The organism is Brevundimonas sp. Root1423 (assembly GCF_001426805.1).
Map to the genome: position 1 here is coordinate 172,873 of NZ_LMFL01000012.1, position 56,011 is coordinate 228,883.

Annotated in this window: 50 protein-coding genes and 6 pseudogenes (1 of these 56 cut by a window edge); 27 read left to right on the top strand and 29 right to left on the bottom strand. The window is 68.5% G+C overall.

Annotated elements, in window-relative coordinates; translation table 11 throughout:
- The 3 genes and pseudogenes from ASD25_RS31805 to ASD25_RS30280 form a co-directional block, all read right to left on the bottom strand.
- Positions 1–800: pseudogene (locus tag ASD25_RS31805) on the bottom strand (aconitase family protein); the annotation flags it as partial.
- A 1-nt stretch (position 801) separates the two neighbouring features.
- A pseudogene (locus tag ASD25_RS31810) lies at positions 802–1,206 on the bottom strand (aconitase family protein); the annotation flags it as partial.
- A 425-nt stretch (positions 1,207–1,631) separates the two neighbouring features.
- Entirely contained in the window at positions 1,632–1,769 is a 138-nt protein-coding gene (locus ASD25_RS30280; RefSeq protein WP_156389224.1) for a hypothetical protein, read from the bottom strand.
- A gap of 312 nt (positions 1,770–2,081) precedes the next feature.
- On the opposite strand from ASD25_RS30280, the gene ccmA reads away from it, so the two are divergent.
- A complete protein-coding gene (gene ccmA, locus ASD25_RS08145) occupies positions 2,082–2,681 on the top strand; it encodes a heme ABC exporter ATP-binding protein CcmA (protein WP_056616075.1) in 600 nt (199 codons plus the stop codon).
- Positions 2,678–3,343 (top strand): heme exporter protein CcmB, encoded by a 666-nt coding sequence (ccmB, locus tag ASD25_RS08150; protein WP_056616078.1) that lies wholly within the window; start codon positions 2,678–2,680, stop codon positions 3,341–3,343. Before ccmA ends, ccmB begins: the two co-directional genes overlap by 4 nt.
- A 152-nt stretch (positions 3,344–3,495) precedes the next feature.
- Here the strand turns inward: ccmB and ASD25_RS08155 are convergent, their stop codons facing one another.
- Positions 3,496–3,720, bottom strand: coding sequence for an alkylphosphonate utilization protein (locus ASD25_RS08155; RefSeq protein WP_056616083.1), 225 nt, complete (start codon positions 3,718–3,720; stop codon positions 3,496–3,498).
- Between the two features lie 92 nt (positions 3,721–3,812).
- Between ASD25_RS08155 and ccmC the strand changes: the two genes are divergently transcribed.
- From ccmC to ASD25_RS08180, 5 genes are read left to right on the top strand one after another with little or no spacing between them, the layout of a single operon-like run.
- Positions 3,813–4,532 carry a heme ABC transporter permease CcmC gene (ccmC, locus tag ASD25_RS08160; protein WP_056616084.1) on the top strand — a complete coding sequence of 240 codons (720 nt, stop codon included), beginning with the start codon at positions 3,813–3,815 and terminating at the stop codon, positions 4,530–4,532.
- Between the two features lies 1 nt (position 4,533).
- Positions 4,534–4,731, top strand: a complete 198-nt coding sequence (ccmD, locus tag ASD25_RS08165; RefSeq protein WP_056616089.1) for a heme exporter protein CcmD — start codon at positions 4,534–4,536, stop codon at positions 4,729–4,731.
- Positions 4,728–5,297, top strand: coding sequence for a DsbE family thiol:disulfide interchange protein (locus ASD25_RS08170; RefSeq protein WP_056616092.1), 570 nt, complete (start codon positions 4,728–4,730; stop codon positions 5,295–5,297). The genes ccmD and ASD25_RS08170 overlap by 4 nt, the downstream gene beginning before the upstream one ends.
- A gap of 45 nt (positions 5,298–5,342) precedes the next feature.
- Positions 5,343–5,567, top strand: a complete 225-nt coding sequence (locus ASD25_RS08175; protein ID WP_056616094.1) for a hypothetical protein — start codon at positions 5,343–5,345, stop codon at positions 5,565–5,567.
- 54 nt (positions 5,568–5,621) lie between these two features.
- The gene (locus ASD25_RS08180) at positions 5,622–6,392 is read left to right on the top strand and encodes a thioredoxin family protein (protein WP_235562665.1); all 771 of its coding nucleotides are present in this window, start codon (positions 5,622–5,624) and stop codon (positions 6,390–6,392) included.
- Here the strand turns inward: ASD25_RS08180 and ASD25_RS08185 are convergent.
- The gene (locus ASD25_RS08185; protein WP_056616097.1) at positions 6,389–7,465 is read right to left on the bottom strand and encodes a phosphotransferase family protein; all 1,077 of its coding nucleotides are present in this window, start codon (positions 7,463–7,465) and stop codon (positions 6,389–6,391) included. The genes ASD25_RS08180 and ASD25_RS08185 overlap by 4 nt on opposite strands.
- On the bottom strand, positions 7,462–8,967 hold the full coding sequence (glpK, locus tag ASD25_RS08190) for a glycerol kinase GlpK (protein WP_056616100.1): 1,506 nt from the start codon (positions 8,965–8,967) through the stop codon (positions 7,462–7,464). Before glpK ends, ASD25_RS08185 begins: the two co-directional genes overlap by 4 nt.
- A gap of 44 nt (positions 8,968–9,011) precedes the next feature.
- Between glpK and ASD25_RS08195 the strand changes: the two genes are divergently transcribed.
- The gene (locus ASD25_RS08195) at positions 9,012–10,004 is read left to right on the top strand and encodes a threonine/serine dehydratase (RefSeq protein WP_056616103.1); all 993 of its coding nucleotides are present in this window, start codon (positions 9,012–9,014) and stop codon (positions 10,002–10,004) included.
- A 10-nt stretch (positions 10,005–10,014) separates the two neighbouring features.
- A complete protein-coding gene (locus tag ASD25_RS08200; protein WP_056616105.1) occupies positions 10,015–10,500 on the top strand; it encodes a MaoC family dehydratase in 486 nt (161 codons plus the stop codon).
- Positions 10,501–10,574: 74 nt separating this feature from the next.
- Here the strand turns inward: ASD25_RS08200 and ASD25_RS08205 are convergent, their stop codons facing one another.
- Both ASD25_RS08205 and ASD25_RS08210 read right to left on the bottom strand, forming a co-directional pair.
- On the bottom strand, positions 10,575–11,510 hold the full coding sequence (locus ASD25_RS08205) for a Gfo/Idh/MocA family protein (protein ID WP_056616108.1): 936 nt from the start codon (positions 11,508–11,510) through the stop codon (positions 10,575–10,577).
- 9 nt (positions 11,511–11,519) lie between these two features.
- Positions 11,520–12,677 carry a DegT/DnrJ/EryC1/StrS aminotransferase family protein gene (locus tag ASD25_RS08210; protein WP_056616111.1) on the bottom strand — a complete coding sequence of 386 codons (1,158 nt, stop codon included), beginning with the start codon at positions 12,675–12,677 and terminating at the stop codon, positions 11,520–11,522.
- Between the two features lie 163 nt (positions 12,678–12,840).
- On the opposite strand from ASD25_RS08210, the gene ASD25_RS08215 reads away from it, so the two are divergent.
- Together ASD25_RS08215 and ASD25_RS08220 are read left to right on the top strand one after the other, a co-directional pair.
- Positions 12,841–13,353 (top strand): HAD-IIIA family hydrolase, encoded by a 513-nt coding sequence (locus tag ASD25_RS08215; RefSeq protein ID WP_056616114.1) that lies wholly within the window; start codon positions 12,841–12,843, stop codon positions 13,351–13,353.
- 69 nt (positions 13,354–13,422) lie between these two features.
- Positions 13,423–14,298, top strand: coding sequence for an alpha/beta fold hydrolase (locus ASD25_RS08220; RefSeq protein ID WP_056616117.1), 876 nt, complete (start codon positions 13,423–13,425; stop codon positions 14,296–14,298).
- An 81-nt stretch (positions 14,299–14,379) separates the two neighbouring features.
- Here ASD25_RS08220 and ASD25_RS08225 read toward each other — a convergent pair whose 3' ends face one another.
- Positions 14,380–16,422: an NAD(+) synthase gene (locus tag ASD25_RS08225; RefSeq protein WP_056616120.1), complete on the bottom strand. Its 2,043-nt coding sequence runs from the start codon at positions 16,420–16,422 to the stop codon at positions 14,380–14,382.
- Positions 16,423–16,632: 210 nt separating this feature from the next.
- Between ASD25_RS08225 and ftsY the strand changes: the two genes are divergently transcribed.
- From ftsY to ASD25_RS08240, 3 genes are all read left to right on the top strand, one after another.
- Entirely contained in the window at positions 16,633–17,568 is a 936-nt protein-coding gene (gene ftsY, locus ASD25_RS08230; protein ID WP_056616121.1) for a signal recognition particle-docking protein FtsY, read from the top strand.
- Between the two features lies 1 nt (position 17,569).
- Entirely contained in the window at positions 17,570–18,214 is a 645-nt protein-coding gene (locus ASD25_RS08235) for an inner membrane-spanning protein YciB (RefSeq protein ID WP_056616124.1), read from the top strand.
- An 87-nt stretch (positions 18,215–18,301) separates the two neighbouring features.
- A complete protein-coding gene (locus ASD25_RS08240) occupies positions 18,302–18,925 on the top strand; it encodes a MarR family winged helix-turn-helix transcriptional regulator (protein WP_056616127.1) in 624 nt (207 codons plus the stop codon).
- Positions 18,926–19,097: 172 nt separating this feature from the next.
- Here ASD25_RS08240 and ASD25_RS08245 read toward each other — a convergent pair whose 3' ends face one another.
- The 3 genes from ASD25_RS08245 to ASD25_RS08255 all read right to left on the bottom strand — a co-directional run bounded on the left by ASD25_RS08245 (position 19,098) and on the right by ASD25_RS08255 (position 24,421).
- Complete coding sequence (locus ASD25_RS08245; protein WP_056616130.1) at positions 19,098–21,305, bottom strand: prolyl oligopeptidase family protein; 2,208 nt, start codon at positions 21,303–21,305, stop codon at positions 19,098–19,100.
- Positions 21,306–21,350: 45 nt separating this feature from the next.
- Positions 21,351–23,453, bottom strand: coding sequence for a prolyl oligopeptidase family protein (locus ASD25_RS08250; protein WP_056616133.1), 2,103 nt, complete (start codon positions 23,451–23,453; stop codon positions 21,351–21,353).
- Positions 23,454–23,605: 152 nt separating this feature from the next.
- Positions 23,606–24,421, bottom strand: coding sequence for a potassium channel family protein (locus ASD25_RS08255; RefSeq protein ID WP_056616136.1), 816 nt, complete (start codon positions 24,419–24,421; stop codon positions 23,606–23,608).
- Positions 24,422–24,481: 60 nt separating this feature from the next.
- Here ASD25_RS08255 and dapF point away from each other — a divergent pair, with 60 nt between their 5' ends.
- Complete coding sequence (gene dapF / locus ASD25_RS08260; RefSeq protein WP_056616139.1) at positions 24,482–25,315, top strand: diaminopimelate epimerase; 834 nt, start codon at positions 24,482–24,484, stop codon at positions 25,313–25,315.
- Positions 25,316–26,277: 962 nt separating this feature from the next.
- Positions 26,278–28,499, top strand: a pseudogene (locus tag ASD25_RS08265) (NADP-dependent malic enzyme).
- A 4-nt stretch (positions 28,500–28,503) separates the two neighbouring features.
- Here the strand turns inward: ASD25_RS08265 and ASD25_RS08270 are convergent.
- The 9 genes from ASD25_RS08270 to rdgB form a co-directional block, all read right to left on the bottom strand.
- Positions 28,504–29,859 (bottom strand): MFS transporter, encoded by a 1,356-nt coding sequence (locus tag ASD25_RS08270; protein ID WP_056616141.1) that lies wholly within the window; start codon positions 29,857–29,859, stop codon positions 28,504–28,506.
- A 37-nt stretch (positions 29,860–29,896) separates the two neighbouring features.
- Positions 29,897–31,435, bottom strand: coding sequence for a response regulator (locus ASD25_RS08275; RefSeq protein WP_056616143.1), 1,539 nt, complete (start codon positions 31,433–31,435; stop codon positions 29,897–29,899).
- Positions 31,436–31,493: 58 nt separating this feature from the next.
- Positions 31,494–33,092 (bottom strand): YifB family Mg chelatase-like AAA ATPase, encoded by a 1,599-nt coding sequence (locus ASD25_RS08280; protein ID WP_056616145.1) that lies wholly within the window; start codon positions 33,090–33,092, stop codon positions 31,494–31,496.
- An 81-nt stretch (positions 33,093–33,173) separates the two neighbouring features.
- Positions 33,174–34,118: a glutathione synthase gene (gshB, locus tag ASD25_RS08285; protein WP_056616150.1), complete on the bottom strand. Its 945-nt coding sequence runs from the start codon at positions 34,116–34,118 to the stop codon at positions 33,174–33,176.
- Positions 34,119–34,178: 60 nt separating this feature from the next.
- Positions 34,179–34,994 (bottom strand): SirB1 family protein, encoded by an 816-nt coding sequence (locus ASD25_RS08290; RefSeq protein ID WP_056616153.1) that lies wholly within the window; start codon positions 34,992–34,994, stop codon positions 34,179–34,181.
- A complete protein-coding gene (locus ASD25_RS08295) occupies positions 34,991–35,425 on the bottom strand; it encodes a YraN family protein (RefSeq protein WP_082572282.1) in 435 nt (144 codons plus the stop codon). Before ASD25_RS08295 ends, ASD25_RS08290 begins: the two co-directional genes overlap by 4 nt.
- Positions 35,422–36,294, bottom strand: coding sequence for a 16S rRNA (cytidine(1402)-2'-O)-methyltransferase (rsmI, locus tag ASD25_RS08300; protein ID WP_056616156.1), 873 nt, complete (start codon positions 36,292–36,294; stop codon positions 35,422–35,424). The genes ASD25_RS08295 and rsmI overlap by 4 nt, the downstream gene beginning before the upstream one ends.
- 42 nt (positions 36,295–36,336) lie before the next feature.
- Positions 36,337–37,500, bottom strand: a complete 1,164-nt coding sequence (gene hemW / locus ASD25_RS08305; protein ID WP_056616159.1) for a radical SAM family heme chaperone HemW — start codon at positions 37,498–37,500, stop codon at positions 36,337–36,339.
- Positions 37,493–38,095, bottom strand: a complete 603-nt coding sequence (gene rdgB, locus ASD25_RS08310; protein WP_056616161.1) for an RdgB/HAM1 family non-canonical purine NTP pyrophosphatase — start codon at positions 38,093–38,095, stop codon at positions 37,493–37,495. The genes hemW and rdgB overlap by 8 nt, the downstream gene beginning before the upstream one ends.
- A gap of 724 nt (positions 38,096–38,819) precedes the next feature.
- On the opposite strand from rdgB, the gene ASD25_RS08315 reads away from it, so the two are divergent.
- The 3 genes from ASD25_RS08315 to ASD25_RS08325 are packed head-to-tail and all read left to right on the top strand — an operon-like array spanning position 38,820 to position 40,149.
- A complete protein-coding gene (locus ASD25_RS08315; RefSeq protein WP_056616165.1) occupies positions 38,820–39,326 on the top strand; it encodes a DUF2975 domain-containing protein in 507 nt (168 codons plus the stop codon).
- Between the two features lie 23 nt (positions 39,327–39,349).
- Complete coding sequence (locus tag ASD25_RS08320) at positions 39,350–39,610, top strand: helix-turn-helix transcriptional regulator (protein ID WP_056616167.1); 261 nt, start codon at positions 39,350–39,352, stop codon at positions 39,608–39,610.
- A complete protein-coding gene (locus tag ASD25_RS08325; RefSeq protein WP_056616170.1) occupies positions 39,607–40,149 on the top strand; it encodes a Smr/MutS family protein in 543 nt (180 codons plus the stop codon). Before ASD25_RS08320 ends, ASD25_RS08325 begins: the two co-directional genes overlap by 4 nt.
- On the opposite strand, the gene ASD25_RS08330 is transcribed toward ASD25_RS08325, so the two are convergent.
- Positions 40,136–41,158: an adenosine kinase gene (locus tag ASD25_RS08330; protein WP_056616173.1), complete on the bottom strand. Its 1,023-nt coding sequence runs from the start codon at positions 41,156–41,158 to the stop codon at positions 40,136–40,138. The two genes, ASD25_RS08325 and ASD25_RS08330, sit on opposite strands and share 14 nt — an antisense overlap.
- A 91-nt stretch (positions 41,159–41,249) precedes the next feature.
- Between ASD25_RS08330 and ASD25_RS08335 the strand changes: the two genes are divergently transcribed.
- Complete coding sequence (locus ASD25_RS08335; protein ID WP_056616176.1) at positions 41,250–42,122, top strand: RimK family alpha-L-glutamate ligase; 873 nt, start codon at positions 41,250–41,252, stop codon at positions 42,120–42,122.
- 3 nt (positions 42,123–42,125) lie between these two features.
- Here the strand turns inward: ASD25_RS08335 and nth are convergent, their stop codons facing one another.
- Together nth and ASD25_RS08345 are read right to left on the bottom strand one after the other, a co-directional pair.
- Positions 42,126–42,863: an endonuclease III gene (gene nth / locus ASD25_RS08340; protein ID WP_056616178.1), complete on the bottom strand. Its 738-nt coding sequence runs from the start codon at positions 42,861–42,863 to the stop codon at positions 42,126–42,128.
- Complete coding sequence (locus ASD25_RS08345; protein WP_056617096.1) at positions 42,860–44,140, bottom strand: NAD(P)/FAD-dependent oxidoreductase; 1,281 nt, start codon at positions 44,138–44,140, stop codon at positions 42,860–42,862. The genes nth and ASD25_RS08345 overlap by 4 nt, the downstream gene beginning before the upstream one ends.
- Positions 44,141–44,263: 123 nt before the next feature.
- Here ASD25_RS08345 and ASD25_RS08350 point away from each other — a divergent pair, with 123 nt between their 5' ends.
- The 7 genes and pseudogenes from ASD25_RS08350 to ASD25_RS31825 all read left to right on the top strand — a co-directional run bounded on the left by ASD25_RS08350 (position 44,264) and on the right by ASD25_RS31825 (position 49,068).
- Complete coding sequence (locus tag ASD25_RS08350) at positions 44,264–45,376, top strand: HlyD family secretion protein (RefSeq protein ID WP_056616181.1); 1,113 nt, start codon at positions 44,264–44,266, stop codon at positions 45,374–45,376.
- Positions 45,377–45,546: 170 nt separating this feature from the next.
- Positions 45,547–45,840, top strand: a pseudogene (locus ASD25_RS31815) (MFS transporter); the annotation flags it as partial.
- Between the two features lies 1 nt (position 45,841).
- Positions 45,842–47,169: pseudogene (locus ASD25_RS08355) on the top strand (DHA2 family efflux MFS transporter permease subunit); the annotation flags it as partial.
- Entirely contained in the window at positions 47,169–47,762 is a 594-nt protein-coding gene (locus ASD25_RS08360) for a TetR/AcrR family transcriptional regulator (protein WP_056616184.1), read from the top strand. The pseudogene ASD25_RS08355 and the gene ASD25_RS08360, both read left to right, overlap by 1 nt.
- Before the next feature lie 60 nt (positions 47,763–47,822).
- Complete coding sequence (locus ASD25_RS08365; RefSeq protein ID WP_056616189.1) at positions 47,823–48,578, top strand: creatininase family protein; 756 nt, start codon at positions 47,823–47,825, stop codon at positions 48,576–48,578.
- Positions 48,579–48,598: 20 nt separating this feature from the next.
- Positions 48,599–48,844 (top strand): hypothetical protein, encoded by a 246-nt coding sequence (locus ASD25_RS31820; protein WP_056616192.1) that lies wholly within the window; start codon positions 48,599–48,601, stop codon positions 48,842–48,844.
- Entirely contained in the window at positions 48,841–49,068 is a 228-nt protein-coding gene (locus ASD25_RS31825; RefSeq protein ID WP_056616195.1) for a hypothetical protein, read from the top strand. Before ASD25_RS31820 ends, ASD25_RS31825 begins: the two co-directional genes overlap by 4 nt.
- On the opposite strand, the gene ASD25_RS08380 is transcribed toward ASD25_RS31825, so the two are convergent.
- From ASD25_RS08380 to ASD25_RS08400, 5 genes and pseudogenes are all read right to left on the bottom strand, one after another.
- Complete coding sequence (locus ASD25_RS08380) at positions 49,061–50,506, bottom strand: AMP nucleosidase (RefSeq protein ID WP_056616198.1); 1,446 nt, start codon at positions 50,504–50,506, stop codon at positions 49,061–49,063. The genes ASD25_RS31825 and ASD25_RS08380 overlap by 8 nt on opposite strands.
- A 106-nt stretch (positions 50,507–50,612) precedes the next feature.
- The gene (locus ASD25_RS08385; protein WP_056616200.1) at positions 50,613–51,470 is read right to left on the bottom strand and encodes an alpha/beta hydrolase; all 858 of its coding nucleotides are present in this window, start codon (positions 51,468–51,470) and stop codon (positions 50,613–50,615) included.
- Positions 51,471–51,543: 73 nt separating this feature from the next.
- Positions 51,544–53,586 carry an AsmA family protein gene (locus ASD25_RS08390; protein ID WP_082572286.1) on the bottom strand — a complete coding sequence of 681 codons (2,043 nt, stop codon included), beginning with the start codon at positions 53,584–53,586 and terminating at the stop codon, positions 51,544–51,546.
- Positions 53,587–53,661: 75 nt separating this feature from the next.
- Positions 53,662–55,720 (bottom strand): annotated as a pseudogene (locus tag ASD25_RS08395) (prolyl oligopeptidase family serine peptidase).
- A gap of 76 nt (positions 55,721–55,796) precedes the next feature.
- Positions 55,797–56,011, bottom strand: partial view of a S9 family peptidase gene (locus ASD25_RS08400; RefSeq protein ID WP_056616203.1) — the 3' end only. 1,897 nt of this gene lie beyond the right edge of the window; 215 of the gene's 2,112 nt are visible here — the last part of the coding sequence; the start codon falls outside the window, past its right edge; its stop codon occupies positions 55,797–55,799.

A 56,011-nucleotide genomic window follows, 5' to 3' on the forward strand; every position in this document is an offset into this window, starting at 1 on the left:
TCGACCTTGTCCTGCGGACGCTTGGGACCGGCCAGCGACGGCACGACCGTGCCCATGTCCAGTTCCAGCACGTCCGTGAAGATCGGGTCTTCCGAGGTCTCGTCGATCCACAGGCCCTGGGCCTTGGCGTAGGCTTCCACGAGCGCGACGCGCGCCTTGTCGCGGCCCGTGGCGGTCAGATAGTCGATGGTCGCGCGCGACACCGGGAAGAAGCCGCAGGTGGCGCCGTATTCCGGGGCCATGTTGGCGATGGTGGCCTGATCCTCGATGGTCAGGCTGGTCACGCCGGGGCCGAAGAATTCGACGAACTTTCCGACCACGCCCTTCTTGCGCAGCATCTGGGTGACGGTCAGCACCAGATCGGTCGCCGTCGTGCCTTCCGACATGGCGCCGGTCAGTTTGAAGCCGATGACTTCCGGGATCAGCATCGGGATCGGCTGGCCCAGCATGGCCGCCTCGGCCTCGATGCCGCCCACGCCCCAGCCCAGAACGGCCAGACCGTTGATCATGGTGGTGTGGCTGTCGGTGCCCACGACGGTGTCGGGATAGGCGACGGTCTTCTTGCCCTCTTCCAGCGTCCAGACGGTCTGGGCGAGGTTCTCGAGGTTCACCTGGTGGCAGATGCCGGTGCCGGGAGGCACGACGCGGAAATTGTTGAACGCCGACGAACCCCAGCGCAGGAATTTGTAGCGCTCGATGTTGCGCTCATATTCGCGCTCGACGTTCTGGTTGAAGGCGCCGGGCGTGCCGAAATGGTCGACCATGACCGAGTGGTCGATGACCAGATCGACCGGGTTCAGNCGCTCATATTCGCGCTCGACGTTCTGGTTGAAGGCGCCGGGCGTGCCGAAATGGTCGACCATGACCGAGTGGTCGATGACCAGATCGACCGGGTTCAGCGGATTGATCTTCGTCGCGTCGGCGCCGAGCGCCGACATCGCATCGCGCATGGCGGCCAGATCGACCACGGCGGGCACGCCGGTGAAGTCCTGCATCAGCACGCGGGCCGGCCGGAAGGCGATCTCGTGCTCGACCGAGCCCTTGTTCTCGGTCCAGGCGGCGACGGCTTTCAGGTCGGCTTCGGTGACGGAAACCCCGTCCTCGTTGCGCAGCAGGTTCTCCAGCAGCACCTTCATCGAGCGCGGCAGACGGGAAATCCCGGCCAGACCGGCTTCCTCGGCGGCGGGAAGGCTGTAATAGGCGTACNGCCGCCTTCGAAGCCGCCGATGGCGACGCCCGAACGGGACTTCTGGCCCTTGACCGCCATCCATCAGGTCTTTCCGCACGACGCGCCCGAACGGGTAGCGAAACTGGTGCTCGGCTTTCAGGTCGGCTTCGGTGACGGAAACCCCGTCCTCGTTGCGCAGCAGGTTCTCCAGCAGCACCTTCATCGAGCGCGGCAGACGGGAAATCCCGGCCAGACCGGCTTCCTCGGCGGCGGGAAGGCTGTAATAGGCGTATTTCTTGCGCCCGACGGAAAGGTCCTGACGGGTCTTGAGGCTGTCGTTCGACGGCATGGAGAGGCTTCCTCTGGTCAACGCCGCCCGACAATCCGGTTGCACGAACGCGCGGCTTGCGGCGGGGCGCACAGGTCCCCGACGCGCGCGNGCTTCGTAATCAGAAAGATCTGATCATACCTTCATCGAGCGCGGCAGACGGGAAATCCCGGCCAGACCGGCTTCCTCGGCGGCGGGAAGGCTGTAATAGGCGTACTTCTTGCGCCCGACGGAAAGGTCCTGACGGGTCTTGAGGCTGTCGTTCGACGGCATGGAGAGGCTTCCTCTGGTCAACGCCGCCCGACAATCCGGTTGCACGAACGCGCGGCTTGCGGCGGGGCGCACAGGTCCCCGACGCGCGCGACGATCGCCTGCTGCGGCGAGGCCGGATATAGCGAGGGTTCCACCCGCCGTCCATGTACCCGCGTCGAGCGTAGGGGCATTGAGAAACGTTCGCAGAAACGGCTCTCCCTCCCCTTCATGGGGAGGGTGGTCGCGCAGCGACCGGGTGGGGGACTTCAGCTGCACCCCACCCTGTCGCCGCTACGCGCCGACATCCCTCCCCACAAGGGGGAGGGAGACGCCATGATTTCCGCCGCCTCCCTCACCGTCTCCCGCGGCGACCGCATCCTGTTCAGCGACCTGTCGCTGTCGCTGGCCTCCGGCGAGGCCCTGGCCCTGACCGGCGCCAATGGCGCGGGCAAGACCAGCCTGCTCCGGACGCTCGCCGGTTTCATCCGCCCCGACGCCGGGACGATCGCCTTCGCCGACCTCGACCTCGCCGAGGCGCGAGCGAACCACATCCACTGGCTCGGCCATCTCGACGGCCTCAAGACCGGCCGCCGCGCCCGCGAGGAACTGGCCTTTCAGGCGCATTGGTCGGGCGCGACCGCCGACGGGATCGCCGCCGCCGTCGACGTGCTGGCGCTCGAGCCCCTGCTGGATCTCGAGGTGCGCAAGCTGTCGGCGGGCCAGCGCCGCCGCCTCGCCTTCGCCCGGCTGATCGCCTCGCCCCGCCCGATCTGGTTGCTGGACGAACCCTTCGCCCCGCTGGACGCCCGCTGGCGCGCCGCCCTCGGCCTGTTGATGCAGGCCCATCTGGACAAGGGCGGCGGCCTGATCGCCGCCGTCCACGACCCCCTGCCACTGCCCGCCCGCTCGCTCGACATCGGAGCCGGGCGATGAGGGCGCTGATGATCCTGTGGCGGCGCGAGGTCGCCCTCGCATGGGCCGGCGGCGGCGGCCCCCTGCTGGCCTGCGGCTTCTTCCTGTGCCTGACCGTGCTGGTCCCTCTGGCCGCCGGCGGCGATCCGGCGGGGCTGAAGCCCGTCGCGGGCGGCATCGCCTGGCTGGCGCTCGCCCTGTCGTCGATCCTGTCCCTCGAACGCCTGTTCGAACGCGACCTCGAGGACGGCGCCCTCGATCTCATCACCCTCGGCCCCGTCCCGCTGGAGCTCGTCGTCCTGACCAAGGCCAAGGCCCAGTGGCTGGCCGTCGGCGCGCCTCTGGCCCTCACCGCGCCCGTCGCCGCCATCACCCTCGGCCTGCCCCCGGCGCTGGTCCCGCTGGTCGCCCTCTCGGCCCTGGTCGGCGCCCTCGGCTTCGCCCTGACCGGCGCCCTGGGCGCGGCCCTCGCCCTCGGCGCGAGACGCGGCGGACTGCTGATCGCGGTCGTGGTCCTGCCGTTGTTCATCCCGCCTGTGGTCTTCGGCGCGGGCGCGCTGGAGCGGGCCGCGAACGGCCTGACCCCCCTGCCGGCCCTCGCCTTCCTCACGGCCTATGTCCTGTTCGCCGCCGTGGTCACGCCCTTCGCGGGCGCAGCGGCGATCCGGAATGCGCAGGGCTAGACCCACACTCCGCTCATCCCGGCGAAAGCCGGGACCCAGTTCTTTGGGTGATGCAGCCGTTCCAGTGACCCGCCGCACTCAATCCTGAAACGCCGGCGTCACGCTGGACAGGACTGGGTCCCGGCTTCCGCCGGGATGCACGGGAGAGACCCTCAGGCCTTCTTCACAAACTCGGTCCGCAGCACGAGCCCGCGCACCTTCTCGACATTGGCCTCGATCTCATCGGTGTCGCCGGTCAGCCGGATGTTCTTCACCATCGTGCCGCGCTTCAGCGTCACCCCGCCCGAGCCCTTGACCTTCAGGTCCTTGATCAGGGTCACGCTGTCGCCGTCGGCCAGGACGTTGCCGTTGGAATCCTTGGTCACATCGTCGGTCATGGCGGGCCTCTTTCCAGACGCGACGCTCTAGCACACGACAAGACGACGGGCTCAAGTAGCGCGAAGCGCGATAGCCCACTAAGAAGCCCGCGATGTTCCTCGCCAACCCTGACCGTTTCCTGCGCTTCACCCGGCCGCTGACGCCCGCGCTGTGGGCGTTGGCCGGCTTGCTGCTGATCGTCGGAACCTGGCTCTCCTTCACCGCGCCGGAAGACTACCAGCAGGGCGACACCGCGCGGATCATGTTCGTCCATGTGCCCGCCGCCTCTGTCGGGCTGATGATCTATGCGGCGCTGGGCGTCTCCAGCTTCTTCGCCCTGGTGTTCCGCCATCCGCTGGCCGACGCCGCCGCCCGCGCCGCTGCCCTGCCCGGCGCGGCCTACACCCTTCTGGCCCTGGTCACCGGCAGCCTGTGGGGCAAGCCGATGTGGGGCGCTTGGTGGGCGTGGGGCGATGCACGGCTGATGTCGGTGCTTGTCCTGTTCCTCTTCTACCTCGGCTACATGGCCCTGCGCGCCTCGATCGACGATGAGGCGAAGTCCGCCCGCGCCGCGGCCGTGCTGGGGCTGGTCGGTCTGGTCAATCTGCCGATCGTCAAATTTTCGGTCGACTGGTGGAACACCCTGCACCAGCCCGCCTCCCTGATCCGCGCCGACGGACCCTCCATGCCCGCCGTCTTCCTCGCCCCCCTGCTGACCATGATGGCGGCCTATGGCGTCTTCTTCCTCGCCGTCTGGATCACCTCGATCCGCACCGAGATCGTCCGCCGCAGGGTCATGACCCTTCGCGCCCGCCGCGCACAGGAGGCCTGAGATGATCGACCTCGACATGGGCGCCTACGCCGCCTTCGTCTGGCCCGCCTGGGGAATCAGCGCCGTGGTCCTGACCGCCCTGGCCGTCCGCGCCGTGGTCGCTGCGCGGCGCTGGCACTCGGAACTCAAACAGCTCGACAAGGACGCGGCGAACAGCCGCGCTCGAGTAGGGCAAAGTCCGATAGCGCAACCAAAATGAGCCGTTGGTTCTCGGTCATCCCTCTGGTGATCCTCGCCGCCCTCGCCGCCCTGTTCATCGGCTGGTCGCTGAAGCGCGATCCGGCGGTCAAGCCCGACGCCCTCGTCGGCCAGTCGGTCCCCGAGACCGTCCTGCCGATCCTGAACGGCGTCATCCCCGGTCCCGGCCACGTCGACCTCAAGACCGCCGGCGTCGGCAAGCCGATGCTTGTCAATGTCTTCGCCAGCTGGTGCCTGCCCTGCCGCGTCGAACATCCGAAGCTGATGGCGCTCAAGGCCCGCGGCGTCGCCGTCGTCGGCGTCGCCTGGAAGGACGACCCGGCCGACACCCGCGCCTTCCTCGACGAGCTGGGCGATCCCTATTCCATGGTGCTGGTGGACCGCGAGGGCCGGGCCGGGCTGGATCTGGGCATCACCGGCGCGCCCGAGACCTTCGCCGTCAACGCCATGGGCCAGGTCGTGGCCAAGTCCTCCGGCCCGCTGGTCGACGACGCCGAGATCGAGCGGATGGTCACCGCCATCCAGGCCCCGCCTCGCCCCCTGCCGACGGCGACATCCCGCGAGTAGGGCCGCGTTAACCCATTTCCGACGGTTTTGATTAACCCTGTCGGCATGAGCGCGATTCGACCCGACCTGCCCTCCGCCCTGTTCCCGGCCCACCCCGCCGGCGCCTCGCCCGTCCGCGCCTCGCGCTCGGACTTCTTCAAGGCCGCGCTGGAGAAGGCTGCGGGTCCCGCCGCCGAGCCGAGCATGCGCACAGCGGCGCCGCAACCGACCGCCGCCGCCTTCGAGGAGCGACCGACCCGTCCGGGCGCCCTGCTCGATATCCGCGTCTGACGCCCCGAACCGTTCGGCCTTCACGCGAAAATGAGCGGCGCGTTTTCGCCCGCCGTGATTAACCTCCCCGCCATGGTGAGGGGTTGGATCATTCCTGCGGCGGCCTGCGCGGCCGCGTTGCTGGCGGCGGGGGCCGGAGCCCAGCCGGCGGCCCGACGCGTCGCCCACCGCGACGCCCCGCCGCCCGAGCCCGTCGTCGTCGAACTGTTTACCGCCCAGGGCTGCGCCGGCTGCCCCGAGGCCAACGCCCGCGTCGAGGCTGTGGCCGACGAGCCCGGTGTGATCGCCCTGACCTACGCCGTCGACTACTGGGACTATCTGGGCTGGCAGGACACCTTCGCCCGCCCCGAGTTCGCCCAGCGCCAGCGCGCCTATCGCCGCTCCCTGCGCCTGCGCGACGTCTCGACGCCCCAGGTCGTGATCGACGGCCGCCGTCAGGTCGTCGGCGCCGGCGGCGCGGCCCTGCAATCCGCCATCGACGAAGAGGCGGCCCGCCGCATCTTCCCCCCCGAGATCGAGTTCCGCGAAAGCGGCGACCGCGTCGGCGTCGGCTCGGGCCCTGCCCCTGCGGGCGGCGCCGAGGTGGTGGCGGTCACCTATACGCCCGGACCGCAGACGGTCGAGATCGAACGCGGCGACAACCGCGGCCGCAGCGTGCGCCACACCAATGTCGTGCGTTCGGTGCGGACCCTCGGCGACTGGACCGGCCAGCCGCGGCTCTACGCCCTGCCCGCGACCCGGGACCCGGATCTGGCCGTCGCCATCCTGATCCAGAGCAAGGCCGACCGCCGCATCCTCAACGGCGCCGTCCTGCCGCCCCGCTAGGCGCCCGCCTTCTTCGCGAAGCCCATCGCTCCCGCGGCCAGCATCGGCACCTGCGCCGCCATCGTCCGCGCGTGCTCGCTGGCGGCGGTGCCGTCGCGCACTCGCCCGGCGATGCCCTGACAGATGGCCGCCAGCCGGAACAGATTATAGGCGAACAGCCAGTCCAGGTTCTGCGGCGCCGCGCCCGTCAGCCGCGCATACCGCTCGACCGTCTGCTCGACCGACGGAATGCCCAGCGCCTCGATATCCGCGCCCGCCAGACCATTCCGCGCCGTCGCCGGAATCACCCAGGCGATCAGCAGATAGGAAAAGTCCGCCATCGGATCGCCCAGCGTCGACAGCTCCCAGTCCAGCACCGCCCGCACCTGCGGCGCGTCCGGCGCCAGGATCAGATTGTCGAGCCGGAAGTCGCCATGCACGATCCGCGTCGGCCCTTCCGGCGGCAGGGTGGCCGGCAGGAATTCGATCAGCCGGTCCATGGCCGGGATCGGATCGATCTCGGACGCCCGGTACTGTTTCGTCCACCGCCCGACCTGCCGCTCGAAATAGTTGCCCGGCCGGCCATAGTCCCCCAGCCCGATGGCCGCGGGATCGAAGGCGTGCAGCGCCGCCAGCGTATCGACCTGCGCATCATAGATGGCGCGCCTCTGCCCCGGCTCCATTCCGGGCAGCTTCAGGTCCCACAGCACCCGACCCTCGACCTTGTCCATGACGTAGAACATCGAGCCGATGACGGCATCGTCCGTACACAGAGCATACGGCCGCGCGACCGGATATCCCTGCGCGTGCAGGGCCGAGATCACCGTGAACTCCCGGTCCACCGCGTGAGCGCTGGCCAGCAGCGTCCCCGGCGGCTTGCGGCGCAGCACATAGGTCCGCCCCGGCGTCGCCAGCTCATAGGTCGGGTTCGACTGCCCGCCCTTGAACTGCCGCACGGTCAGCGGCCCCGCAAAGCCCTCGACGTTGGCTGTCAGCCAGCGGTCCAGCGCCGCCTCGTCCAGCGCATAGCGGGGATCGACCTCGCGCGTGCCCGCGAAGGCCGCCTGTGCATCGGAAAGGTCTGTCTGGGTCATGCTTCGTCCGGGTTCGCGGCGATGATGGCCGCCCGCACGGCGCCGCGCCAGCCCTTCAGCAGTCGCTCGCGCTCGCCCGCCTCCATGCGCGGCTCCCAGCGCACCGGCGCCTCGACCGGATGGTCCTCCAGATCGCCGATCAGGCCGACCCCCAGCGCCGCCAGCTTGGCCGCCCCCAGCGCCGTCATTTCCTGAAACGCCGGCCGCTCGACCACCACCTCGCAGATATCGGCCACGAACTGCATGGCGAAGGCGTTGGCCGTCACCCCGCCGTCGACCTTCAGCACCTTCAGCGTCGGCGCCCCGTCCTTCGCCAGTGCGTCCAGCAGGTCGCGCGTCTGGTAGGCCAGGCTCTCCAGCCCCGCCCGCACCACATGCGCCGGCCCGCTGTCGCGCGTCAGGCCGGTGATCGTCCCCCGCGCCTCCGGCTCCCACCAGGGCGCGCCCAGTCCGGTGAAGCCGGGCACCAGATAGACCCCGCCGTTGTCCTTCAGCCCCTGCGCCATCGCCTCCGACTGGCGCGACTCGCTGATCACCTTCAAGCCGTCGCGCAGCCACTGGATCGCCGACCCGGCCGAGAAGATGGACCCCTCCAGCGCATAGGCGACCTGCCCGTTGGCGGCATAGCCCAGCGTCCCCAGCAGCCGGCTGGTCGAACCGACCGGCGCAGCCCCGACGTTGGCGACCAGAAACGCGCCTGTGCCATAGGTGATCTTGGCGTCTCCCGCCTTCAGCGCCCCGTGTCCGACCAGCGCCGCCTGCTGGTCGCCCGCCGCGCCGTGGATCGGCAGGGCCGCGCCCAGCAGCGACGGCTCGCAGTCGCCCAGATGGTCGGCGCACCCCCGGATGTCGGGCAGCACCGCCATCGGCACATTGAACAGCGCCGCCAGATCGCTGCGCCACGCCCGCGTCTCAAGATCCATCAGCGAGGTGCGGCTGGCGTTGGTGGCGTCGGTGACGTGGCTGGCTCCGCCGGTCAGCTTCCAGATCAGCCAGGTCTCGATCGTCCCGACCTTGACCTCTCCCGCTTCCGCCCGGTCCCGCGCCCCCGGAACCGCATCCAGCAACCACGCGAATTTCGAGGCCGAAAAATAGGGATCGAGGATCAGCCCCGTCGCCGCCTGCAGCATCGGCTCATGTCCGGCGGCGGCCAGTTTCCCCGTCGCGGCGGCCGTGCGCCGGTCCTGCCAGACGATGGCGCGGTGCAGCGGCTCGCCCGTCGCCGCATCCCACAGCACCGAAGTCTCGCGCTGGTTGGTGATGCCGATGGCCGCGAACCGCCAGACGCCGCCCGCCTTGCGGATGACCTCGCGGCAGGTCTGCAGCGTCGCGCTCCAGATTTCGGCCGCATCGTGCTCGACCCAGCCAGACTGCGGGAAATGCTGCTGGAGCTCGATCTGGCTGACGGCGACCGGGCGCAGGCCGCCCTCGGGCGCGGTCTCGAAAGCGATGGCGCGGGTCGAGGTCGTGCCCTGGTCGATGGCGAGGATGAGAGACTTCATGCCCGCACCTTACGCAGCAACCGGTGATGCGGTTAAGTGCCCGCATGCACACCGCCTCCTTCTCCGGCGTTCAGGACGCCGCCCGCCAGATCGCCGGCCACGCCGTACGCACCCCCCTGATCGAGAGCCCGGCGCTGAACGAGCGCGTCGGCGGCCGCGTGCTGATGAAGGCCGAGACCCTGCAGGTCGCCGGCGCCTTCAAATTCCGCGGCGCCTACAACCGCATCAGCCGCCTGACCGAGGCGGAAAAATCGCGCGGCGTCGTGGCCTATTCCTCCGGCAACCACGCCCAGGCCGTGGCCGCGGCGGCGCGGATGGTCGGAACGACCGCCATCATCGTCATGCCGGCCGACAGCCCCCGGGTGAAGGTCGACGGCGTCATCGCCTTCGGCGGCGAGGTGCGGATGTACGACCGCTACACCGAAAGCCGCGAGGCCATCGGCGAGGAGATCGCCGAATCCCGCGGCTCGGTCCTGGTCCGCCCGTTCGACGACCCCTTCGTCATCGAGGGTCAGGGCACTGTCGGGCTGGAGATCATCGACCAGGCCAAGGCGCTCGGCGTCGCCCCGCTGGACCAGTTGGTCTGCGGCGCGTCTGGCGGCGGGCTGATCGCCGGCATCAATCTGGCCATGGCGGCCCAGGCCCCGCACGCGCCGGTGATCGCCGTCGAGCCGCGGCACTACAACGACATGCAGCTGTCGATCGCCTCGGGCCAGCGGCAGACCCACGCTCCGGCCCCTGGCACCATCTGCGACGCCCTGATGACCGACCGGCCGGGCGAGCTCACCTTCCCGATCAACCGCCGCGTCGACCGCGTCGAGACCGTCTCGGACGCCGAGGTGGCCGAGGCCGTCCGCTACGCCTTCCGCGTGCTGAAGCTGGTCGTCGAACCGGGCGGCGCGGTTTCGCTGGCCGCCGTTCTGGCCGGCAAGATCGAGACCCAGGGCCGCGCCACCGCCCTGATCCTGTCGGGCGGCAATGTCGACCCGGCCCTGTTCGCCGCCATCATCGAAGACCGGTTCACCCCGATCGCCTGAGGAGACCCCCATGAGCCGCATCGAACGCAAAGGTACGCCCACGCCTGTCGCCGACCTGCCCGGCCTGATCGGACAGGAGATCGGCGTCAGCCGCTGGATCACCGTCGATCAGGCCCGAATCGACGCCTTCGCCGACATCACCGAAGACCGCCAGTTCATCCACATCGACCCGGTCGCGGCGGCGCAGACGCCCTTCGGCGGAACCATCGCCCACGGCTTCCTGACCCTCAGCCTGCTGTCAGCCATGACCTATGACGCCGTGCCGCCGCTGGAAGGCGTGGTGATGGGCGTCAACTATGGCTTCGACAAACTGCGCTTCCTCGCCCCGGTGCCGGCTGGCTCGAACGTCCGTGGACGGTTCAAGCTGCTCTCGGCCGAAGACAAGGGCGGCGGCCGCTGGCTGCTGAAACACGAGGTCACGGTCGAGATCGAGGGCGCGGACAAACCGGCCCTGATCGCGGAATGGCTGGGCATGCAGGTGGTGGGTCAGGGTTGAATACAACCGAGGTGTAAGCAAAATAATCCGCTCATCCCGGCGAAAGCCGGGATGAGCGGATCGAAGAGAATTCCCTACCCCTCGCCCAGACACCTCAGCGCCACTTCCAGATTCCGCAGCCCGTCCTCGCCCGTGACCGCCGGTCGCTCACCGGTGCGGATCGCGTGGGCGAAGGCTTCCAGCTCCTTCTTCAGCGGCTCGGCGGGCCAGCTGTTCACGGCCCGGGTCTGGTACGACCCGTCCGGCTGCTGGCCGAAATACTCCGTGACCTGACGGGTGATCAGGTCGGCGACCACGAACTTGCCCATGGTGGCGACCTGCAGCGTCCGCACCTTGTACGGCGTGACCCAGTTGGTGGTGATGTGGGCGATGGTCCCGTTGGCCAGCCGGAACTGCAGCAGGGCCGTATCCTCGCGCTCGGCCTTGGTGCGGGCCAGCTGCGGCTGCACCTCGACGATCTCGGAATCCGTCAGATGGCGGATGATGTCGATGTCGTGCACCGCCAGATCGATGACCACGCCCACCTCGCCCATGCGCGGCGGGAAGGGGCCGACCCGCGTGATCTGGATCGAGATGACGTCCTCGCCGTCGATGGCGCGCTTGACCGCATCCACCGCCGGATTGAACCGCTCGACCTGGCCGACCATCAGCACCCGGCCATTGGCCTTCGCCGCATCGATCATCCGCTGGGCGTCGGCGACGGTGGCCGCGATCGGCTTCTCCACCAGCACGTGGACGCCCTTCTCCAGCAGAGCGACGCCCAGTTCGGCGTGGTGCCGGTTAGGGGTGGCGACCACGGCGGCGTCCAGACCGGCGGCGACGAAGTCCGCAGCGCTGGTGAAGGCCGTCGCATCGTACAGGCCGGCAACGCCGTCGGCCGTCGCCGCGTCCGGATCGAAGACGGCCGTCAGGTCGAAGTCGCGAATGTCTGACAGCACGCGGGCGTGGTTGCGCCCCATAACGCCGACGCCGGCGACGCCGACCTTGAGAGGGGGAAGGTGCTGGGTCATGAGGAAACCTTAGCGGAAGCTGGCGACCGCCGCGATGATCCTGTCCTGCGTCGCCTCGTCGAGGTCCGCATGCATCGGCAGGCTGATCACCCGCTGCATCAGCCGCTCGGTGACCGGCAGGCCCTGCGGCCCGCGCGGGTACATGTCGTAGGCCGGCTGCAGGTGCAGCGGGATCGGATAGTAGACAGCCGTCGGCACCCCCTGTTCCTTCAGATGCGCCGCCAGACCGTCCCGGTCGCCGTGCTCGATGGTGTACTGGGCCCAGTTGGAGACATTGCCCGCAGGCACGTCCGGCACGGCGGCGACGTGGGCGCGCAGGCCCTCGTTGTAGCGGGCCGCGATCCGGTTGCGCCATTCGATCTCCTCGCCGAAGACCTTCAGCTTCTCGATCAGGACAGCGGCCTGGATGGTGTCCAGACGGCTGTTCAGGCCGATGCGCATGTTCAGATATTTGGGATCGTGATCGAAGGTCTTGCCCTCCAGATCCCGCGCCACCGCCTTGCCGTGCACGCGGATGGAGTCGATCAGCTGGGCCAGATCGTCGTCATTGGTCAGCACCGCCCCGCCGTCGCCGTAGCAGCCCAGCGGCTTGGCCGGGAAGAAGCTGGTGGTGGTGATGTCCGCCCATTTCAGCGGGTGATCACCGTCGATGGTGCAGCCGAAGCCCTGGGCCGAGTCGCAGATCAGCTTGAGACCGAATTTGTCGCAGACGGCCTTGATCGCCGGATAGTCGGCGGGCTGGCCGAACAGGTCGACGGCGATGACCACGCGCGGCTTCAGCCGGCCTTCCTTGAGCGTCGCCTCGATGGCCGCCTCGAGGTGGCCGGGATCCATATTGTAGGTCCTCGCATCCACATCGATGAAGACCGGCTCGGCGTCGAACCAGGGCACGATCTCGGCCGTGGCCGCGAAGGTGAAGCTGGGCACGAAGACCGCGTCGCCGCTGCCGACGTCCCACGCCATCAGCGGCAGGGCCAGGGCGTCGGTGCCATTGGCGCAGCCCAGCGCATGCTTCGCCTTGCCGAAGGCTGCCAGATCGGCCTCGAACTGCCGCACCTGCGGACCCATGACCCAGGCGCCGCCGACCACGGCCTCCTGCACGGCGGCTTCGATCCTGCCGTTCAGACGAAGGCGCTGCGCCTGAAGATCGATGAAGGGAATGGTCATGGCGGACGGTTCTCCGGTCGCGCGAACGCTGGCGCGTCGGCCCGCGAGGGCGACGCCTTGGTCGCGCCTCCTACCAAATCCGTCGCGGCCACGCCAAATCGCGCGCTGTCACTTCGCGTGACGGGTTGCAACGAGGGCGTAGGGCGGCGTATGCGACCGGACCATGAGCACCGGCGTCCCCGCCGTGTTTCTCGATCGCGACGGCGTCCTGATCGAGGACACCGGCTACCCCCATCTGGAAGAGCATCTCCGCCTCGTTCCCGGCGCGCCCGAAGCCGTGCGTCGGCTGAACCAGCTCGGCTATTTGTGCGTCATCGTCACCAACCAGTCCGGTGTCGCGCGCGGCCTGTTCACCGAAGAGCAGATGAAGGCCTTCAACGTCCTGATCGTGCGGCGGCTGGCCGGCAAGGGCGCGATCATCGGCGCCGTCTATGCCTGCCCCTTCCATTCGGAGGGCCGGGTCGAGGCGTACATCCATCCCGACCACCCGGACCGGAAACCCAACCCCGGCATGATCCTCCGCGCCATCGCCGACCATCATATCGACCCGGCGAAGAGCTTCATGATCGGCGACCAGCCCTCCGACATGGAAGCCGCCCGCCGCGCCGGCGTGCCGGGCTTCAGGTTTGAGGGCGGAAACCTCGACGCCTTCGTGCGGGACCTGCTCGGTCACTAGGGCGACGACCCGATGTGGGATTTCCCGCTCCGATGAAATAGGCTGCGCTTCGACGTCCCGGAGCCTTGCATGACCCAGACCTTCGCCGACCGCCGCTGGACCAGCGCCGACGGCCTCACCCTCTACGCCCGCGACTATGCGGCGGGACCTGGCCCGGCGAAGCTGCCGGTGATCGCCATCCACGGCCTGACGCGCAATTCCGCCGATTTCGAAGCCATCGCCCCCCTGATCGCCCAGAGCGGCCGCCGGGTCCTGGCCGTCGACATCCGCGGCCGCGGCCGCTCGGACCGCGCCCCTGACCCCATGACCTACCAGCCCGCGACCTACGCTCAGGATGTGTTGGCCCTGCTGAACCAGAGCGGCATCGAGCGCGCCGTCTTCCTCGGCACCTCCATGGGCGGGCTCATCACCATGGCCCTGGCCGCCATCCGCTCGAAGGTCATCGCCGGCGCCATCCTCAACGACATCGGTCCCGAGGTGGCGAAGGAGGGGCTGATGCGCATCGCCGCCTATTCCGGCCAGCCCGTCGACACGCCCGGCTGGCCGGAGGCCACCGCCTATGTGAAGCAGCACAACGCCATCGCCTTCCCCCACTATACGGACGCCGACTGGGACGCCTTCGCCCGCCGCGTCTTCCGCATCGGCACCGAAGGCGCGCCCGTGCTGGACTACGACCCGGACATCGCCGTGCCGATCCGCGCTGCGGGCGCCAAGGCCCTCGTCCCCAATCTCTGGCCCATGTTCACCCGCCTGACCAAGGGCCGGCCCGTCCTGCTGGTGCGCGGCGAAACCTCGGACCTGCTCAGCGCCGACATCGCCGCGAAGATGCGCAAGCGCGCCCCGAAGATGGACTATGTCGAAGCCCCCGGCGTCGGCCACGCCCCCATGCTCGACGAGCCCGAGATCAAGGCGGCGATCTTCCCGTTCCTGAACGAGTTGCCGTGAATACGAGGCAGCAGGCAACGGGCAGCAGGCAACAGGAGACTGCGCCGATTTCCCTGCTGCCTGCTGCCTGTTGCCTGATCCCTAGTCCGGAACGTTCGCGTCCAGCTCGTCCAGCCAGACCCGCGCCGTGCCGTCCGAAGGCGCGCGCCAGTCACCCCGCGGCGACAGCGACCCGCCAGTGACCACCTTCGGTCCGTTCGGCAGGGCCGAGCGCTTGAACTGGCTGGTCTGGAAGAAGCGGACCAGGAATTTCCGCAGCCACGCCTTGATGACCGGCAGGTCGTAGGCGACCCGTTCAGCCTCCGGCATGGCGGTCGGCCATTCGCCCGTCGCCGCATCCTTCCACGCCTGATGCGCAAGGTACGCCACCTTTGACGGCTTCAGGCCGAAGCGGGTCACGTAAAACAGGAAGAAGTCGTTCAGCGCATAGGGCCCCACAGTCCCCTCGGTCGACTGCAGCTTCCCGTCCAGCGCCGGCACCAGCTCCGGCGAAATCTCTGTCCCCAGAATACCGCGCAGCACCGGCACGACGTCGGCCCCGACCACCTCGCGGTCGGCGACCCAGCGGATCAGGTGCCGCATCAGCGTCTTCGCCACTCCGCTGTTGACGTTGTAGTGGCTCATATGGTCGCCGACGCCATAGGTGGCCCAGCCCAGCGCCAGTTCCGACAGATCGCCCGTGCCCAGCACGAAGGCGTCATGCTGATTGGCCAGGCGGAACAGATAGTCCGTCCTCAGACCGGCCTGCACATTCTCGAAGGTGATGTCGTGCACCGGCTGTCCCATCGAGAACGGATGGCCGATATCGGCCAACATCTTCTCGGCCGTGCGGCGAATGTCGATCTCGTGCGCGCTGACCCCCAACGCCTTCATCAGGGCGTGGGCGTTCGACTTCGTCCCCTCCGAGGTCGCGAACCCCGGCAGGGTGAAACCGAGAATGTTCGAGCGCGGCAGCTTGAGCCGGTCGAACGCTCGGCACGCCACCAGCAGCGCCTGCGTCGAGTCCAGCCCGCCCGAGACGCCGATGACGATCCGCTCGCCATTGGTCGCCTTCATCCGGCGCATCAGCCCCTGCACCTGGATGTTGAAGGCCTCGTAGCAGTCCTGATCCAGCCGCGCCGGATCGTCCGGCACGAAGGGGAAGCGGTCCAGCGGGCGGATCAGATCGCCCGGCGCCTCGCCCTCATACGCCTCGAACGGAACCACCGTCGCCGGCTCGCCCTCGATCCGCGCGCAGTCCGAGAAGGTGCCGTTGCGCAGCCGGTCCAGACCGATCCGCTCCACATCGATGTCGGCGACGGTCAGATGGCTTTCCAGCGAGAACCGCTCGCCCTCCGCCAGCCGCGCGCCCAGCTCATGGATGGTCGCCTGCCCGTCCCACGCCAGATCGGTGGTGCTTTCGCCCCAGCCCGAGGCGGCGAACACATAGGCCGACTGGGTCCGCATCGACTGGCTGGCGCACAGGATCGCCCGCTCGTCGGCCTTGCCGATGAGGATGTTGGACGCCGACAGGTTCAGCAGGATGCGCGCGCCCGCCAGCGCCGCGCGCGTCGAGGGCGGCAGCGGCGCCCAGTAGTCCTCGCAGATCTCGGCGGCGAAGACGAAGCCCGGCCGGTTGGCCGCCTCGAAGATCAGGCCCGGCGCGAAATCGACCGTCTCGCCGTTCAATTCCATCGTGTCCTCGGACCGGCTCGGGGCCGAGGCGAACCAGCGTTTCTCGTAATATTCCCGATAGTTGGGCAAATAGGTCTTGGGCACGACGCCCAGCACCGCCCCCGACCCCAGCACCACGGCGCAGTTGTACAGGGCGTCGCCGCTGCGCAGGGGCGCGCCGATCACCACGATCACCCCGGCCTCGTCCGCCACTTCGGCCAGGTCCGCGATTCGCCGCTCGACCTCATCCAGAAGCGCGCCCTGCATGACCAGATCGTCGATGGCGTAGCCGCTCAGCGACAGCTCGGGGAAAACCATCAGGTCCACGCCCTGCTGACCCGCCTGACGGATCAGGGCGGCGTGCTCCTCCGCATTGGCGGCCGGGTCGGCGATATGCACCACCGGCGTCGCGGCGGCGACACGGACGAAGCCGTGGGTGCGGGACGAATGGAACGGGTGGGGTTCAGGCATCTATGTTTCCGCTCATCCCGGCGAACGCCGGGACCCAGTGCTGTCCAGCATGACGCCGGCGGTTTGGACCGCCAGTTATGCTCATATAAGCCAAAACGTCTCACCCAAAGAACTGGGTCCCGGCTTTCGCCGGGATGAGCGGTTTTTCCATCAATGCGAGACTTTCACGCTTTTGGTGATTTTGCCGAACGAACCAGCTAAGCCCGGTCCATGAACGATACGCCGAAAAAGGGTTGGCTCTCGCGGCTGAGCGAGGGCCTCTCCCGTTCCTCGAAACAGATGACCGAGCAGGTCGTCTCCGCCTTCGTCAAGGAACCGCTCAGCGAAGCCGCCCTCGACGGGCTGGAAGAGCATCTGCTGGAAAGCGATCTGGGCCCGGCCGCCACCGACCGCATCGTCGCCCGCTTCCGCGAACTGCGCTTCGGCGCGGGCGCAAACGAGCGCGAGGTCAAGGAGGCCCTCGCCGAGGCCGTGGCCTCCGAACTGGTCAACCACGAGGCTCGCTACGAGCCGCTGGGCGGCCCCCGCCCCTTCGTCACCCTGTTCGTCGGCGTCAACGGCTCCGGCAAGACCACGACGCTCGGCAAGATCGCCGCCGACCTGACCGGACAGGGCGCCAAGGTCATGATCGTCGCCTGCGACACCTTCCGCGCCGCTGCTCGCGAACAGCTGAAGGTCTGGTCCGAACGCGCCGGCGCCACCTTTGAAAGCCGCCGCGACGGCGCCGATCCCGCCGGCCTCGCCTTCGACGCCTACACCCGGGCGAAGGCCGAAGGCTTCGACGTCGTGCTGATCGACACGGCGGGACGCCTGCAGAACAAGTCCGCCCTGATGGACGAACTGCTCAAGATCGTGCGCGTCCTGAAGAAGATCGATCCCGAGGCGCCGCACGAAACGCTTCTGGTGCTCGACGCAACCGTCGGCCGCAACGCCCTGGCCCAGGAACAGATCTTCGGCCGGACCGCCTATGTCTCCGGCCTTGTGATGACCAAGCTGGACGGCACGGCCCGCGGCGGCGTTCTGGTCCCCGTGGCCCAGGCCTCCGACGCCCCGATCAAGCTGATCGGCGTCGGCGAGGGCATCGACGACCTGCAACCCTTCGACGCGCGAGCCTTTTCACGATCTCTGGTGGGGCTCGAGGACTGACATGACCGACACGCCCCCAGAACAGCCCCGGACCGCACCCGCGAACAACCGCGCATGGATCCGTCAGGCCGTCGACTTCGGCGCCCTGGTCGCCTTCGCCGGCGCCTATGTCTTCCTGCGCGCCCGCGGCCTCGACGGCCGCGAGGCCATGGTTCAGGCGACATGGGTGCTGGTGGGCGCCTCGGCCATCGCCCTGATCGTCGGCTATGCGGTGGAGCGGCGTCTGGCCCCCCTGCCCCTGCTGGCCGGCGGTTTCGCCCTGATCTTCGGCGGCCTGACCCTGTTCTTCCACGATCCGTCGCTGCTGAAGATCAAGCTCAGCATACAGAACGGCCTGCTGGCCGCCGTCCTGCTGGGCTCCCTGCCGCTGGGCAAATACCCGTTCAAATATCTGCTGGGCGACTCCATCAAGGTCACCGATCAGGCGTGGCGCGGACTGACGCTGCGCTACGGCCTGTATTTCGCGACCATCGCCGTCGCCAACGAGATCGTCTGGCGGACCCAGAGCGATGACACCTGGGTCGCCTTCCGCGGCATCATCTGGGTCGCCGCCTGCGTCTTCGGCCTGCTGCAGATCCCCTACATCCTCAAGCACATGATCAAGGACGAGGAACCCGGGCCCGTCTCTCCGGACCCCGGTCTGTAGGCAGGGTTTCCCCGCGGGCGTATCGTCCGTCGTCAAACCGTAAAACGCGGCTGCTAGCTATAGCTTCACACCGAGGGGATACGGTCGATGGTCAAGTCCGGAAACAAGGCGAAACGCAGCGCAGGACTGGGCGGATCGCCCAGCCATCTGATGCACCGCGTGCTTCAGCTGGCGCTCGATATCTATTCGGAAGAGGCGGGCGCCGACGGCCTGACCCAGCGTCAGTTCGCCGTGCTCGAGGCCGTCAGCCACAAGGCCGGCCTGACCCAGACCGATCTGGTCCGCGCCACCGGCATCGACCGCTCCACCCTCGCCGACCTCGTCTCCCGCATGACGACCAAGGGTCTGCTGGACCGCGAAAAATCCATCATCGACGCCCGCGCCAAGGCCGTACGCCTGTCGGCCGCCGGTCAGGCCGCCCTCGATGCCGCCCGCCCTCGCGTCGAGGCCGCCGACAAACGGATCATGGCCCTGCTGCCCAAGGGCAAGCGCGACGGCTTCCTCGACCTTCTGGCCGAACTGGCCGGAGAGGCCGACGCCGCCCCCGCCAAGGCCAAGGCCGAGGCCCGCGCCGCCAAGAAGGCCGCCCGCGAGGCGAAGAAGCTCGAGAAGCTGGCGAAGAAGGCGGACAAGCCCGTGAAGGCGCCGAAGGCCGAAAAGCCGGCGAAGGCGAAGAAGCCCGCAAAGCTCAAGCTCGTCGAACCGGCCTGAGAATACAGTCTCTCTCTATCCGCTCATCCCGGCGAAAGCCGGGACCCGGTTCTGTCCAGCTTGACGCTGATGTTTCAGGACGAGGATTCGTGATCGGTCAGGCTCGACCCATCACCCAAAGCACCATGTCCCGGCTTTCGCCGGGATGAGCGGGATGTTGGGTCGCAGCCCCTCAATCCATCAACTGCTGCGCCAGATACACATAGTGCCGGGCCCACCGCCTCGCGTTCGCCACCGGATCGGCGTCGTTCGAATGCCCGCCCGAGGTCTCTTCGTAATACAGGTGCTCATGCCCCTGCTCCGCCAGCCGCGCGGCGAATTTCCGCGCATGGCCCGGATGCACGCGGTCGTCCCGGGTATTGGTCGTGATATAGACCCGCGGATACTCCGCGTCCGGACGAAGCTGCTGATAGGCCGAATACCGCGCGATGTACGCCGCCTCTTCCGGGATGCGCGGATCGCCGTATTCGCCGATCCACGACGCCCCCGCCGGCAGTTCGTGATAGCGCAGCATGTCGATCAGCGGGCTCTCGATCACCGCCGCATTGATCAGCTCCGGATGCTGGGTCATGGCGACCGAGGTCAGCACCCCGCCGTTCGACCGGCCGTAGATGCCGGTCCGGCGCGGCGAGGTGATCCCCCGAGTCTGCAGGTCGCGCGCGACGGCCGCATAGTCGTCGAAGGCCAGTTGCCGGTGTTCCTTCAGCACGCTCTGGTGCCAGGCCGGTCCGAACTCGCCGCCGCCGCGGATGTTGGCGTTGACGTAGACGCCGCCGTTCTCGAGCCACAGCTTGCCCATCTCGGGGATGTAGATCGGCGGCTTGGACACCTGGAACCCGCCGTAGCCGTAGATGATCGTCGGCGCGTGGCCGTCCATCACCAGATCCTTCGGCCGGGTGACGAAATAGGGAATCTTCGTCCCGTCCGACGACGTCGCCTCGAACTGCTCGACCACATGGGTCGAGGCGTCGAAGCGGGCGGGCGCCTGGCGCACCGTCTCGGCCGTTCCCGCCCGCGCATCCGCCAGCGCCAGGGTCGAAGGCGTCAGGAAGCCTTCGTAGGAATAGAAGATGCGGCCCGACTCCCGGCTGGACGATCCCAGATGGACCGCGACATTCTCGGGCGCCGGCAGGGCGGTTTCGGGCCAGCCGAATTCGCCGCGGTTCTGGAAGACGGCGGTCCGCCCACGGACGTTGTCATAGATGCTGGCCACGATCCGGTCGTCCATGACGGCCACATCCTCGACCGACTGCCGCGCCGTCGGGGTAAAGACGGTGTCGTCCGCGTTGGAGATGGCCTGACTGCCGGGCCGGATCGTCGCCATGACGACCGCCATCAGGGTCCCCGCCGGTATCTCGCGCCCGTAACGACTCCACGCCTCGTCGAGGGTCAGCACCAGCTGTCCACCCATCATGCCGCGAATGCTGACCCGCTCGGGCAGGTTCAGCTTCACGGGCCGTCCATCCACCTCCCACGTCTCGCTGCGGAAGGTGTCGAGCGGCCTGTTGATCAGCACGCCCAGCACCTGACCGGCGCCATTGCGGTAGACGCTCGGGCTGACCCCGTACCCTCCGTCGCTGATGTCGCCGCGATAGACCTCGGTCGCCTGCGCCAGCGTCTGGCCGCGCTTCAGCGACTTCACGATGTAAGGATAACCTGACTCCGTCAGCGTGTCCGGCCCGAAGTCCGTGGCCACCAGAAGCGTGTCGCGGTCCAGCCATTCCAGCCGGTGCTTGCCCTCCGGCAGGATGAAGCCGTCCTCGACCCACAGGCCGGTGGCGGTGTCGAACTCGCGCACCACCACCGCATCCTTGCCGCCGTCTGACAGCGAGACGAGGCAGCGCGTCTCGTCCGGGGCCAGACAGTCCGCGCCCTTCCAGACCCAGTCCTTGCCCTCGGCCCGCGACAGGGCGTCGATGTCCAGCATCGTCTCCCACCGCGTATTGGCCGAGCGATAGCTCTCCAGCGTCGTGCGCCGCCACACCCCCTTCGGATTGGCCGCGTCCTGCCAGAAGTTTCCGATCCCCTCGCCGAGGAAGCTCGGCCCCGGGATCCGGTCCGTCGCCGTCAGGATCGCCTCGGCCTGCCGGCGGAACGGCTCATAGCGCCGGTCGCCCTCCAGCGACGCCAGCGCCTTGCGGTTGGACTCCGCCACAAAGGCCATGGCCTCGGTCCCGTTGACCTCTTCCAGCGCCAGATGATCATCGGCCGCCCTCACCCCCGCGGGCGTCAGGTCGGCCGGCATGTGCGGCGGCGGCAGGAGCAGCGGCCGCGCAACGTCCGCGGCGTTCAGGGGCGTGATCGTCATCGGCGCCGGGTCCGAGGCGCAGGCCGCGAGCAACAGCGCCGGGATCGCGGCGGACAGGATCAGTCGGTTCATCTCAAACTCCGAAATACGAGCATCTTCGTCCGCCGCGGGCGGCGCCTATTCCGGCGCCGGGACCTGCGTGTCCATCAGCCGCCGCGTCAGATAGGTGTATTCCAGCGCCAGACGCCGGGCGGTCTCGCGCAGGTTCGCCCCCGCCGCATGGCCGCCGTCGGTGTTCTCGTAGAACAGCACCGGATAGCCCAGCTCCTCCAGCCGCGCCGCCGCCAGACGCTGGTACGGCGAATACTGCTCGATCCACGCTCGCTCTTCCGGGATATCCGGATTGCCGTATTCCGCGATCCAGCTGGCGCCCGCCAGCAGCTTGTGGAAGCGCAGCATGTCGAACAGCGGCACCTGGATCACGGCCGCATTGATCAGGTCCGGCCGCTGGGTCAGCATCGCCCCCATGAACAGCCCGCCCTGCGAGCCGCCCATGATCCCCAGACGCGGCTGGCTGGTGATGTTGCGCGCGATCAGGTCGAGCGCCACCGCCTGATAGTCCTCGTGCGACCGCTGCCGGTTCTCCTGCAGCGCCGCCTGGTGCCAGCGCGGCCCGAACTCGCCGCCGCCGCGCGTGTTGGCGATGACATAGACCCCGCCCCGCTCCAGCCACAGCTTGCCGACCGTGGCTGAATAGCCGGGCAGCAGCGACGACTGGAAGCCGCCATAGCCGTACAGCAGCGTGGGATTGGCCCCGTCCATGGCCATGTCGCCCTTGTGGACGACGAAATACGGAATCATCGTCCCGTCGGCCGAGCGGGCCTCGAACTGATCGACCGTCATCCCCGTGGCGTCGAACTTGGCCGGCAGCGACTTGGCCAGATCCGTCGCGCCGCTGGCGGCGTCGGCCAGATACAGGCTCGACGGATTCAGATAGCCCGTCACGCTGACGAACACCTGATCGTCCCGCTCCGAGGCCGAGCCCACATTGACCGAGACGTTCTGCGGCAGGTCCAGCCGCGTCCGCGCCCATTCCCCCGAGGCGTTGGGCTCATAGACATAGACCCCGCCGCGCACGTTCTCGTACAGGGCCACGACCAGCTTGTTGCGGGTCGCAGTGATGCCCTCGATGGCCTCGCGCTCGGTCGGGCGGATCACCAGCTGCGCCGGCGTCGCCGGATCGGCCAGCCAGCGGTTCAGGTCCCAGGCGATCACGTCGCCCGTTTTGAACGCCTGCCCCGACGGCGCGGTCCAGTCCTGATCCGTCGTCACGACCAGCTGTCCGCGCACCAGCGCATTGATGTTCGACTTGGCCGGCAGATCCAGCTTCGTCGTCGTGCCGTCCGCGTTCAGCCGGTGCGTCTCGCCCTCATAGAAGTTGACGCCGCGATTGATCAGCGTCGCCTGCACCACGCCGTCGGCGTCGCGCAGCGTATAGCCCGACACCGATACATCGGTCGGCTGGCCCGTGAACACCGTCTGCGCCTGATCGATCGTCTGGCCGCGCTTCAGCACCTTCAGCACCATCGGATACCCCGAGGTCGTCAGCGTGCCCGGCCCGAAGTCGCGCGCGATCAGCAGGGTGTTCTCGTCCAGCCACGACACCCCGCCCTTGGACTCGGGCAGGACAAAGCCGTCCGCCACGAAGGTCCGCGTCGCCCGGTCGAACTCGCGCACCGTCACCGCATCCTTGCCGCCGTCCGACAGCGAGACCAGGCAGCGGGTCTCTTGCGGCGGCAGGCAGGTCGCGCCCTTGTAGACCCAGTTCTTGCCCTCGGCCGCGGACAGGGCGTCGAAGTCGAGGATCGTCTCCCACTGCGGCGCCTCGGTGCGATAGCTGTCCAGCGTCGTCGTCCGCCAGATGCCGCGCACATGGGTCGCGTCCTGCCAGAAATTGTCGATCGTGCCGTCGTGGTTGAAGCCCGGCGACGGGATGCGGTCGCGCGACTGGACAATCTCCAGCGCCTGCTGGTGCAGGGTCTCGAAGCGCGGGTCGCCGCGCAGCACGCCCAGCGACCGCTCATTGTGTTCATTGACCCAGGCCATGGCCCGTTCGCCGTCGACCTCTTCCAGCCACAGATACGGATCGGTCGCGTCCGAGGTGGCGAAGCCTCCCGAGCTCGCGGCGGCGGCCGGGGCGGGAACGGAGGTCTGGGCCATGGCGGCGCTCGATAGGGCGGTTGAAGCGAGAAGCGCGGCGAGCGCGGCGGTGCGGATCATGTGGAGAGGCCCCCTCAAGTAGCGTGAAGCGATAGGGGCCCCAGGAAAGCCCCCCGACTGAAGTCGGGCGGCACCTTACCGGTGACCGGGTCCGCGACAAGCTGGAGTGGACCGAGGTTACGGCTTTGTCATCTTGGCGGAGCGGGCCTTCCTCACGCCCCCTCATCCGGAATGCACAGCACCTCCCCGCACGCCTTGCAGTGCACCGCGTCCGGATCGTGTTTGTGCAGGCCGCAGGTCGGGCAGGGATGGCTGATCTTGTGCGGCTTGAAGATCGTCTGGGCCAGCCGCAGGAACAAGGTGATCCCGGTCAGCATGACCACGATCGACAGCACCCGTCCCCAGTTGCCCGGCAGGGTGATGTCGCCGAACCCGGTCGTCGTCAGGGTCGCCACGGTGAAATACAGGGCGTCCAGATAGCCGCTGATCCCCGGATGGCTGTCGCGGAAGGTGGCGTAGACGAAGCCGGTCACCACGAAGATGAAGGTCACCAGCGAGGCCAGCGCCTTGGTGATCTCCTCCACCCGGGTGTCGTCGTATTTGTGCCCGACCGTCCGCCAGAAGAATTCGGAATGCAGCAGCGTCCACAGCCGCACCAGCCGCAGGAAGCCGAAATTGAACAGCCAGGCCGGGAACAGCAGGGTGGCCAGAACGAACAGGTCGACCCAGGTCGCCGGCTTCTTCAGCCAGTCCTTCAGATCTGTGTGGGCATAGGCTCTGGCCGCCAGATCGGCCGCCAGGATCGTGGCGATGACATAGTCCACGACATAGAAGACCAGCCCCGCCTCATGAAGGATCGGCGCGGCCAGGAAGAAGCCGATGATGGCGAAGTCGATGACGATGACCGCCAGCCGGAACCGCACCGCCAGCGGCGACGAGCCGTGATAGAGGTAGCGCAGCCGGGCCCGCAGACGCAGGCCTTCAGCCTTGGGCGGTTCGGACTGGCTGACGGGCTTTGCGCGACTCATGGCCCAGCTTAACGCCCTTCTCTCGCGTCAGGTCCAGTCTCCCCCTATATCGGAGCGAAGATGACCCGCCCCTTCGTCAAGATGAACGGCGCCGGCAACGATTTCGTCGTCGTCAATGCGCTCGAAACGCCGTTCGCCCCGACGGCCGATCAGGCGCGCGCCATCGCCGACCGCCAGACCGGCGAGGGCTGCGACCAGCTGATCGCCATCGAGCCCTCCGAAACCGGCGACGCCTTCATGCGGGTCTGGAACGCCGACGGCGGACAGGTCGAGACCTGCGGCAACGCCCTGCGCTGCGTCGGCTGGATGCTGCTGCAGTCGACCAGCAAGGATCAGGTCGTCATCGACACCCTCGCCGGCCCGACGACGGCGCGACGCGAGGCCGACGGCCGCATCACCGTCGACATGGGCGCGCCGCGTCTGGACTGGAAACAGATCCCGCTCGACGAGGCCATGGACACCCGCGGTATCGAGCTTCAGGTCGGCCCGATCGACGACCCCGTCCTGCACACGCCGGGTGCCGTCTCCATGGGCAATCCCCACGTCGTCTTCTTCATGGACCATGCGCCCAACGACGGCTTCGTGCGCGGCGCCGGCTCGCTGGTCGAACACCACCCGCGCTTCCCCGAGGGCGTCAACGTCGGCTTCGCCCACGTCACCGCGCCCGACCACATCCGCCTGCGCGTCTGGGAGCGCGGCGCTGGCCTGACCAAGGCCTGCGGCACCGGCGCCTGCGCGGCGCTGGTCGCCTCCGCCCGCCGCGGCCTGACCGGCCGCGCGGCGACGGTTGAAGTCGATGGCGGTGAACTGTTCGTCTCATGGGACGAAGAGACGGACCATGTGCTCATGACCGGACCGGTCGTGGTCGAGCGCACGGGAACGCTGGGGATCTGATGCCCCACCGCCGTCATCCCGGCGAAGGCCGGGACCCAGCGGCGCCGAAGGCGATCTGTTCACGCACGATGGGTCAGGCAGATGTGTCCGCGACAGGTTCGCGCTCTCGCGCGCCGCTGGGTCCCGGCCTTCGCCGGGATGACGGCAGGTGAAAGTGCGAATCTATAGTCGGGTTCAGAAGAAAACATCCGGCCCCTTCAACGCCTTCCCCTTTTCCCAAACTGAATCACCAGCACCCCTCCCGGGCGCCCTTATCCTTCTCCCCATCCCGTCGCGGGGGAGGGCGTCTGGCGCCAGGGCCAATCACGTGCGGCGGGGTGCGATCGAGCGGGAAACGTCGTCCTGTAATCGTCGCCCGGACCCTTGTGCGGTGNGGGGGAGGGCGTCTGGCGCCAGGGCCAATCACGTGCGGCGGGGTGCGATCGAGCGGGAAACGTCGTCCTGTAATCGTCGCCCGGACCCTTGTGCGGTGAGGAACTGTGCTTGTGGAACATCGGGGGCGTGGGGACGGTGGACTGCCCGGGGGCGTGAAACCCCGGGGCCCGGGAGGCCTGGAAGCCTTCCGCCCGTCGCGGGCGTACGATGGAAAGGGNCTCGTGTGAACCGGTCGCGCGGAGCGCAGGCGGCGACGCCGAAAACTCTTCACGGTCCCCGTAACGCGAAAGCAGGGGGCCATTTCACGGTTCCGGGCCAACCGCCCGCGCTCCGCCACCTCCCCGCACTTTCCGGCCCACGGGCCGGAGAGCGATGATGCACGCCCTGTTGTCGTCATCCCGGCGAAGGCCGGGACCCGGCGGCGCCGAAGCGCAGCGGAGGCGATGACACAGCCGCGCTCCCGGCAGGTTGGCGCTCTCGCGCGCCGCTGGGTCCCGGGGTCGCTGCGCACCCCGGGATGACGACAGGAGAGCGCATGCCTCCCCACAACGGTTGTCCCGGCCCGCCCCCGGCTTTAGGAACACTCCATGGCCGACATGAACGACAAACAGACCTTCTCCGACGAAGACGCGCTGCATTTCCACCGCAGCCCCACGCCGGGCAAGATTTCCATGGCGCCGACCAAGCCCATGGCCACCCAGCTCGATCTGTCGCTGGCCTATTCGCCGGGCGTCGCCATTCCGGTGCTGGCCATCGCCGCCGATGTGGACAAGGCCTACGACTATACGTCCAAGGGCAATCTGGTCGCCGTCATCTCGAACGGCACGGCCATCCTCGGCCTCGGCAACCTCGGCCACATGGCGTCCAAGCCGGTGATGGAGGGCAAGGCCGTCCTGTTCAAACGCTTCGCCGACGTCGACAGCTTCGACGTCGAGGTGAAAACCACCGACTCCGACGAGTTCATCACCGTCGTCAAGAACATCGGCGACACCTGGGGCGGCATCAATCTGGAGGATATCAAGTCCCCGGAATGTTTCGAGATCGAGGCCCAGCTCCAGGACCTGCTCGACATCCCGGTCTTCCACGACGACCAGCACGGCACCGCCATCATCTCGACCGCCGGCCTGATCAACGCCTGCCACATCTCCGGCAAGAGGCTGGAGGACATCAAGGTCGTCCTGACCGGCGCCGGCGCCGCGGGCCTGTCCTCGATCGGCCTGATGAAGGCCGCCGGCGTCCGCGCCGAGAACACCGTCATCGTCGACCGCGACGGCGTCGTCTACAAGGGCCGCGCCAACGTCGACCAGTGGAAGGCGGCCCACGCCACCGACACCCACCTGCGCACACTCGAGGAGGCCATGGTCGGGGCCGATGTCGTCATCGGCCTGTCCGCCAAGGGCGCAATCACCAAGGAGATGGTCGCCTCCATGGCGCCCAATCCGATCATCTTCGCCATGGCCAATCCGGATCCGGAGATCACGCCGGAAGACGTGCTGTCGGTCCGCTCCGACGCCATCATCGCCACCGGCCGCTCGGACTACGCCAACCAGGTCAACAACGTCCTCGGCTTCCCCTACATCTTCCGCGGGGCGCTGGACGTCCGCGCCCGCCGGGTGAACCACGAGATGAAGGTGGCCTGCGCCCAGGCCCTCGCCGCCCTCGCCCGCGAGGACGTGCCGGACGAGGTCGCCGCCGCCTATCGCGGGCGCAAGCTGAAATTCGGCCCCGACTACATCATCCCGACCCCCTTCGACCCGCGCCTGATCTGGTACATCCCGCCCTTCGTCGCCCAGGCGGCGATGGACACCGGCGTGGCCCGCAAGCCGATCGAGGACATGGACGCCTAGGCGCCGTGCGCGCCGCCCCCAACAAGCGGGTGGTGTTCGCCGAGGGCGAGGAGACCGCCGTCATCCGCGCCGCCTGGGGCTTCAAACAGGCCGAACTGGGCACGCCGATCCTGATCGGCCGCGAGGAGCTGATCCGCAAGAACGCCGCCGAGGCCGGTCTGAACTTCGACGACATGGGCATCCAGATCGTCAACGCCCGGGTCAGCGAGCACAACGCCGACTACACCGACTGGCTCTATGAACGTCTGCAGCGCCGCGGCTATCTGAAGCGCGACGTCCAGCGGATGATCAATCAGGACCGCAACTATTTCGCCGCCGCCATGTGCGCCCGCGGCCAGGCCGACTGCATGGTCACCGGCGTGACCCGCAATTTCAACATGGTGCTCAAGGAGGTCCGCCGCGTCCTCGACGTCAAGGAGCGGATGATCGGCCTGTCGATCCTGCTGGCCAAGGGCCGGACGCTGTTCGTCGCCGACACCTCGATCCATGAACTGCCCAGCGCCGAGGAGCTGGCCGAGATCGCCATCCAGGCCGCCGCGACGGTGCGCAAGCTGGGCAAGACGCCGCGCGTCGCCTTCATGTCCTACTCGACCTTCGGCAACCCTCCCGGCGAGCGCGCCGAGAAGGTGCGCGAGGCCATCCGCATCCTCGATTCCAAGGGCGTCGATTTCGAATACGAGGGCGAGATGCCGCCCGAGCTGGCGCTCGATCCCGAGCAGCGGTCGGCCTATCCGTTCATGCGCCTGACCGGCCACGCCAACGTCCTGGTCATGCCGGCGATTCATTCAGCCGCCATCTCGACCAAACTGGTCCAGCAGCTGGGCGGCGCGACCGTCATCGGCCCCCTGCTGGTCGGGCTCGAGAAGTCGGTCCAGATCGTCTCGCTGGGCGCCTCGGTGTCCGAGATCATCACCGCCGCCACCTTCGCCGCCTATGACGAAGGGGCCGCGGTGGAGGGGTGACCTTCTAGGCCAGCCCCGCCTCGGCCTTCAGCCGGCGGTTCCGCCTGTCCAGCAGCCAGCACAGGATGACGGCGGGGATGCCGACCGCCGCCGTCCCGGCGAAGAACAGGGCGTAGGCGACCATCAGCTCATGCCCCTGCTGCAGGCTCTCGACCACCACGCCCGAGAAGCCCTTCAGGAACTTGCCGAGCAGGGCGTAGAACGAGCTCAGCAGGGCGTACTGGGTGGCCGTATAGCCGATGCCGGTCAGGCTCGACATGTAGGCGACCAGCGCCGCCCCGGCCAAACCTTCGCTGAAATTCTCGACGAACAGGACGCCGGCGAACATCGGCGTCGACAGACCCGCGATGGCCATCAACGTATAGCCGAGGTTGGACATCGGCCCGATCAGGGCGCCCAGCAGCAAGGTCCGCCCGAAGCCGAAACGCAGTGCGCACAGACCGCCCGCCGCGATGCCGGCGATGGACCCCGCCAGACCGAAGCTCAGACGCATCGCCCCGATGGCCTCCTTGGTCAGACCCAGCTCCAGATAGAACGGTCCGACCATCGGCCCCATGACGAAGTCCGGCAGCCGGTACAGGCTGATCGCCGCCAGCATCAGCAGGGCGGCGGTCTTGTGCGTGACCAGAAAATTTATGAACGGGCCCACGACGGCGTCATAGATGCCCCGCGGCGTCCATGGCGCAGCGCCGCCCGTGGCCTTGGCGATATCCGAACGGTCCAGCGGCTCCTTCGCGAACAACGTTGCAACGATGGCGATCGACATGGCCGCGCCCCAGATGCCGTAGGCGCCGTTCCACCCGAACCATGTCGCGAAGAACAGGATCAAGGCGTTGCCGGCCAGGATCGCGAACCGGTAGCCCAGCTGATAGGCCGAGGTCAGCAGGCCCAGATCCTCGTCGTTCTCGGCGGTCTCGATCCGCCAGGCGTCGACGACGATGTCCTGGGTCGCCGATGCGAACGCCGTCACAAGGGCGGCCGTTCCGAGGGCGGTCAGTCCACCCTCCGGACCGATGATCGCCATGGCGATCAGCGCGGCTCCGACCAGTATCTGCGACAGCAGCATCCAGCCGCGCCGCCGTCCCAGCATGCCGAGGATCGGAACGTCGAACCGGTCGACGACCGGCGCCCAGAGAAACTTGAACGAATAGGCGAGGCCGACCCACGAGATGAAGCCGATGGCCGACAGGGCGACATCGCCTTCCGCCAGCCACAGGCTGAGGGTCGCCCCTGTCAGCAGGAACGGCAGGCCAGACCCGAAGCCGAGCAGCAGGGTGATCAGCACCCGGCCGCGACCCAGGGCCTTGAAGACGTCCTTCGCGCCAGCCTTGGGCGGCGCGGCCTTCGTGGTGTCGGTCATCGGTGCGTCCCCTCGGAGAGTGACGCCCCCGCGTCCCCTATGCGACGGCGACCTTGGCGCGCTCCGCCCGGTTCGTCCAGCGGGCGAGTGAGCTGCGCAGGCTTTCCAGCTCCAGCGGCTTGACCAGATGATCGTCCATCCCCGCCTCGAGGCAGGTCCGGCGGTCCTCGGCGAAGGCGTGGGCGGTCAGGGCCACGATCGGCGTCTGGTCGCCCCGGGCCCGGATCGCCCGGGCCGCGCTGGGTCCGTCCATGCCCGGCATCCGCATATCCATGAAGACCAGATCGTAGCGGGCCCGCTTCATCGCATCGAGCGCCTCATAGCCGCTGGCCGCGGTTTCGACGGCGCAGCCTTCGCGCCGCAGCAGCGTCGCCGCCAGCAGGGCGCCGACCGGATTGTCCTCGACCAGCAGCACCCGGGTCCCCGAGAACCGGGTCGTCGCGACGCGATCGTCCTCGGGCGGCGGCGGGGGCGGCAGTCCGGGCTGCATCGGGGCCTTGGTCCCGGCGGCGGCCAGCACGCGCTCGGCCACCGAGGCGCGGCGCAGCGGCTTGATCAGATAGCCGTGGAAACCGGCGCTCTTGTATCGGGCGATCAGGTCCCGCTCGGACGGCTTCAGCAGGATGACGCCGCGACCCTGGGTCGGTCTGGCGGCCATTCCCGATCCGGCGGCGCGGGCGGCGTGATCAATCAGGACCACGTCCGCATCGGATTTGCAGCGGCCGCCGGAGGCCTCGATCTGAGCGACGGCTGCGGACTTCACGAACGGGTCCGGGCTGATCACATTGACCGTACGGCCTTCCAGTGTGCGGCTGCGGACGGCATTCTTGACAGCGGGGAAGGCGGCCTCGAAGCGGAAGCGCGCGCCGGGGCCGTCGGGCCGGTCGGCGACCGTGACCGTCCCCTTCATCGCCGCGGCTAGTTTCGAGACCACGGCCAGACCCAGGCCGGCGCCGCCGAACCGGCTGGCGTCCGAGGCGTCGACGTGGCCGAACTCCTCGAAGATCCGCTTGCGCGCCTCGACTGGAACGCCCGGGCCGGTGTCGTCGATGATGAAGGCCAGCTTGGGCCGCGACGCCACGCCGTTGACCCGCTCGACCGTGATGCGCACCCCGCCGGTCTCGGTGAATTTCACCGCATTGCCGGCCAGGTTGAACAGCACCTGACGCAGGCGGCCCTCGTCGCCGATGATGTCAACGGCGTCGGCCGCGACCGACCAGACGATTTCCAGTCCCTTGTCGTGCGCCTTGGGGCTCAGCAGTTCGGTGACGCCCCGGACCAGCGCTTCCAGATCGACGGGCGCCGCATCGAATTCCAGCTTGCCGGCCTCCAGCCGGGCATAGTCCAGCAGGTCGTTGACCAGACCCAGCAGATGTTCGGCCGAGGACCGGGCCGATTCCAGATAGGCGCGCTGCGCCCCGTCCAGCCGGGTCCGTTGCAGGAGACCGAGCATGCCGATGACGCCGTTCAGCGGCGTCCGCATCTCATGGCTCATAAGGCGCAGGAACTGCTGTTCGGGGGCTTCGCCCTCTACTGGCTGCCTGTCCGCCGGTCCCGTCTTCACACGTCGCGCCATTCTGGCCTCCACGCCCCCAACTTCGGGAAAGCATGCAGGCCGAGGAGTTAACGCCCGCTCAAAAGTCCTTCAGAAAACAGGCGTCTGCGTGATGCCGCGCCTGTCGTTCGAAATCACCCTGAGCGCCCACAGTGGAGCGGCGATAGACGAGCGCCTCGGCGATATGCCGGCGCAGGACCCCGTCGCACCCGTCCAGATCCGCGATGGTGCGGGCCAGACGCAGGGTGCGGGTCCAGCCCCGGGCGGTCAGCCCGCCCGCCTCCCCCGCCCGCATCAGCAGGGCGCGGCCGGGCGTATCCGGAGTCGCGAACCGGTCGAGGGTCTCGCCGGAAGCCCGGGCGTTGACGGCCTGACCCCGGGCGATAGCCGGATCGATGCCGGCGGCGCGCAGCCGGTCCTCCTGCATGGCGCGGGCCGCGGCGACCCGGGCCGCCGCCTCGGCCGTGCCTTCTGCTGGCGGCGGCAGGGCCATGTCGGAGGCCGTCACCGGCGGCGTCTCCACGGTCAGGTCAATGCGGTCGAACATCGGACCCGAGATGCGGTTCTGATAATCGCGCTGGCAGCGGGGCGCCTTGCCGCACGCGCCCTTGCCCGCGCCTCCGATGCCGCACCGGCAGGGATTCATGGCCGCGACCAGCTGGAAGCGGGCCGGATAGCGGACATGGGCGTTGGCCCGGGCGACCACGATCTCGCCGGTCTCGAGCGGCGCCCTCAGGGAGTCCAGAGCCTGGGCCGAATATTCGGGCAGTTCGTCGAGGAACAGCACGCCGTTGTGCGCCAGCGACGCCTCGCCCGGCTTGGCCTTCAGCCCGCCCCCGGTCAGGGCCGCCATCGAGGCCGAGTGGTGCGGCGCGCGGAACGGCCGGTCCCGGGTCAGGGCCCCGCGCTCGATCAGGCCGGCCACGGACCACACCATGGAGGTCTCCAGCAACTCCTGCGGCGTTAACGGCGGCAGCAAACCGGGCAGACGCGCCGCCATCATTGATTTTCCCGAGCCCGGCGGCCCGACAAAGAGCAGGTTGTGGCCGCCCGCCGCCGCGATCTCGAGCGCGCGCTTGGCGCTCTCCTGACCCTTGACCTCGCGCAGGTCGGGGACCGAGGCGCCCATTCGCACCGGTCCGGGTTCGGGCGCCCGCAGCACCTGCGCGCCCTTGAAATGATTGACCAGACCGATCAGCGACCGCGGGGCCAGGATGTTGACGTCGCCCGCCCACGCCGCCTCGGGCCCGTTGGCCTCGGGACAGATCAGCCCCAGCCCCATGGCCGAGGCCGCCACCGCCGCCGGCAAGGTCCCGCCCACCGGCGCGATCTGACCGTCCAGATTGAGTTCGCCCACCGCGGCCCAGCCGTCCAGCGCGTCGGGCGCAATCACGCCCATGGCCGCCAGCAGGGCCAGCGCGATCGGCAGGTCGAAATGGCTGCCCTCCTTGGGCAGGTCGGCCGGGGCCAGATTGGCGATGATGCGCCGCGACGGCAGGGCCAGTCCGATGCCGGCGAAGGCGCCGCGCACACGCTCCCGGCTTTCGGCCACGGCCTTGTCGGGAAGGCCGACGATGGCGAAGACGATCGGCCCGTCATTGCCGACCAGCTGCACCTCGACGTCGACGCGCCGCGCCTCGACGCCTTCGAACGCGACCGTCACCACCCGAGCCGCCACCGCGCCCTCCCGCTACGGGAGGAACGAAACACGAACCCGAAATCTACGCAACCTTAATTCCGCGTGGCGCTCAACCTGAGATCAGGCGGCGCGTTTGCGTTCGATCGCGTCCCACATCAGGGCGGCCGCATCGACGCCGGTGAAGCGCTTCAGCTGCTGGGCCCCTGTGGGCGAGGTGACGTTGATCTCGGTCAGATAGTCGCCGATCACGTCGATGCCGACGAACAGCAGGCCGCGCGCCTTCAGCGTCGGCCCGATGGCGGCGCAGATCTCGCGGTCGCGCTCGGTCAGCTCCACCGGCGCGGCCGTGCCGCCGACGCGCAGGTTGGACCGCACCTGATCCTTGGCCGGAATGCGGTTGATCGCTCCGACCGGTTCGCCGTCGATCAGGATGATGCGCTTGTCGCCCTTCGAAACGGCCGGGATGAATTTCTGGATCACCAGCGGATCGCGGCTGCCCGTCATGTGAATCTCAACCAAGGCTTCGAGGTTCGGATCGCCGGCCTTCAGCCTGACCACCCCCGAACCCGCCGCGCCGTGCAACGGCTTCAGCACCACGTCGCCATGGCGTTCGTGGAAGTCGACGAGGGCGACCGGGTCCGCGCTGATCAGCGTCGGCGGCGTCAGGCCGGGGAAGCGCGTGACCAGCAGCTTTTCAGGGGCGCTGCGCACCTCGGCCGGGTCGTTCACGACCAGGGTCTTCGGGTGCACCGTTTCAAGCAGATAGGTCGCCGTGACGTATGCCATGTCGAACGGCGGGTCCTGGCGCATCAGAATGACGTCGACGTCAGCGCCCAGATCCAGCTTCACCTCGTCGCCGAAGCTGACGTGATCGCCTGCGGTCTGGCGCAGGGTCACGGGCCGGGCGCGGCAGAACAGCCGTCCGTCTTCCAGCGCCAGGGTGCGGAAATCATAGACCCACTGGGCGTGGCCCCGGTCCTGCGCCGTGGTCATCATGAGCCAGGTGGTGTCGGACTCGATGTTGACCGCCTCGATGGGGTCCATCTGGATCGCGACTCTGAGCATGGGCTGTCCTTGCAGGCGGTGAGCCTTGGCTAATGGGCAGCGGGAGGCGGCGGCGCAAGCCTAGTTGAGCTGCAGACGCACCCGATCGACCGACATGCGGCGCGTGATCTCCATCGGATCGTCCAGCGTCCGGGCCTGCGATAGCGCTTCCAGAGCCCCGGTCAGTGCGCCTTGTTTCTCGCGCGCCGCGGCCACGTCCAGCCAGGGGCGGTGATCCTCCGGGTCCAGCAGGGCGCGGCGCAGGGCCGAGCGTTCAGCGCCTTCGAAATCCTGGGCGCGAATTGCGCGGCTGAACAGGACGTTCTGCATCCGGATCAACGCCTGACGCTCGCTGACCGGCGCCATCAGCACGTCCAGCCGGTCAGCCACGTGCGGCGTCAGACCGGCCCGCAACGCGCGGCGGGTCAGCTCCGACGGCAGGACCAGACGGCCCTGGCTGAACGGGTCCAGCGCCACAGGTCCCTCGGGGGTCTCGACACGCAGCAGGAAATGGCCGGGGAAGTCGACTCCCTGCGCCTTCACCCCCGCCCGCCGGGCCGCGTCGAGATAGAAGACACCCAACGTCACCGACAGGCCGCGCCGGCGTTCGGCCACATCGATGATGTCGGTGTTCGCCGGGTCGTCGTAGTGCAGCAGGTCGCCGTTCAGCCGCAGGTCGGCCGCCATGGTCTCGGTCAGGGCGTCATCGGGGCTTTCGCCGAGCATCCGCTCGGCCAGCCGTTCGGCGGCGTGGTTGGCGAGGGTCCGGGCCGGTTCCGGATCGCGGAAGGGGTAGTCGTGGATGGCGCAGGCGATCGCCGCCTCGAGCAGCGGAAAGGCGTCGTCCTCGGCCTGTCCGGCGTCGGTCAGGATGGAGATCGCGTCATCGCGGGTCATTCGGCGCCCCTCCCGAAGGCGTCAACGCCGCGACGATGGCGCGGAAATCGCCCGGGAGCCAGCGCCACCATATCGATTCTCAACACGTGACCGGCCAAGCTGGGTCTTTGACGCAACACCGCCCGGCCCGCCGCCAGCAGGCGGTCGAACTGATCCGGGGTCAGGGCGAGCAGCGCCGCCTCCAGCGTCTTTCGGCGTTTGACCTCGACTACGGTCAGCGTCCGGCCCCGCCGCGCGAGGATGTCGATCTCGCCGGCGCGGGTCTTCAGGCGGAAGCCGAGGATCTGATAGCCCTTGAGCATCAGCAGCGCCGCGGCCAGCCATTCCGAGCCGTGGCCGGCGCGGTGCGCCTTCGATCCCAGCCCGACCCGCCAGTCGCTTTTGACGCGCACCGCCTTCGGCGCCTTCAGCCGGATCGCAGGCGGCTTCACCGGCCCTGCATCTCCAGCGCCCGCTTGTAGAGCGGCTTGCGCGGCAGGTTCAGGGCCCGGGACACCTCGGCGGCGGCCTCGCCGGGCGGCAGGCGGGTCATGGCCTCGGCCAAGGCCGCATCGGCGTCAGCTTCGGAGGCGACCTCGGTCTCGCCGGGGCCCACAACGACCACGATCTCGCCCTTGGGCGACTGGCAGCGTGGATCGACGGCCAGCTCGGCCAGCGTTCCGCGGACGCATTCCTCGTAAAGCTTGGTCAATTCCCGGGCGACGGCGGCGGGGCGCGGGCCGAGCACCGCGGCCATGTCGGCGAGGCTGTCGGCCAGTCGCGGGCCGCTTTCGAAGAAGACGAGCGTCTGGCGCGCGGTCCGCACCTCTTCCAGCATGGTCCGCCGGGCGCCCGATTTCGGCGGCAGGAAGCCCGCGAACAGCACCCGGTCTGCGGGCAGGCCGGCGATGCACAGCGCCGCCAGCAGGCTGGAGGGGCCAGGGATCGGATGCACAGGCAGGCCCTCGGCGATTACGGCGCGGGCGACGACGAAGCCCGGGTCGCTCACCAACGGCGTGCCCGCATCGGATACCAGCGCCACCACCGCCCCTTCGCGCAGCCGTTCGATAGCCAGTTCCGCCGCGCGGGCCGAGGCGTGATCGTCGCAGCGCTCCAGCCGCACCTTCAGCCCGTAGGCCGACAGCAGTTTGGCGGTCACCCGCGTATCCTCGGCCAGCACCAGATCGGCGGCCGCCAGCACGTCGAGCGCCCGCAGGGTCATGTCCCGCAGATTCCCGATCGGCGTCGCCACCAGATAGAGGCCGGACGCCACGGTGCGCGGCGGCGGGGCGGTCGGCGGAAACGGCGAGGGGTCAGACATTGGCCGGACCGTGCCCGAGGGGGCCGCGCCGCTCAAGGGCGGTCATACGAGCAGGGCGCGCAGGACGCCGTCCAGCACGGGCCGGCCTCGGGACGTCGCCACGATCCGCTGTCCATCTCGCGACAGGAAGCCGTCCGCGATCAATCCGGCCAACGGCGCCTTCTCGGGCGACAGGTCCAGCATGGCCAGCACGTCCAGCCCGACTCCCTCGACCGTGCGCAGACCGAGCAGCACCTTTTCCTCCGCCGCCTCGGCCGGCGACTGGGGCGTGCGCTCCGACCAGGGCGTCCCGGCTCCGACGCCAGTAAGATAGCCCCCGATCCCCCGCTCCGCGACGGTCGCCGTCCTCACGCCGCCCAGCGTCAGCCGCCCGTGCGCGCCCGGGCCAACGCCCAGATAGTCGCCGCCGCGCCAGACATGCAGATTGTGCGACGACCGGGCCGCAAGGCCGCGCGCGTGGTTGGACACCTCATAGGCCTCGAACCCCGCGTCCTCGAGCACGCCTTGCGTGGTCTCGTAGAGGGCGGCCGACAGATCCTCATCCGCGGGCGTCCAGGCGTGCCGGGCCACAGCGCGGCCGAAGGCGGTCGTCGGCTCTATGGTCAGTTGATAGGGCGAGACGTGCTCGAACCCCATGTTCAGCGCCTCGGTCATTTCGGCCGCCCACCCATCCGGCGTCTGGCCGGGCCGGGCGTAGATGAGGTCGATCGACAGGCGGTCGAAGGCGCGGCCCGCGACGGCGACGGCGCGCCGGGCCTCATCCGCCGAATGGTTGCGCCCAAGGAAGGCGAGCGCCGCATCGTCCAGCGCCTGCACACCCAGCGACAGGCGATTGACGCCTGCGTCCGCGAGGGCGGCGAACCGGTCGGCCTCGGCGTCCGTGGGATTGGCCTCCAGCGTGATCTCGATCAGTCCGCGCGGTTCGAACAGGGCCGTCGCCCGGTCGATCACCGCCCCGACGGCCTCAGGAGCCATCAACGACGGGGTGCCGCCGCCGAAGAAGATCGACGCCAGCCGACGCGACCCGGTCAGCGCCGCCTGTGCCTCGATATCGGCCAGGATCGCCGCGACCAGTTCGGCCTGTTCCTGCTTCCGCCCGCGGTTCCGCACGACGTTGAAGTCGCAATACGGGCAGATGCGCGCGCAATACGGCCAGTGGACGTACAGGGCGACGTCGTCTCCGGGATCTGGAACCGGATCAGTCAATCAGCGCTGCCTTCAGCTTGGCGAACGCCCGGGCGCGATGGCTGATCGAATCCTTCAGCGCCGGGTCCAGTTCGCCGAAGGTCCGGTCGTGGCCCTCGGGAATGAAGATGGGATCGTAGCCGAACCCACGATCGCCGCGCGGCGGGAAGGTCAGCAGGCCGTCGACCCGGCCCTCGACCACCACCGCAGGCCCGTCGGGCCAGGCTACGGCCAGGGCGGAGGTGAACCAGGCGCGCCTGTCGTCAGAGCCGATCTCCTTGAGCCTTTCTTCCACGCGGCGCATGGCGAAGGCGAAATCCTTGTCCGGTCCGGCCCACCGCGCGGAAAATATCCCCGGGGCCCCGTCCAGCGCCGCCACGGACAGCCCGGAGTCATCGGCCAGGGCGACCTCGCCCGCCAGATCGGCCGCATGGCGCGCTTTCAGAAGAGCGTTGCCCACGAATGTGCTCTCGGTTTCGTCCGGTTCCGGCAGATTCAGGCTCGCGGCCGTGACCACCTCGTAATGTCCGTCCAGAAGGTCGTCGATCTCCACGGCCTTGCCGGGATTGTGGGTCGCCACAACGAGACGCATCCCTTTGATAAGCTTGAGTTTCATCCCGATCACGCGCTCCGTTACATTCCATTGCCAAATTTTAATATCGTTAAACGATATGTAACATGACTTCCTTCAACGCACGTCCTATCTATGTCTTCAAGAACGGACGCCGCGACGTTCCCCGAACAAGCCGAAACCGGCAAGATCGATGCAGCGGAACAACGAACGAGGGGTGAAAGCATCCCTCACTCAGGAACTACGGAGAAAGACCATGAACACCATGAACGCTTCCTNAACCGGCAAGATCGATGCAGCGGAACAACGAACGAGGGGTGAAAGCATCCCTCACTCAGGAACTACGGAGAAAGACCATGAACACCATGAACGCTTCCTACTTCATCGAAAAGGTTGGCCACGGCGTCCTGAACGCCATGCTGCTCGCCGCCCTGCCGACCGCCCTGGTCGCCACCCTGATCCAGGCCCTGTGATTCTTCTCTGTCTCGCAGGAGCTTTGACGATCGGCATGACAATCGCGATGAATAAGCCCGCGTGTGGGTTCGCCGGACCCCGCGCGGCATCCTCGCCNGATTCTTCTCTGTCTCGCAGGAGCTTTGACGATCGGCATGACAATCGCGATGAATAAGCCCGCGTGTGGGTTCGCCGGACCCCGCGCGGCATCCTCGCCCCGACCCCCGGCCTGAAACGAGGCCCGCCCATGCGCTTCCCGAAGACGATACCGCTCGGGATTCGCCCGCCTGCCCTTCCGGGAATCAGCCCCGGATCCATGTCCAGCCTTCTCGGCGTCGCCCTCGGGGCCGCCTTCTGGATCCTGGCGCTGCTGACACTGGCCGCTGCCCTCTTCTTCATCTTCATGGCCTTTGTGCCGATGGGCCCCCTGGGTCTGACCGCCACGTCCGACGACGGCGGCACCAGCGTGCCCGTGCCCCGGGCCTATGTCCTGTTCGGCGTGGGCGCCATCACCGGCTATCTGGGCGGTTTCGCCCTGATCCTGCGCCACCTGCGCCGCATCGTGTACAGCCTTCGCATCGGCGACCCATTCCAGCCCGCCAATGTCAGCCGGCTGAAGCAGATCGGCCTGACCCTCGCCGTCGTCACCGGCGGCGCCTGGATCGGCCAGACGCTGGTGTCGCGGCTGGTCCGCGGCGCGCTCGAGCCGCCCAGCATGTTCGACCTCGTGACCCCCGCCTTTTCCGTCCTGGTCGTCTTCGTCCTCGCCGAAGTGTTTCGCGAGGGCGCGCGCCTGCGCCGCGAATCCGAACTGACAATCTGAAAAAGGTCCGCTAGAGCCCCGCCATGGCCATCCGCGTCCAGCTAGATCGTATCCTCCTCGAACGGCGCATGTCGCTGACCGAGCTGGCCGACCGCGTCGGCGTGACTCTCGCCAACCTGTCGATCCTCAAGACCGGCAAGGCCCGCGCCATCCGGTTCACGACGCTGGACGCCCTGTGCCGGGAGCTGAACTGCCAGCCGGGCGATCTGCTGGTCCAGACGCCCGGACCGCAGGATCCGGGCTCCGACGAGGACGCTGACGGGACCGCGCCCGGCACGACATGAGCCGCCGCGACGACCTGAGCCCCGACGACCGCCGCATCTGGGCCCGCGTCGCCGGTTCGGTCACGCCCGCGAAACCGAAGAAGGCGCCCCGGATCATTCCCGGCGCCGCCATTATCGATCCGCCTGCCGCGCCGCATCCGAAGGGCGTTGCAAGGACACGGAGCGCGCCCCTGCCATACGCGCCCTCCGTCGCTCCAGCCCGTCCCCGCGGCCTGCCCGAGGAACTGGAGCCGCGCCGCCAGCGCCGGCTGTCGCGCGAACGCGATCCCATCGAGGCGCGGATCGACCTGCACGGCTTCGGCCGTTTCCAGGCGCAGGATGCGCTGACGGCCTTCCTGCTGGGGGCGCAGGCGCGAGGCTATCGCTCGGTGCTCGTCATCACCGGTCAGGGCCGCCGGGGCGGGACCGGGGTGATCCGCGCCTCGGTCCATGAATGGCTGCAGGGACCGGCGCTGAGGGGCGTGGTCTCGGGTTTCGCTTCGGCCGCCCGCCATCACGGCGGCGACGGGGCGCTGTATGTGACGATCAGGCGGGGTTGAGCGTCAGGCCGGCGTTCTTCGCCAGCGCTTCCAGCGACGTCATCGGACGCGGACCCCAGTGGGCGATGACCTCCGAAGCGGCCAGCGAGCCGAGCTTGCCGGCGTCCTCCAGAGACAGGCCGCGCGCCAGACCCAGCAGGAAGCCTGCGGCGTACTGGTCTCCGGCGCCCGTGGTGTCGACGACCTTGTCGACCGGGAAGGCCGCGACGGGGACGCGCTCGTCGCCCGACACGACCACCGAACCGTCGGCGCCCCGCGTGATGGCGGCGACCTCGACCATGGAGGCCAGACGGGTCGCTGCGGCGTCGAAGTCCTCGGTTTCGAACAGGGCCGCCAGTTCGCCCTCATTGGCCAGGACGATGTCGGCCGAGGCTTCGATGAAGGCCAGCAGTTCGGCGCGCCAGCGAGCGACGACGAAGGTGTCGGACAGGGTGATGGCGACCTTGCGCCCGGCGGCGTGGGCGGCGGCGGCGGCGGCCTCGAAGGCGGCGCGCGCCGGAGCCGGGTCGAACAGATAGCCTTCCAGATAAACGATGGCCGAGGCGCCGATCAGATCGGTGTCGATGTCGGCGGCCTCCAGCTGGTTGGCGGCGCCCAGGAAGGTGCACATGGTGCGCTGGCCGTCGGGCGTGACATTGATCATGCAGACGCCGGTGGCGAGGCCCGAGGCGGCGCCGTCCTTCAGCGGGGGCGTCTCGAAGGCGACGCCGGCGGCGCGGATGTCATGTGTGAAGACGCCGCCCAGGGTGTCGTCGGCCACCTTGCCGATATAGGCGGCGCGACCGCCGAAGGAGCCGACGCCGGCGACCGTGTTGCCGGCCGAACCGCCCGAGGCTTCGACGCCGGCGGCCATGGCGGCGTAGAGCGCTCCGCTCTGCTGCGCATCGACCAGCTGCATCGAGCCGGCGGTCAGGCCCTGGGCGGTCAGGAAGGACGGGTCGCAGGGGGCGAGGACGTCGACGATCGCATTGCCGACGGCGCAGACATCATAGGAGGGGGCTTGGGTCATGGGCCGCCCATAGCCGACCCCCGGCCGCGCGTCACTAAAAACCCATAAGGAAAACCTTATGCATTTGTCGTCGGTTCGCTAAGACGCGATCATGACCGAAGTCGCCGTCCTGACCCCCGATCCGTCCGACCCCTCCTACGCCGGCCAATGGCCGGGCGTGCTGGAGCGGCTGGGTGAAGCCCTGTCGCTGGCCGGGATCACCGTCGCGCCAACGCCGTGGACAGAGCATGTTGTCGACGCCTCGGCGTTGAGGCGGTTCTCGCTGGTGCTGCCCCTGATCGTCTGGGGCTATCACCGCGACCATGACCGCTGGATGCAGGCCTGCGCGACCTGGGCCGACGCCGGGCTGACCATGCTGAACCCGCCGTCAGTGCTGGGCTGGAATTCGGACAAGAGCTATCTGCGACGGCTGGCCGACAAGGGCATTGCCATGCCCGCCACAGTCTGGATCGACAGCCCGACGCAGGCCGATGTCGATGCCGCCTTCGACCGCTTCGGGGCGGATCTGCTGGTGGTCAAGCCGCGCATTTCCGGCGGGGCGTGGAAGACGCTGCGTCTATCCCGCGGCGACCGGTTGACCGACGCGCCGCAGGGTCCGGCGATGATCCAGCCCTATCTGCCGACCATCGAGACAGAGGGCGAAACCTCGCTGCTGTTCTTCGGCGGAAAGCTGAGCCACGTCGTCAACAAACGCCCCGTGCCCGGCGAGTTCCGGGTGCAGGTCCAGTACGGCGGCGGCTACACCGCCCTGCCAGAACCGCCGGCGGGCGCGTTGGTTCTGGCGAAAGCGACGCTGGCGGCGCTAGGCGAGGATTTGCTGTACGCCCGCATCGACATGGCTCCCGACGCCGACGGCCGCTGGCTGTTGATGGAGGCTGAGCTGATCGAGCCGGACTTCTATCTGGGATCGGCGCCCGACAAGGGACTCGCCTTCGCTGAGGCGGTTCGATCCCGATTGGCCTGAGATTCAGGCCGCCTCGCCCATCGCCACCAGATCCAGCCGAGACGGGCACAGGTCGCTGATCAGACAGGCGCTGCATTTCGGCCGGCGCGCGGTGCAGGTGTAGCGGCCGTGCAGGATCAGCCAGTGGTGGGCCTTGGGCAGCCATTGCTCGGGCACGACCTTGAACAGTTGGGCCTCGACCTTGTCGGGGGTGGCGGCATTGGCCAGACCCAGACGGTGCGAGACGCGGAAGACGTGGGTGTCGACCGCGATGGCGGCCTCGATCCCCAGTTCGTTCAGGACCACGCTGGCGGTCTTTCGGCCCACGCCGGGCAGGGCCTGAAGGTCGGCGCGGTTCAGCGGCACCTCGCCGCCGTGCTGCTCCAGCACGATCCGGCTCAGGGCGATGACGTTCCTCGCCTTGCCGCGGTAGAGGCCGATCGAGGCGATGTACGGAACCAGTCCCTCTTCGCCGAGCGCCAGCATCTTCTCCGGGGTGTCGGCGACCCTGAAGAGCTTGTCGGTCGCCTTGTTGACCGAGACGTCCGTGGCCTGGGCCGACAGGGCGACGGCGACGACCAGGGTGTAGGGGCTGGAGAAATTCAGTTCGGTCTTCGGCTCGGGCATGACCGTCGACAGCCGGTCGAAGATGGCGTCGACCCGGTCCTCGTCAGGCGGCCAGCCGAGCGTCGGGATGACCGCGCCGGTCATGACTGCGGGGCGTTTGACCGGCGGTTTCGAACGGGCCTTGGGCGGCTTCATGCCTCGTCGTCGCCGCGGCCGCGGCCAGGGTCAAGTCCCAGCGCCGACAGCGCCTGACGCGCTGCCCGCTCGCCCTCCATCCAAGCCCCGTGAGCCGTGCCGTAAAAGGCTTCAGCCGTCGCTTCTCCCGCGAAGAACAGCCGGTTCTCGACCGCCTCGCGCAGCCGCGTACGATCATCCGCATGGCCGGGCAGGGCATGGGAATAGGCGCCCATGGACCACGGCTCGGCGCCCCACATGGAGGCGGCGACCGGGGCGAGGCGGCGGCGCATGTTCGAGCCCAGCAGATGGACCAGTTCGTCCGAGGCGAAAGCGAAGAAGGCGGCCTCGCCCTCGGCCTCAAGCGCGCGGGCGATGTCGCCGCCGAACCAGCCCTCGATCATGGGCCGACCGAAGGGACGCAGGTGATAGCCGCCGGTCTCGGCCGTGTCGGAACGCCCCCACAGCTGGCTGTCCTTGGGGAAGTCGTCGGCGCCCTCGACCGTCATATGCAGTTTGGACGCCAGCCCCAGCGGCACGCCAGCGGCGGCCTCGACCAGGGCCGGAAGCGGCGGGTCGAAACGCAGGGACTCGCGGGCGATCAGATCCGTCGGGACGGTGACGATGACGGCGCGCGCCTCGACCGTCCCCTTCGCCGTCAGCAGCTTCAGGACCGGACCGGTGCGGTCGATACAGGCGACCGGACAGTCGGAGACGACGGGCAGTCCGGCGCCCAGGGCGGCGATCATCCGCCCATAGCCCTCGGCCACGCGCCAGTTCACCCCGGTGTCGCGGTAGGCGTCGTAGTCGCTGATCGAGACCTCGGCGAACCGGGCCCCGTTCAGGGCGCCGGAGATGGCGTCCATGCGCGGGTTCCAGCGGTCGTCCGGTTCGAACAGGGTCGAGGCCGGCCCCTCCTCGCCGCGGTCCGCGGCCTCGGCCAGCCGCGCTTCGAAGGCGGCGAAGGCGGTGCGGAACTCCGCCTGTTCGGCCGACGACATCTCGTGGTTGAAGGCCTGGCTTTCCCACGGCGGCGGCGTCCGGTCGACGGTGAAGCCCTGCGCCTCCGCCATGCCGGCCAGCACGTTCTCGTCGGCCGAGTGCAGCCAGCCGCAGCCCATGTCGAGGCCGGTTCCGTTCATGTCGATGGTATGCGCCCGACCGCCGATCCGGTTCCGCGCCTCGAGCACCACGACTTCCAGCGGCGCGCCCGCCAGGGCCCGAGCGGCGGCGATGCCGGCGGCGCCAGCGCCGATTATGGCGACATCGACGGAGGACGGCGGGCGGGCTGCGGACATCACGAACTCCAAACGATCCGAAACAAGACGTGTTGGACCGCCGAAACAAGCGTTCTTGATTTTTGGACACTATCGTCCATTTTAACGCCGTCCTCCCCGACACACCTTCCTTCGAGCATCCCAATGGCCCTGTCGCCCGCGTTGAAAAAACGCCTTCCCCTGATCGTCGGCGCCGTCGTCGCCGTGGCCGTCGTCATCGGCGGTGTGGTCTGGTGGCAGGGCAAGCAGCGGTGGGAGGCGACCGACAACGCCTTCGTCGCCGCCGACACCACCGAGGTCAGCCCCCAGATCGACGGCTATGTCGTCGAGGTGCTGGTGGCCGACAACCAGCGTGTGGAGCCCGGCCAGATCCTGATCCGGCTGGACGACGCCAATGCGCGCGCCGCCCTGACCCAGGCCGAGGCCAATCTGGCCTCGGTGATCGCCGCCGTCGGCAATGTCGACGCCCGCGCGGCCCAGGAACAGGCCCTGATCGCCTCGCGCGCCGCGGGCGTGGCGCAGGCGCAGGCCCAGGCCGATCTGGCCCGGCAACAGGTCGACCGCTACGGCAAGCTGGCCGAGCAGGGCTGGGTCTCGCAACAACGCATCCAGTCCGAACAGGCCGGCGCGCGCACGGCGCAGGCGACGGTCGCAGAAGCGCAGGCGGCGCTGGTCGCCGAACAGCGCACCGCCGGCGTGCTGGGCTCGACCCGCAGCCAGAGCCTGGCCGCCGTCGATGTCGCCCGCGCCCAGGTCGAACAGGCCCGCATCGCGCTGGACCGCACCGTCATCCGCGCGCCGGTCGGCGGCGTGATCGGCGCGCGCGGCGTGCGCGTCGGCCAGTACGTCCGTCCGGGCGGCCAGATCCTGTCGATCGTGCCGCTGGGCGACGCCTATGTGGTCGCCAACTTCAAGGAGACCCAGGTCGACCGCCTGCGCATCGGCCAGACGGTCGAGATCAGCGCCGACGCCTTCCCGGGCGAGCATCTGACCGGTCACATCGACAGCTTCTCGCCGGCCACCGGTTCGGAGTTCGCCCTGATCCCGATCGAGAACGCGACCGGCAACTTCACCAAGATCACCCAGCGCGTGCCCGTACGCATCCGCGTCGACCACGCTTCGGCGGCGGCGCTGCGGCCCGGCCTGTCGGTCGAGGTCAAGGTCGATCTGAAGAGCCGCGGCGGACTCAACTTCGCCCAGGCCGCGACCGGGACCGTGACCACGGCCGCCGCGAACACGGGCGTCGCGGTCCAGTGACCGCCGCCGCCCCCGCGGCGGTCGGAGCAGGCGCGCCGCCGGCCGAGCCGAAGATCAACTGGACGATCCTGCTGCTGGGCTTCGCCGGCATGGTGATCGGCCAGTTCATGGCCATCCTCGACATCCAGATCGTGGCCTCGTCCCTGCCGCAGATCCAGGCCGGGGTCGGNATCCTGCTGCTGGGCTTCGCCGGCATGGTGATCGGCCAGTTCATGGCCATCCTCGACATCCAGATCGTGGCCTCGTCCCTGCCGCAGATCCAGGCCGGGGTCGGGGCTTCGGCCGACGAGATCAGCTGGATCCAGACCGCCTATCTGATCCCCGAGGTCGTGATGATCCCCCTGTCGGGATATCTGTCGCGGCTGTGGGGAACGCAGAAGGTGTTCCTCGTCTCCTGCACCGGCTTCATGCTGATGAGCGTGGCCACGGGCCTGTCGTCGTCGATCGACGCCATGATCTTCTTCNGGGGAACGCAGAAGGTGTTCCTCGTCTCCTGCACCGGCTTCATGCTGATGAGCGTGGCCACGGGCCTGTCGTCGTCGATCGACGCCATGATCTTCTTCAGGGCCCTGCAGGGCTTCGTCGGCGGGGCCATGATCCCCACCGTCTTCGCCGTCGCCTTCACCGCCTTCCCTCCCGACAAGCGCATCACGGCCAGCGTCGTCATGGGCCTGATCGTGACCTTGGCCCCGACCGTCGGACCGACGCTGGGCGGACACCTGACCGAATGGCTGAGCTGGCGCTGGCTGTTCTTCATCAACGTCCCGCCCGGACTGCTGGTGCTGTTCCTCGTCGGCCGCTACGCCAATTTCGACAAGGGCGATCCGTCGCTGGCCAAGGGGTTCGACTGGTGGGGCCTCGGCCTGATGGCGACCTTCCTGATGAGCCTGCAATTCGTGCTCGAGGAAGGGTCGAAGAACGACTGGTTCTCCGATGATTTCATCCTGTGGCTGGCCGTTCTGGCCGCCATCACCGGGCCGGCCTTCATCTGGCGGTCGCTGACCTACCACAACCCCGTGGTCGAGCTGCGGGCCTTCACCAACCGGAACTTCATGGTCGGGGTGGTGATGACCTTCACCGTCGGCGCGGCCCTGTTCGGCGGCACCTTCCTGCTGCCGCTGTTCCTGTCGCGGGTGCGCGAATATTCGGCGGCCGAAGTGGGCACGACCATGGTCGTCTCGGGTCTGGCCATGTTCGCCACGGCGCCCTTCGCCGGCCGTCTGGTGCGCAAGGTCGATGCGCGCATTCTCATGTTCGGCGGCTTCATGCTGTGCGCATGGGGCATGTGGGACGCCCATGCGGTGACCAGCGAATGGGGCTTCTGGCAGTTCGCCGGGGTTCAGGCCCTGCGCGGCGCCGGGGTGATGATGGCGATGATCGCGGCCCAGCAGGTGACGATGTCGACCCTGCCGCCGCACATGGTCAAGAACGCCTCGGGGCTGGTGAACCTGTCGCGCAATGTCGGCGGGGCTTTCGGGCTGGCCTTGCTCAACACCTCCCTGACCACCAACACCGCCTCACACATGAGCGAGCTGACCCAGAACATCTCCGTGACCCACGGCGGCATGCAGGCCATGTTGGCCGGGATGCAGGAGCGGTTCGCCGGGTCGATCGATCCAGCGGGGGCGGCGATGAAGGCGATCTCGGGCATGCTGTATAAACAGGCGACGACGCTGGCGTTCGGCGACGCCTTCGCCATGCTGGCGGTGGGCTGCGCCTTTGCGGCCTTCGTCACCCTGTTCTCGCGCCCGGCCAAACCCGCCGCGAGCGCACCGCCGCTGGACGCTCACTGATGCCCCGCATCGCCGGACAGATCGACGAGACCAAGACCGAGGCCATCCTGGACGCGGCCCTGGCCCTGTTTTCGGAGAAGGGCTCCCTGACCTCGATGGACGCCATCGCGCGCCGGGCCGGGGTGTCGCGCCAGACCCTGTACAACCGCTTCCCGTCCAAGGTGGAGATCGGCCGGGCGCTGGCGGCCCGCCGCTCCGACGCCATCAGCGCGCCGCTGCGGACCGGCGGCGACCCGGAGACGGTGCTGACGGCGATGGCCGCGGGCATGCTGGAAAAGCTGCTGGCGAAGACGGCGGGCTCGTCGATGCGCGGCGTGGCCCTGCTGTCCCCGACCGATCCGGAGCTGGCCGGGGCCATCTATCAGGCAGGCCCCGCCGAGGGCCTGCGCCGCCTGTCCGCCTGGCTGACCGAACAGGACGGCAAGGGACTGCTGGGCGTGCCCGATCCCGACGCGGCGGCCGAGATGTTCGCGGGCATGGTGCTGGGGCACGGCCACCTGCGCGGCGTGCTGGGGATTGAGCATCCTGCTTTCGACGTGGAGTCCCGCGCCGCCGAGGCCGCCCGGCGTTTTCTGCGCGCGTTCGCCGTCTGAGACGGTTGGCCTGCCCGCCCAATCGGAATAGACCGCGCCTGACCTGACCGGAGCGTTCCCATGCTGATCCACTTCTCCTCATGGCCCGAGATCGATGCGCGGCTGAAGACGACGAAGACCGTCGTCGTGCCCATCGGCTCGAACGAACAGCACGGCCCGACCGGTCTGCTGGGCACCGACTGGATGTGCCCCGAAATCATCGCCCACGCGGCCGAGGCGCAGGACGAGACTCTCGTGGTCGCCCCGACCTTCAACATCGGCATGGCCCAGCATCATCTGGCCTTCGCGGGCACCATCAGCCTGCGGCCGTCGACCTTCATGGCCGCCATCACCGACTGGGTCTCGTCGCTGAGCCGGCACGGCTTCGAGCGGATCTATTTCCTCAACGGTCACGGCGGCAACGTCGCCACCATCGAGGCGACCTTCGCCGAGATCTACGCCGAATGGAGCTTCGTCGAGGAGCAGCCGCCATTCGTGCTGAAGCTGAAGAACTGGTGGGATCTGCCGGGGGTGCACGGCCTGTGCAATCGCATGTTCCCGACCGGCCACGGCATGCACGCCACGCCCTCCGAGATCGCGGTGACCCAGGCCGCCTGGCCGGATCGCATCAAGACGGCCGACTACAGTCCGCAGATCGCGCCCAGCGGCCCGATCCGCGACGCCCTAGATTATCGGGCGCGCTTCCCTGACGGCCGCATCGGCTCGGACCCGGCGCAGGCCAGCCCCGAGAAGGGACAGAGCATCATCGACGCGGCGGTCCCGGCCCTGCTCAAGGATGTGGCCGACTTCTCGGCCGAGGTCTTGCCGGGCGTCTGAAAGCGGCCCAAGGCTTGCCCATGACCCAGTTCGACAAAGCCATCAAAACCGGCCGCCGCCTGACCCGCGACGGCGCGCGGGCGGCCAGCACCGCCCTGTCCGGCGGGGAGATGCTGCAGGCGGCGGGCGACGTGATCAACGCCCGCATGGAGATCATGGCCGCGGGCATGACAGATCCGCGCAAGATCGACCTGAAGGAAATGTCGCTGATGAGCACCGAAAAGGTCGAGGCGACATCGGCGGGCGGGTCGGCTCCAGCGTCATGACGGAAGCGGGGCTGGCCTCAAAGGCCGCGACCTCCATCGCCTCGGCCTCGACCCCGGCGGCGGCGATGCAGGCGCAATACAGCTACGCCGTCGGCTGGTGGAGCCGCGCGGCGACCCGGATGCTGACCATGAACAGCGCCCTGCTGAAGGGTCAGGCCGACGCCCTGCGCCCGATCCACCACACTGCCGTCGCCAATGCGAAGCGGCTGAAGAAAGCTACCTGAACGGCGGCTCGTCGAAGGCGCGCAGTTTGCGCGAATGCAGGCGGTTGCCCTCGGCGCGCAGCAGGTCGATGGCGTGGATGCCGATCTGCAGGTGTTCCGAGATCGAACCTTCGTAGAAGCGGTTGGCCTGCCCCGGCAGCTTGATCTCGCCGTGCAGCGGCTTGTCCGAGACGCAGAGAAGCGTCCCGTAAGGCACGCGGAAGCGGTAGCCCTGGGCGGCGATGGTGGCGGATTCCATGTCGATGGCCACGGCCCGGCTCTGGTTGAAGCGCAGCGCCGATTTGGAATAGCGCAGCTCCCAGTTCCGGTCGTCCGTGGTCACCACCGTGCCGGTGCGCAGGCGCCGCTTGACCTCTTCGCCCGGCGCGCCGGAGACGATCTTGGCGGCGTCGTACAGGGCGCGCTGGACCTCGGCGATGCTCGGAATCGGGATGTCGGGCGGCAGCACCGCGTCCAGCACGTGGTCGTCGCGCAGATAGGCGTGGGCCAGCACATAATCGCCGATGCTCTGCGACGGACGCAGGCCGCCGCAGTGGCCGATCATCATCCAGGCGTGGGGCCGGGTCACGGCGAGGTGGTCGCAGATGGTCTTGGCGTTGGACGGGCCGACGCCGATGTTGACCAGGGTGATGCCCTTCCAGCCCGGCGCCGTCAGGTGATAGGCGGGCATCTGGTGCTTCTTCCAGGCCGCGTCCATGACGGCGGTTTCCGGGTTTGGCGTGTCGCGCGTGATCTCGATGCCGCCGGCGCAGACCAGCTTCTCATAGGCGCTGTTCGGATCCGCGATCTGGGCGCAGGCCCAGCGCACGAACTCGTCGACGTAGCGGTTGTAGTTAGTGAAGAGGATGTAGCTCTGCACGTCCTCGACCGGCGTGCCCGTGTAGTGGCGCAGGCGGGCCAGGGAGAAGTCGGTGCGCAGGCCGTCGAACTGGGCCAGCGGAAAGTCCTTGTCCAGATCGAACAGGCCGTCCGAAATCTCGTCGCCGATGTGGGCCAGATCGGTGGTCGGGAAATACCGCGCGACCGCGGCCGTCTGGCTGCGGTCGAGGGCGACGTCCGAGCCGTCCATCACATAGGGGAAGGGGATTTCCTGCTCCGACGGGCGCACGTCGAAGGTAGCGCCGTAGTCGGCTTCCAGCAGGGTCAACTGCTCCAGCAGATAGGGGCGGTACAGGTCCGGCCGGGTGATGGTGGTCGAATAGACGCCGGGGCGGGACATGCGGGCGAAGGCGCGCTGCTCCAGATTGGCCGGCCGTTCGCCGAACCAGCTGACCCTGAGTTCAGGATAGGAGAACAGGCCTTTGGCCCGGGCCTCGGAATCGGCGCGTTCGCCGGTCCGGAGGAAGGTCCCCACCGCGGTGCGCAGGTTGGAGACGGACTGGTTGTAGAGTTCTTCGAGACGGTCCAGCGCCGCCGTTGGGTTCATCGTTTCTGTCATGGCCTCCTCTAGCGGAAGATCGTGACCTTGGCGAGACGGCCACGCTTTGCGTGGCCTTCTTCCTTGTTGCGCTATGCTCGCGACGCGGTCGCTCGCGGCTTGAGCGCTAGCCCAGTTCGCGATGCAGGAAGGCCGTCACGTCGTCCAGCACCGGCGCCTTCCTGCGGAAAAGGGGCGAGAAGGTCGCGATCAGGTCGGCGTGGTTCAGCCCGGGGTAAAGCTTCGCCTCGCAGCGCCCGCCGACCGCCTTCATCCGGTCGCACAGGATGGTCGTGTCCTCGGCGTGGACGACCACATCGTCGGTCCCGTGGCCCAGCCAGAGCGGCGGAGCGTCCGCGCGGGCGAAGGTGACGGGCTGGGTCAGGGTCGGGTCCGGAACACGGCCGAAGGCGTTGATCGAGGCGGGCACGTCGAACGGCAGGAAGTCATAGGGGCCCGCCAGACCCGCCGCCGCCTTGATGAGGTCCGGCGCGCCCGCCGCGAGCATGTAACGGCGGTCCAGCGCGATCATCATGGCCAGATGGGCGCCGGCGGAATGGCCGATGACGCCCAGCCGGGCGGGGTCAGCGCCGTACCGCGCGGCAATCCGACCCGCCATGGCGGTCGCCGCCGCCGCATCCTCGATGAAGGACGGGAAATGGACCTGGGGAACCAGCCTGTAGTCCGGCGTGGCCACCACAAACCCCCGCGCCGCCAGCGCCTGGGCGGCCCAGGCGTAGAGCTGCCGCTCGCCGCTGTCCCAGCCGCCGCCGTAGAAGAAGACCAGCAGCGGCCACGGCCGCTCGCCCGCCTCGGTCGGGGCGTGGACGTCCATCTTCTGCCGGGGGTGGTCGCCATAGGCGATGTCGCGGCCCACGCGCCTCACGCCGCGGTCGCGCGGACCGAGATTGTTCAGCATGCCGAGCGGCGAACAGGCCGAGGCGATCAGGCCGAGAGCGGGGGCGAACAGGCCTCTGCGGGTCATGCATTCCCTGAAATCAGACGGAGACCTGTCCAGATACGCACAGAAGGCCGATCCGGCTCAACCGGGCGCGGACTTATCGTGCGCCGGAGATCAGGGCCCCGCAGTTGGCGTCCTTGGCCAGACCCGGATCGACGAAGGGCAACAGGGCCACCAGCGGGTTGACCAGGGCGCCCAGCACAGCGCCCAGACCGACCTGCCCGGCGACCGCCGCACTGTCGATGCCGATCTTCGGCGCCGTCAGCGGACCGCTGATCGTAATCGGCGACCAAAGGCGGATCAGACGCGGCGACTTGGTCTCGCCGTCGATGCGGAGGTTCATGGTCTCGGCGCCGAGATCGATCGTGCCTGTCCCCTTGGCCAGCACAGGCGTGGTGTCGATGACAAAGGTCCGGGCCGTGGCCGTCCCGCCGCTGACCGTGAAATCAGCCACAGCGCAGCGGATTTCCGACGTCCCGGTGTCGCCGGACAGCAGCTTGCCCAGACCGGCGGTGACATTGATGCCCAGCAGCTCGGCGAAGGCGGCGCGCATCTGACCCTGCGGCACGACCAGGCTGAGCGTGCCCTTGGAGTTACCCGCGAAATCGTGGATCGAGGCGCCCGAGCCTTCCAGCTTCGCCCGTCCGATGGCGCGTCCGGTGACGGTCGGCGCGCCGTTGCGCGCCGGGATGATGGACTCCAGCGGGTAGCCGCGCAGACGGAAGTCGACGGTCGAATAGGGAATCTTTTTAGTGGCGTTGATGCGCGCTGTTCCGTCCAGCTCGCCGCGATTGAAGTCGAAGGCGACAGGGTCGAGATTCAGGATCCCGTCCTTGAGCTGGGCGCCCAGATTGACCCGGCGTACGTCCAGTTCGTTGCGCTTCACCTGACCGGCGCGATAGGTCAGCGTGCCGTCCATGACCCGCAGACGTTCGACGTTCAGCGGGGCGTCCGGCAGCAGCCGGCCCGGCGCGCCGGAGGTCACCACCGTATCGCCCGATGCGGTGACGCGCGGCGCGCCGCCCAGCACCGAGGCCAGGTCATCGAGGTCCAGCAGGCGGGAGTAGAGTTGCGCCTGAACCCGGCGGCGGTCGCCGACCTTGTCGACAGTGAGGTCGCCCGACAGGTCGGAGGATCCGACCCGGCCGCTGAAGTCGTTGAAGGTGAAGACGTTTTCGTTGCGCGTAAGCTTGCCGCTGAGCCGGTACGGAGGCGTGTTGGGCGTGGTGATTCCGGTCAGCAGATAGAGGTCGGCCAGGTCGCGGCCGCGCAGGCTGAGGGTCGAGGTGAACTGGCCCAGATCGAACGGCCGCGTGATCGAACCGTCCGCGACGAGGGTCGAACCGACGCCGGACAGCTCGGCCTTGAAGCCGTAGGGCTGGTCGCGCTTGATATTGATGAAGGGCCCGCCGCGCACCGACAGGGTCAGGGGCGTGCCGTTGATGGTGCCCTGGCCGTCCAGATGGAAGCCGGCCGTTCCATCCGTGCCTTCGCGGGCGTTGACGGTCGCGTTCAGCCGGATCTTGCGGCCCTGCTCGTCCAGAAACACCTTGCCGTCGCGGATAACCAGATTGTTGATCGGCGGCAGCTTCATCGGGCCGGTGTCGGGCTTGTCCGGGTCCAGCACCCAGCTTCTGCGGCCGTCTGCGGTCGAGATCAGCACGACCTCGGGGCGGGTGATTTGCACAAGCGGCATCTCGACCTGGCCTGAGAGCAGCGGCAGGAAGCGCACCGAGGCCAGGGCGTCGGGAACGACGAGCGTGTCCTTTTCCTTCGCCCAGTCCGGCCCGCCGACGCGCACGCCGCGGATGTGGGCCGACGGCGTCCAGCTGAACAGCTTCACGTCCAGATCGCCCTGCAGCACGATCTCCCGGTCGTATTTCGCCGAGGCCCAGCGGCCGATCGGTCCTCTCAGCCAGTTCCACTCGAACAGCATCAGGAAGACGACCACCGCAGCGATCAGCAGCAGGGTGACCGTGGCGGCGATCTGCTCAGGCCGGCCGGGGCGGCGGAAGCTGGTATAGACGGCGTCATTGGTCCGGATCCAGTCGCGCCGGTCTTTCGCCCACGCGCCCGCCGGAACCAGGGCACGGTCACGCACCACCAGCCAGTTCGGATGGTCTTTCAAGGGGTTGGACACACGCGGTACTCCGTCGAACCACCCACAACGCGCGAAGCGGCGGAAAGGCTCAGACGGAGTCCGGATCGAGGGTTTTTACGGCGCGGGCTTCAGATATTTGTCCAGCCAGCCGAACACCTCATTGTGCCATTGCAGGCTATTGGCCGGCTTCAGCACCCAGTGGTTCTCGTTCGGGAAGAACAACAGACGGCTTTCGACGCCGCGGCGCTGCAGAGCGGTGAAGGTCGACAGACCCTGCGAGGTCGGGATGCGGAAGTCCAGGTCGCCCTGCACCACCAGCATCGGAGTCTTCCACTGGTCGACGTGGTGGACGGGGTTGAAGGCCTCGTAGCCGCGCGGGTTGTCGTAGTGGGTGCCGCCGTATTCCCACTCGGTGAACCACAGCTCCTCGGTGCCATAGGCCATGCCGCGGATGTCGAAGACGCCGTCGTGATTGACCAGGCATTTGAACTCATCGGCCCATTTGCCGGCGATCCAGTTGATCATATAGCCGCCGTACGAGGCCCCGAGGGCGCAGGCGTTGTCGCCGTCGAGGAAGCTGTAGCGCTCCTGAGCGGCGGCCCAGCCCTTCTGCAGGTCTTCCAGCGGGCGGTCGCCCCAGTGCTGGCTGATCGAGTCGGTGAAGGCCTGGCCGTAGCCGGTCGAGCCGTGGAACGTAGGTCTCGGGATTCCAGCGGTAGGACCAGCCATTGCCGAACGAACCCTGGGGTCCGCCGTGGATCAGGAAGGCGACCGGATATTTCTGTCCCTCGACATAGTTGGCCGGCTTGATGACATGGCCGTAGACGGTTTCGCCGTTCCAGCCCGCGAAGCTGAACTGCTCGGCTTCGCCGAAGGTCTGGCTGTCCAGCTGCGGGTTCACATTGGTGATCTGCCGCGGCATCTCGCGGCCGCGGAAGGTTTTGACGAACAGCTCGCTGGGACGGGTCAGCGTGTCCTGGGCGTAGACGAAGCCCGACGGCGTCTGGGCGAAGGCCGAGACGTGTCCCGGTCCCGTGACCGGGGTGACCGCGCCGTTGCGCGTGTCGACGGCGAAGATGCGCGTCTGACCGATATCGCCGGCGGTTACATAGACGGTGTTTCCGTCCCGCGACCACTGCAGGCTGTCGGCGGAGCGATCCCAATTGGCCGCGATCTGGCGCGTCTGGCCCGTGGCGACGTCGCGCAGGAAGATGGCGTATTTGTCGGCCTCAAAGCCCGGGCGGGCCATGGCGCGATACGCCATCGTGCGGCCGTCCGGCGAGAAGACGGGGCCGGTGTCCCAGGCGTCGTTGGCGTCTGTCAGGTTCTCGAACGTGCCGTCGCCTGACAGGCCGTTGGTGCGCCACAGGTCGAAATTGGTGCTCCACGGCTCGCTCTTGCCGGCGAGGCGGGCCGAGAAGACGATCGACTGACCGTCCGGGGCGAAGGTGAATTCACTCTCGTCGCCGAACGGCTTGGAGGGGGTGTCGCCGTCGAAGCCTTTGGTGACGTGGACCGGCGTCCCCGTGGCGCGGCCGTTGGCGCCGATCGACTGGACAAACAGGTGGTTCTGGGTGCCGTCCGCCCAGGTGTCCCAGTGGCGCACGAACATGCGGTCATAGACCTGGCCGGTCGAGGGATCGTCAGCGACCGACTTGGCGCGGTCCACGGTGCAGGCGATGTCGCCGCATTCGGGGAAGACGGCCAGCGACACGGCGACCTTGTCCGCGCCCGGGCTCAGCCGGTAGGCGTTGACGTCCAGCGGCAGGTCGGTGACTTGCACGGGGCCCGTCCCGTCGGCGTTGGCGCGCCAGACCTGGCTGTTCCCGGAACGGCCCGACAGGAAGTACAGTTTGCCGTCCGAACCCCAGCGTGCGGTGTTGGCGCCGCCCTCGCTGATCGCCAGCCTGCGGCCTTCTCCGCCGTCGCGCAGGTCCATGATGTACAGCGAGCCGGCGCGGCGATTGGCGGCGACGTCCGTCGTGGTCACGGCGTAAACGACCCAGCGCCCGTCCGGCGACACCTGCGGATCGGCCAGCCGGTTGGCCGAGATCATGTCCTTGTAGTCGAAGGCGTCAGTCGCCTGCGCCGGGGGCGCCTCGGCCAGGGCGGGAACGGCCGCGAACAGGGCCAGGGCGGCGCTGGCGCCGGCAAGCAGGGAACGGTGACGCATGGGACGGTTTCCTCGGTGACTTTGTCGTCAATCTCGGTCGCTGGCGTAGCACCGCGCGACGAAGGGCGGAAGCAGGTCAGCGGGCGGCGGTGTGATCCGCTGTCCAGTTCAGGATCTCCTGCTGCCAGTCGATCCAGTTCCGCGGCTTCAGCACCCAGTGGTTCTCGTCCGGCACATGGACGAAGCGGCTCTCGATCCCGCGCCGCTGCAGGGCCGAGAACGTCCCCAGCCCCTGCTCCACCGGCACCCGGAAATCGCGCGAGCCGTGCAGCACCAGCATCGGCTTCGACC

What these genes read in the sequence shown, in the direction of transcription:
- ASD25_RS30280 (WP_156389224.1), bottom strand. Translation starts at nt 1,769, where the DNA reads ATGCCGTCGAACGACAGCCTCAAGACCCGTCAGGACCTTTCCGTCGGG.
- ccmA (WP_056616075.1), top strand. Translation starts at nt 2,082, where the DNA reads ATGATTTCCGCCGCCTCCCTCACCGTCTCCCGCGGCGACCGCATCCTG.
- ccmB (WP_056616078.1), top strand. Translation starts at nt 2,678, where the DNA reads ATGAGGGCGCTGATGATCCTGTGGCGGCGCGAGGTCGCCCTCGCATGG.
- ASD25_RS08155 (WP_056616083.1), bottom strand. Translation starts at nt 3,720, where the DNA reads ATGACCGACGATGTGACCAAGGATTCCAACGGCAACGTCCTGGCCGAC.
- ccmC (WP_056616084.1), top strand. Translation starts at nt 3,813, where the DNA reads ATGTTCCTCGCCAACCCTGACCGTTTCCTGCGCTTCACCCGGCCGCTG.
- ccmD (WP_056616089.1), top strand. Translation starts at nt 4,534, where the DNA reads ATGATCGACCTCGACATGGGCGCCTACGCCGCCTTCGTCTGGCCCGCC.
- ASD25_RS08170 (WP_056616092.1), top strand. Translation starts at nt 4,728, where the DNA reads ATGAGCCGTTGGTTCTCGGTCATCCCTCTGGTGATCCTCGCCGCCCTC.
- ASD25_RS08175 (WP_056616094.1), top strand. Translation starts at nt 5,343, where the DNA reads ATGAGCGCGATTCGACCCGACCTGCCCTCCGCCCTGTTCCCGGCCCAC.
- ASD25_RS08185 (WP_056616097.1), bottom strand. Translation starts at nt 7,465, where the DNA reads ATGACCCAGACAGACCTTTCCGATGCACAGGCGGCCTTCGCGGGCACG.
- glpK (WP_056616100.1), bottom strand. Translation starts at nt 8,967, where the DNA reads ATGAAGTCTCTCATCCTCGCCATCGACCAGGGCACGACCTCGACCCGC.
- ASD25_RS08195 (WP_056616103.1), top strand. Translation starts at nt 9,012, where the DNA reads ATGCACACCGCCTCCTTCTCCGGCGTTCAGGACGCCGCCCGCCAGATC.
- ASD25_RS08200 (WP_056616105.1), top strand. Translation starts at nt 10,015, where the DNA reads ATGAGCCGCATCGAACGCAAAGGTACGCCCACGCCTGTCGCCGACCTG.
- ASD25_RS08205 (WP_056616108.1), bottom strand. Translation starts at nt 11,510, where the DNA reads ATGACCCAGCACCTTCCCCCTCTCAAGGTCGGCGTCGCCGGCGTCGGC.
- ASD25_RS08210 (WP_056616111.1), bottom strand. Translation starts at nt 12,677, where the DNA reads ATGACCATTCCCTTCATCGATCTTCAGGCGCAGCGCCTTCGTCTGAAC.
- ASD25_RS08215 (WP_056616114.1), top strand. Translation starts at nt 12,841, where the DNA reads ATGAGCACCGGCGTCCCCGCCGTGTTTCTCGATCGCGACGGCGTCCTG.
- ASD25_RS08220 (WP_056616117.1), top strand. Translation starts at nt 13,423, where the DNA reads ATGACCCAGACCTTCGCCGACCGCCGCTGGACCAGCGCCGACGGCCTC.
- ASD25_RS08225 (WP_056616120.1), bottom strand. Translation starts at nt 16,422, where the DNA reads ATGCCTGAACCCCACCCGTTCCATTCGTCCCGCACCCACGGCTTCGTC.
- ftsY (WP_056616121.1), top strand. Translation starts at nt 16,633, where the DNA reads ATGAACGATACGCCGAAAAAGGGTTGGCTCTCGCGGCTGAGCGAGGGC.
- ASD25_RS08235 (WP_056616124.1), top strand. Translation starts at nt 17,570, where the DNA reads ATGACCGACACGCCCCCAGAACAGCCCCGGACCGCACCCGCGAACAAC.
- ASD25_RS08240 (WP_056616127.1), top strand. Translation starts at nt 18,302, where the DNA reads ATGGTCAAGTCCGGAAACAAGGCGAAACGCAGCGCAGGACTGGGCGGA.
- ASD25_RS08245 (WP_056616130.1), bottom strand. Translation starts at nt 21,305, where the DNA reads ATGAACCGACTGATCCTGTCCGCCGCGATCCCGGCGCTGTTGCTCGCG.
- ASD25_RS08250 (WP_056616133.1), bottom strand. Translation starts at nt 23,453, where the DNA reads ATGATCCGCACCGCCGCGCTCGCCGCGCTTCTCGCTTCAACCGCCCTA.
- ASD25_RS08255 (WP_056616136.1), bottom strand. Translation starts at nt 24,421, where the DNA reads ATGAGTCGCGCAAAGCCCGTCAGCCAGTCCGAACCGCCCAAGGCTGAA.
- dapF (WP_056616139.1), top strand. Translation starts at nt 24,482, where the DNA reads ATGACCCGCCCCTTCGTCAAGATGAACGGCGCCGGCAACGATTTCGTC.
- ASD25_RS08270 (WP_056616141.1), bottom strand. Translation starts at nt 29,859, where the DNA reads ATGACCGACACCACGAAGGCCGCGCCGCCCAAGGCTGGCGCGAAGGAC.
- ASD25_RS08275 (WP_056616143.1), bottom strand. Translation starts at nt 31,435, where the DNA reads ATGGCGCGACGTGTGAAGACGGGACCGGCGGACAGGCAGCCAGTAGAG.
- gshB (WP_056616150.1), bottom strand. Translation starts at nt 34,118, where the DNA reads ATGCTCAGAGTCGCGATCCAGATGGACCCCATCGAGGCGGTCAACATC.
- ASD25_RS08290 (WP_056616153.1), bottom strand. Translation starts at nt 34,994, where the DNA reads ATGACCCGCGATGACGCGATCTCCATCCTGACCGACGCCGGACAGGCC.
- rsmI (WP_056616156.1), bottom strand. Translation starts at nt 36,294, where the DNA reads ATGTCTGACCCCTCGCCGTTTCCGCCGACCGCCCCGCCGCCGCGCACC.
- rdgB (WP_056616161.1), bottom strand. Translation starts at nt 38,095, where the DNA reads ATGAAACTCAAGCTTATCAAAGGGATGCGTCTCGTTGTGGCGACCCAC.
- ASD25_RS08315 (WP_056616165.1), top strand. Translation starts at nt 38,820, where the DNA reads ATGTCCAGCCTTCTCGGCGTCGCCCTCGGGGCCGCCTTCTGGATCCTG.
- ASD25_RS08320 (WP_056616167.1), top strand. Translation starts at nt 39,350, where the DNA reads ATGGCCATCCGCGTCCAGCTAGATCGTATCCTCCTCGAACGGCGCATG.
- ASD25_RS08325 (WP_056616170.1), top strand. Translation starts at nt 39,607, where the DNA reads ATGAGCCGCCGCGACGACCTGAGCCCCGACGACCGCCGCATCTGGGCC.
- ASD25_RS08330 (WP_056616173.1), bottom strand. Translation starts at nt 41,158, where the DNA reads ATGACCCAAGCCCCCTCCTATGATGTCTGCGCCGTCGGCAATGCGATC.
- ASD25_RS08335 (WP_056616176.1), top strand. Translation starts at nt 41,250, where the DNA reads ATGACCGAAGTCGCCGTCCTGACCCCCGATCCGTCCGACCCCTCCTAC.
- nth (WP_056616178.1), bottom strand. Translation starts at nt 42,863, where the DNA reads ATGAAGCCGCCCAAGGCCCGTTCGAAACCGCCGGTCAAACGCCCCGCA.
- ASD25_RS08345 (WP_056617096.1), bottom strand. Translation starts at nt 44,140, where the DNA reads ATGTCCGCAGCCCGCCCGCCGTCCTCCGTCGATGTCGCCATAATCGGC.
- ASD25_RS08350 (WP_056616181.1), top strand. Translation starts at nt 44,264, where the DNA reads ATGGCCCTGTCGCCCGCGTTGAAAAAACGCCTTCCCCTGATCGTCGGC.
- ASD25_RS08360 (WP_056616184.1), top strand. Translation starts at nt 47,169, where the DNA reads ATGCCCCGCATCGCCGGACAGATCGACGAGACCAAGACCGAGGCCATC.
- ASD25_RS08365 (WP_056616189.1), top strand. Translation starts at nt 47,823, where the DNA reads ATGCTGATCCACTTCTCCTCATGGCCCGAGATCGATGCGCGGCTGAAG.
- ASD25_RS31820 (WP_056616192.1), top strand. Translation starts at nt 48,599, where the DNA reads ATGACCCAGTTCGACAAAGCCATCAAAACCGGCCGCCGCCTGACCCGC.
- ASD25_RS31825 (WP_056616195.1), top strand. Translation starts at nt 48,841, where the DNA reads ATGACGGAAGCGGGGCTGGCCTCAAAGGCCGCGACCTCCATCGCCTCG.
- ASD25_RS08380 (WP_056616198.1), bottom strand. Translation starts at nt 50,506, where the DNA reads ATGACAGAAACGATGAACCCAACGGCGGCGCTGGACCGTCTCGAAGAA.
- ASD25_RS08385 (WP_056616200.1), bottom strand. Translation starts at nt 51,470, where the DNA reads ATGACCCGCAGAGGCCTGTTCGCCCCCGCTCTCGGCCTGATCGCCTCG.